Source organism: Rhodococcus sp. P4_E4, from assembly GCF_056401575.1.
In genome coordinates this window covers 1-57,671 of record NZ_JBFUJB010000030.1, presented here as the reverse complement: position 1 = coordinate 57,671, position 57,671 = coordinate 1, and the positions used below count along the sequence as shown (strand labels likewise).

Here is a 57,671-nt window from a genome sequence, read left to right as displayed (position 1 = left end):
GCACCTCGTCAGGAATGTGTTCGGGCTGACGATTCGTCTCGCTCATCCCATACTTTTCTGATTTTCGGAGGTCTCACATGTCTTCACGCGCTTCGCATTCTCTGCACGTAGCGGTCGAGTTGACCGGATCCGGTCACCATCCGGCAGCTGAGGGCGCACCCGGCAACCTGCCCATCATCGGCGGCGACTACTGGGTGGACCTCACCGAGGGCGAAAAGGCTCTCGATTTAGCTTCATTCCCTACCAATGTGGTTCGGATTCGCGCTGCGGACCTGCGTGAGGCACAGCTCGAACGTGCACGGATACGCGCTGCTGTCGCCGAAGAAGGACGCGATCCCGACAGTGTCGCAGTACTGGTCGATCTCGAGATTCTGATCGCGCCGGAAGCTCGCTCCGCCCGTAAAGAGCTTGCACAGTTGGACAGCGCGTTGACGGCGCCGCGGGTTCCCGTTTCGCTTCACTACGTCGGAACGCCTTCCGGTCTCGGCAGTTTGATCGCCGATGTCCGAGCTGCCGAGGTCGCCGACGGCGTTACGTTGCTGCCTCTCGCATTGCCTCGCACGCTCGAGCATCTGGTGGACAGCACCATTCCGTGGCTTCAGGATCGCGGACTTGTCACACCGTCCACCGCAGTCGACGAGGTTCTCGGGCGTTTCGGACTGCCGCCCCGTCAGCGCACGCTTGCGTCCTGATCGTCACCGATTGCATCTGCGTACAGGTGGAACAGCGACGGTAATTCGTCGGCACCGTCCACCTGTGCCAGAAGCGTCCAGCATTGCGCAGTGATCGACCGAGCCCTCGTGCCGATCCAGTTGGTGGGCAGTAGTTCCGGCGGCAACAGCGGATCCGGTTCCATGGCTCGCGTGAATTCCGCCGCGAGTTCGATGGTCATCGTGACAGCATCAGTACCCGGACTGTTCTGCAGTTTGTGCAGACGTGCGGTCGCTACGTCGAGTAGTCGTTCGTATCCGTCAGCGATCTGGTCCAGCGGCCACAACTGCGCGGCAATCTTCACGGGGTCTTCGAGCATGCCCACTTTCAGATCTCGCGTGGTGAGAGAAGACAGGTGCTGTTCGACGTCGAGTTCGGCGGCCGCATCGCGAATATACGGTTCCCAGGCGTGCGGCGAGACGTACAGACCGCCCTGGACGAGCGCGCCGCCGAGGTAAACGACCCTGGTACGCAGCGCATCTCGCGCTTTCCGTGACGACTCCGGAATTGCGAATCCGGCCAGGTGCCAATACCCGTCCCACCGCGTCACAGTGTCGCGGTCTTGTTGATAAGCCAGCCGAACGAATTCGACGTCGGGTTCCATCTCGCGCACGGCTTTCGGCGTTGCTCGTAGCGTGGCCTGCCGCCCGCGACCTTCCTGAGTGAACTTCCCCTCGGTGACCAACCGCTTGATACACAGCCGAACCTGTTGATCAGTTTTGTCGAGGGCGTCGGCGGTGGCATAAAGGGTGCGTCCGTCGACAGTTCCGTCCGTGCGCAGTAGTCCCTCGATCAGGATCCTCGTGGGTACATCGACGTCCCTGTCGGTCATCGCCATGTCCTTTCCTCGCTTCTCGACATCTTCGCCCACAACTGTACTATCGAATGCAATACGATCGTTTCAAATTCGTACGTTAGGGCGGGAAGATGGCAGCGGTATCGATGAGCGAGGGCAAGAGTAAGCCTCGTTTACGCAGGTGGATGGTTACTTCCCTGACGGGGGTCGTTGTTCTGATCGCGACTCTGGTGGGCTGGACGCTGTACCAGAACACCTATGACATCCGTGAGGAAAAAGTGACGATCACCGGGGGATCGGTGCCGCTCCAGGGAGTCCTTGCACTGCCCGAACACGGTGACGGTCCCTTCGGCCTCGTGGTTTTCGTCCACGGAGACGGCCCGGTCGATGCAACACATGAGACGTTCTATCGACCGGTGTGGGAGGCGTTCGCAAAGGCGGGGTACGCGTCACTCTCCTGGGACAAGTCGGGGGTGAATGGGGCACCGGGCAATTGGCTCGATCAGAGCATGGACGATCGCGCGGCAGAAACGGAAGCGGCAATCGAGTGGGCACGGGGACGTTCGGATATCGATCCGTCTCGTATCGGTCTGTGGGGTGCAAGCCAGGCAGGGTGGGTGATGCCCAAGGTGGTGAACCTCGACCCGGACGTAGCGTTCGTCATTGCCGTGGGTCCCGCGATCAACTGGCTCCAACAAGGCGAATTCAATACCCTTGCAGAACTTTCCGAGAGAAATGCGTCGGCCGACGAGTTCGAGAAAGCGCGGGTCGATCGTGCGAAGAACTTGGATCAGTTGGCCCGTGATGCATCGTACGACGATCTCGTGGCCTCCGGCGAGGCCGACGGTCTCACCGAAGACCGGTGGAACTTCATTCGAAAGAACTACCGATCGGATGCGCGAGCCGATCTCGAATCCGTGAGGGTTCCGGTGCTCTTGATCATCGGCGGACAAGACGTCAACGTCGACGTGGCCGATACCGAAAGGGTGTATCGCGAATTACTTGACTCGCCAGGGCAACTGGTGGTCAAGAAGTATCCCGACGCCACTCACTCGATTGTGGAGAAGGACCTCGAAGACTCGGAAGTGATGTCGGCTCTGGTGGCCGTCCTTGCTCCCCGTTCTATCTTCGCTCCCGGTTATCTAGCGGATCAGACTGCATTTTTGGAGGGAATTCATGGCTGACGGAATCACGGTTGTCGCACTGGGCGGTGCCGGTGCCATGGGCTCGGCAGCAGTTCGTCTTGCTGCAACATTGCCGGGAATCGGCAAGGTAGTAGTCGCGGATCGCGATATCGATGCTGCGAAGCGTCTTTCAGTTGAACTGGCTCAGGCGTCAGCGCAAGTCGAGGCGCGCAGCATCGACGTCACGGACGGTCGCACGCTACGTGAATTGTTGGATGGCGCAGACGTGATCATCAATACCGTCGGCCCGTTCTTCCGTTTCGGTGTCGGCGTTCTCCAGGCAGCGATCGAGACCGAGACGCACTATCTCGACATCTGCGACGACTGGGAACCTGCCGTCGACATGCTGGAATTGGACTGTGCTGCCAGGGAAGCCGGAATCTGCGCGGTAGTCGGCATGGGCGCAAGTCCCGGGATGAGTAACCTCCTGGCCGCGATGGCAGTCTCGCGATTGGACGTGGTCGACGATCTGTACACAGCCTGGCCGGTTGATGTCGAGGGCGAGGACGAGTCGGTAGACACACTGAGTGCAGCGGCCGTTCACTGGATGCAGCAGATCAGCGGCACGGTTCCAGTGGTTCGTGCGGGGCGAATCGTCAACGAAGAACCGTTGCGTTCCATCGCACTCGAACTGCCCGGCGGACGTCGGGGGAACGCTTACGTGGTCGGGCATCCGGAGCCGGTGATGTTTCATCGGACCATCAATCCTGCAGGGCATTCGGCAAATCTGATGGTGATCTCACCGGAAACCGTGGCGTTTCTCGACGTTCTCCGCTCAGATATCGACAAGGGGAGAATTGATCTCGACTCGGCTGCTGAAGAATTGGGCAAGCCCTCGCTCCGGCGGATGATCCGTGCTGCGCCTCGAATGCTCACGCGTGCCGGTCATGGATCCTTGCCGTTGTTTTTCGCCTCGGCGACCGGGGTGCGCGAAGGTCGAGAGATGCGCGTCGTGGCACGGATCGCTGACGATTCACCGGTATCGGCGTTACTGTCGGACATGGCCGGTGCAACCGGAATCCCCTTGGCGCTCGGCCTTGCTCAGGTGGTGTCCAGGCTGGCCGACGGAACGATTCGGGATCGGGTCGGTGTGCACTCAGCCGAGAGCGTCATCGACCCGGAAGTTCTGTTCACTGCACTGTCGCGGTTGTTCGATCGAACCGACTGGAGTGACATCGTTACCGTCGAATCCGAGTTTCGCTAGTCAGTTCGCGGCGTGCGATCCGATGCGACTGCGGATTTCGGTCTCGACGCGATCTGCGTCCTTTGGGCTGAATGAAGGCGCTCCGCGGCCGGCGAGGGTGAGTACCACCGCGGTCTCCTTCCACGGGCGTGAAAGATCCAGGCTGTACCACGAGCTGAAATCTGTTGTTCCCCAAATTCGTAAGCGTCCACTCAGCCATGACATGACTCCGAGGTCGACGGATTCGATCTGTGAGTACGGAACGAACTTGCTGACAAACGGGAAGTAATAGTGGCGGATCGTGACGCCCTGATCGTCGATCCGGACGGTCCTGTCCTCGTAGATCGTTGATGTCCCTGTACTCACAGTGAAAACCCGGTCCCTGCTGTTCGACGGTCTCGGCGGATGCCGAAAACCAACCATACAGTCTCTACTGGGACGGGTGGCCCGCCCGAGTGTCAGGCGCTGGTAGTCCTCGCGACGACGAGATCGCTCACCGCGATCTGAGCGTTGCCGATTGCCGCCTGAACCGGTTCGCAACTACTCGATGCTCTGGCGAGCGCAAGAACTGCGGTGAGTAAGGCGGCGTCGGGCTCTCCTTCGAACGGTCCGCTCTGGACGTCGAACTTTCCAGCTCGCAACTGCTTTCGGGCATTGACTCCAAGTTGTGAAATGACCTCGTCCATCGCGGTCAGGCACTGGGCGAGCGCGCCGATCGACCAGTAGAGATCGGCAGCGACGACAGGCGTCTCCGATGCCACGGTGCCGGCGCGGCGCAATCGGTGATGAGTGTCTCGGAGTATCTCGGGCAGTCTGTGGTCTGCGCAATGTTCCATCCCGCTGCCTCCGTAAGGTGTAAAGTTGGGTTATTCAATTACGGTAAGGCAGGGCGGTAAGGGATGCAAGTAGTTTTAGACGATTACGTCGTCGGTGCGTCGTTCGCGACCGACCTGGTCAACACCTCGCCCCGGGTCTGGGTGGAGGCAGGTGACGCGTTGGCTGACCCTCAGGCGCTTCACGATCTACTGGATGAACATGGACTCTCGCCGGATGCGCTCCGCAACGGGCGTCGGCTTACCAGCGGTGAACTTGCCGACGTGCAGGCACTCAGAGAGGCGATTCGTTCGATTCTCGATGCTTCGACCTCCGACGAACTCGTTGATCGCACTGATCGACTCCTGCAGACTGTCCCGCATCACGTTCGACTCGTGCCTGATGCCCAGTTCGACTATCGATGGAATGCGGTACCGGACAGAAGAATCGATCTTGCGGGTGAGCTTGCGTTGTTGATCGGCTTCTCGTTGCTGGGGACTCTGCGCACATTGGGGTACGAACGATTCCGCCCATGCGCGTCGCCGACGTGCAACGGGGTGTTTGTCGATACGAGCCGGGGAGGGCGACGCCGCTACTGCATGCCGGCGTTGTGCGGCAACCGAATCAACGTCGCGAATCACCGTCAACGGCAGCGTCGTACTTAGTCGTCAACGATGGCGTCGTACTTAGCGTCTGCGATTGCCCGGTCGATAGTGACAATCGAACAGCGTACGGCCGACTGTATGGGGAACTTCAACGAGATACAGACCACGTCAGTCCCGCACGATTGTCGCCATGGCAACTCCTAGTAGATGGCGGCTCGTATGAAAGCCCGTTCTGTCTCCGCGACAGCAGTTATCAGCGTTGGCGTATTCACTCTGGCCGGGTGTGGCGGCGCATCCAGTCCCGAAGGTTCGGTCGGTGAGTATGCAAAGGACGGCAGTTTCACGATTGTCATCAACGCCGATCCCGGAAATCTGCACCCTCTGATCACAAACCTTACGTCGACTCAGATCGTGAACGCGTACTCGTACGATTCGTTGATCGACATCGATGCGCAAACCCGCACGGTGCGTCCGTATCTGGCGGAGAGTTGGCGTGAAGAAGGAAACACGCTGAAGTTCGTGCTCAAGAAGGGCCTCACTTGTGCCGACGGCACTTCCTTCACCGCGCAGACCGCAGCCGATGACATCAACTGGGTCATGGACCCTGAAAACGCTTCACCGCTACGAGGATCCACCGTGCCGTCGTCGACGGTCGCGTCCGCGAACGGTGACGAACTGACGGTCACTACAGCCGAACCGGCACCCTTCTTGCTCTCCCGAATAGGCTCGATGCGGCTTCCGTGCGCTGCGACGCTCGAAGACCCGGCCAGTATCCGTTCGAGTAGTAACGGAACGGGTCTGTTCAAGGTCACCGAAGTTGTTCCCAACGATCACATCACGATGGAACGCCGCGACGGTTACACCTGGAGTCCGAACGGTGAGACCACTTCCGACACTCTCGGGGTGCCGAAGACAGTGACGATCAAGATTGTCACCGATCCGAGTACGACGGCGAATCTTGTTCTCACCGGTGGAGTGAATGCCGCGGCGGTGACCGGTTCGGACGAGGAACGAGTCTTGGCAGCGGGTCTGGATTCGAAGACCTACACCACGTTGTCCGGCGAGTTCATCTTCAATCATTTCGCGGCCCTACCCACGGCAGACCGTGCTGTACGGCAGGCCCTCGTGCAGGCAGTAGACCTGGACGACTACACCGAGATCACCACCGGCGGTAAAGGAACCCGTGCACGCGCCCTCGCGGTTTCGGAACCCCTTGCCTGCGACTACAACAGTGTCGAAGGGACGATCCCCGATTTCGACGTCGATGCAGCAAAGAAAACGCTGTCCGACGCAGGTTGGAAGGCGGGTCCCGACGGCCTCCTGACGAAGGACGGTCGACCGCTTGCCCTCAACGTAATTTTCAACAACTCACGCGATACAAACTCTGCCGCCGCGGAATACGTAGCAACACAGTGGGAAGGACTGGGCGCGAAGGTGAAACTGACTGGCGGCGACTACAGTTTCGTCATTGCCAACACATTCAGCACCACCGACCTGTCGTCGTGGGACGTTTCCATCGGTTTGACGCTGGGGAGTGATACGCCGAGCATCTTTGCGAAGTACTTCACCGGCCCGCCCAAACCTGAAGGAGTGAACTTCGCTTCCCTCGACAACAAGAAGTACATCGAATTGTCCACTGAGGCTTCGCTTCTTCCCGGTGACGAGTCCTGCAAGGTCTGGGAGGAAAGTGAGCGCGCGTTGTTCAACGACATCGACCTGCTGCCGGTATCCACGACTCCCGCTCACATGTTCTTCAACGGCGCAACGTCGATCTACCCGCCGTCGAGCGGAATCCTTCCGGGCTCGGCGATCCGTGTCCTGAAGTAGGACCCTCGGCAAACGCTCACTTTCGGGTATTGATCATCCGAAGTGCAAACCGAAATACCACTGCAGCACCGGCACCTGCAGCCAGGCCGGCGACGACATCGGCAAGAAGAACACCGACGCCTATGCCCAGGACGGCAGCAGCGGCGACGGCAAGGGCGACGTCAGCACGAGGAGCGGCGATCGCGGCATCCTTTCCCCGAGTATCGAACGAGCACCCATCTCAACGGAGCATGTCACGAAACGGTCGTCTGCAGGTGTATCAACCGCAAAATGTGTGAAACGCGTCGGCCCCGGCGGAGTTGGACTCCGCCGGGGCCGTGCTGTGTGTGTTGCGCACTTGCTCAGTGCGTCGGGACGGATTCCTTCGACGTGGTCGGGGACGTATCGGTGTGCTGGCTACCAATCTCCTTGCGGGAGTTCGAGCCGTTGAACCGAGGGAGGAAACCGGCCAGGACGAGTGCGATGACGGCGGATCCGGCAGCGAGGGCCATGACGACGCGGAAAGCGTTCTCCGACGGCAGCGTTGCCCCACCGACGGACATGGTCATCTGGGCGATGACGACACCCGCGATGGCGCTGGCGAATGATGTACCGAGGGAGCGCATCAGAGTGTTGAAGCTGTTGGCCGCTCCGGTCTCGGACGGAGGAACAGCCCCCATGATGAGAGCGGGCATTGCGCCGTAAGCCATACCGGTACCGGCGCCGATGATTACTGCGATCACGATCAGTTCCCAAATCGAGTGCATGGCGAAAATGCCGATGCCGTAACCGATTGCGACCACAATGGCGCCGAGCATGAGCGTCACCTTGGGGCCGTGCGAATTGGTGATGCGTGAGGACAGCGGAGAGATCAGCATCATGATGATGCCGGAGGGAGCCATGACCAGACCTGCGGTGAGCATCGAACCGCCGAGGCCGTAACCAGTGATTTCAGGCAGCTGGACTACCTGGGGAAAGACCATGCTGGCGGCGAACATCGCGAATCCGAACACGATGGATGCGAGGTTGGTGAAGAGCACCTGGCGGCGGATGGATACGCGTAGATCCACCAGCGGCTTGGGGGTGCGTAGTTCCCACCATGCCCAGAATCCGAATATCAGGATCGCGGCGCCGAACAGGGAAAGCGTGAGCGTGCTCGTCCAACCCCAGTCGCCACCCTTGGAAATTGCGAGTAGAAGAGCGATGAGGGCGGCTGAGAGTGAGATTGCTCCGCCGAAATCGAACGTGCCTCCTGTGCGAACCGCCGATTCGGGGACCAGGACGACAACAAGAACGGCCGCAAGCGCGCCGAGCACGGCTGACGCCCAGAACAGGACGTGCCAGTCGGCGTACTCGGCGATCAAAGCCGCGATCGGAAGCCCCAGAGCGCCACCGACTCCCAGCGAAGCGCTCATCATCGCAACAGCGCCGGCGAGCTTCTTGGGTGGAAGCACGTCGCGCATCACACTGATACCCAGCGGAATGACACCGGCAGCAAGGCCTTGCAGGATTCGGCCGGCAACGAGGGGGATAACGCTTGAACTGAGGGCTCCGACCACGGAACCGGTTACCAACAGCGCCATGCTGATCAGGAGCAGACGGCGTTTGCCGAACATGTCGCCCAAGCGGCCCATGGTCGGGACGGCGACGGCGGCGGCGAGCAACGTGGCGGTCACAGCCCACGCGGTATCGGACGCCGGCGCGTTCAGGTACTCGGGCAGATGCGGGATGATCGGGATGACCAGCGTCTGCATGAGCGAGACGACGATGCCGGAAAACGCCAGAACAGCCACCACTGCGGTGGTGGCTGGCGACTTCGTTGTCTGTGGCGGCGTTGTCGGTGGTGGAGAAGTGGTTGACGACATTGCGGTAACTCCATCGGAGGAAGAACGAATAATGGTTTAAGTCAGTTGATTGAACTAAAGTTAAATCAAGTGACTGACTTAACGGAAGGGTGCGCCTCCGATCGTGACGAATATCTCCGGTGCCGAGCAGCTTCGGATGGTCGAGGATGATGGTGTCCATGACTACGAGGACTGAGGACGCGTCGGCCGACGTCGGCGGCGCCGCAAATTCCGCGCGCTCTGCTGCAACCCGAGACCGCATTCTCGCCGTCGCCGAGCAGCTGTTCGCCGAGCACGGAGTCTTCGCGGTTTCGAACCGCCAGGTGAGTGAAGCGGCAGGTCAGGGCAACAATGCAGCCGTCGGATACCACTTCGGGACCAAGACCGATCTGGTCCGCGCGATCGTGAACAAGCATTCCCAGCAGGTCGAGAAGAAGCGTGGCGAACTGCTGCGTGAGATCGAAGGGTCCACAAACGTTCGTGACTGGATTTCGTGTCTGGTTCGGGCGTCGACCGATCACTACGCCGAAATGGGTGGCCCGACTTGGTACGCGCGGTTCAGTGCACAGATTCTCACCGACCCGGTCCTGCGGAAAATCGTCTACGACGAGGTATTGGCCTCGCCCACCCTGCAGGAGACGCTTCGGGGACTCTCTGACTGTCTGGCCGACATGCCGATGAGTGTTCGACGCGCCCGCGCGGACATCGGACGCAATGCGATCGTGCACATGTTCGCCGAGCGTGAGCGCACGCTTGCCGAAGAGGGGCCGGAAGCGGTCACGTCATGGGAGGACTTCACGACCGACCTCGTCGACGCGCTGGTCGGACTTTGGACGGCTCCGATCAGCCGCTGACCGGCCGTTTGTCCGCGCTAGCCGCCCGCCCCGGGGCAACCCTGCGCAATGGATCTCGCGTCGGCGGAAGATCCAGGAGCAAGCCCACTCCGGCAAGAATGATGACAAGACCGCCAACGAGCGCGAAGGTAACAGGCTCGTTCAACCACAGCACTCCGATGGCTGATGCCGAAATCGGAACGAGAAGAGTGACGGCCGATGCCGCGACTGGACCCGCCTGACGAATTATCCAGAAGTAGACCAGGTAGCCACCGGCGGTAGCCCCCAGCCCCAGGGCTGCCACGGCGATGAGTGGACCGACGGTTATGGGCCCCGGTGGGGGAGCGACGGCGGACACGGGAACCAATAGGGCAACCGCGGCAAGTTGTTGTCCGAGGGCCAGTGTCATCGGCGGAGTGTCCTGGAACGACTTTCGTGCGTAGACACCTCCGACTGCGTACAGCAGCGCCGCGGTCAAAGATGCGCCAATGGCCAGCATTGCGTGACTGTCGATCGCTGAAGGAATTCCACCGACGAGCACCGAGACGCCGACGATGCCGATCGCGACCCCCGAGAGTTTTCGCCAGGTGATCTTTTGTCGAAGCCAGAAAGCGGCGACGAATACGGTGAACATCGGCGTCGTGGCATTCAGGATCGACGCCGTCGACGAGTTGAGGCCGACGATCGCAGTTGCGACAAGCGTCAGGGGCCCAGCGACGTTGAGGGCTGCCAGCAGTAGGAATGCAGGAAACCGGTGACCGACCGCGCGCCAGGTCGATCTGCTGGAAGCCGTTATCAGTGCGAGAACCAACGCTGCAACAATGAAGCGGCCGTGCGTCGTGCCGACGGCGCCGAGTGTTGGTGCTGCCACCGCAACGAGGGGGAACGAGCTTCCCCAGAGCGCGCCGACCAACAGCAAAGCTCCAACTACGGCGAATCGGCTGCTGCCGATTGCTTTCCAGTTCTTCATTGCGCCTCTTCGTCGACGACCTCGCGGACATGGATGGCCGATGCCAGACCTACCCTATACCCCCAGTAGGTATAATGCTTCTTGTGTCATGATGCTGTAGGTGATCCGAGACTGGGGACGCATTATTCGTTCTCCTGCAATGGTTTATGTGTCGAGATGCTGTACGCGCAGACCTTCAAGTTATCTTCAATATACCTATAGGGGGTATATTGGTGGTTGTGTCGGGCTCGCTTTCCGGGCCACATCCGTCCAGCAAAAGAACAGGAATCCCAATGAGTAGTTGTGGCTGTGGAAATACCCCGAAGGCCGACGCCAATGGCGCTGTAGGCACTGTCGGTACGGCGATGCCGACCGGTGGGAAAGACCTACTCAACTCTGGCAGTAGTGAACTCGTCGAATGTCGGGTCATGCCCGGCAGTGTGATCGAAAAGGCGCGTGCCGAAGCGGAAGGCCTGTTCCGTGACTACGAAGGTAATCGGTACTGGTTTTGCTGCAAGGGTTGTGGGGCGATGGCTGCACCACCACTTTCGTTGAGGCCCAATCGGGGTTCGGGCAGACCGTCGACATCAGACGGTGCGAGCGCATGCGCACTGGGTGGCCGCCAAGGTGCATTCGCCTCGCGTGGTTTCGTACGTCGCTTGTACGGGCAATTCAGCAACTGTCTCCCGAGGCCAAAGTGCAAATCCTGCAACGGCTCCCACTGCGGCAAGCGCTGCAAGGATGCTCCAGGTGACCGCAAATCCCGCGCTCGAACCAACCCATCCGGCGATCGGATAGGTGACAAGCCAGGCGAGGTGTGACAGGGAGAACTGGGCTGCGAATACCTCCGGTATACCTGCGGGCTCGACGGAGCGCCGAAGTACTTTTCCGGTCGGCGTGACGATCATGGCCATCCCGGCGCCGACGAGTGCCCACACTGCGGCAGTGAGCATCCACGTGAATACACCGGCCACGGCGAGGGCTGCTGCCGCGCTGGCACTGACGACCAGGACAACGGAACCTGCTGTCATCACAGTGCGTTCAGCGGTTCTGTCGAGAACGCGTGGAAGAAGCAGCGCGGTCACCAACGTGCCGGTGCCTGACGCGGCAAGCATCCACGCCACGTCGGATTGGGTTCCACCGAGCTCGTCGCGGACGTAGTTGACGGTGTTGACCACGACGATCGAACCGGCTGCTGCCACCACGAGATTGAGTGCCATGATGCCGCGCAGTCGCGGTGTGGTCACGAAGATTCGCACCCCCGACGCGATCCGATCCCACGCCTTGCGGTGAGTACTCCGGCGAGCGTTGGGGATTCGGGTGGCCAGCACGAGCAGTGCCGAGACCGCAAAGCCCACGGAGGTGGCGACGAACAACAGGTTGAATGTCATGAAGGACAGTGCGACTGCGGCAAGAACAGGGCTGAGCAGGCTTTCCATAGTGTAAGCGACCTGCGATGCAGACAGTGCGCGGGTGAAATCGGCCTCGTCGGTCACGATGTCAGGGATGACCGCTTGGAACGTGGGAGTGAACGCTGCCGACGCAGCTTGGAGAACGCCTACCAGCACGTAGATGTACCAGATCTCGCTGACGAAGGGCAATGCGATCACGACCGCTGCACGAAGGGCGTCGAGGGCAACGAGGAAACCCCGTCTCGGCAACCGGTCGACGTACGCCGCCGCGAGTGGAGCGATCACGACGTACAGGGACATCTTGATCGTCAGCGCGGTGGCCAGCACAGCTCCGGCGCTCGGCCCAGCGAGTTCGTAGGCGAGTAGACCCAGCGCAACCGTCGCCAATCCGGTGCCGAACAGCGCGATGATCTGGGCGCTGAAGAGCAGGCGATAGTCGCGAATCAAGAACAGACGCATGCTGTTCCGTTCCGGTGCGGTCCTAGCGGTCCGGTTCATCTGGTTTCACTCCCGCGACAAGATTGAAAGCTCCGGTCAGGACATTGAGGGCGACGATTCCGACGACGTCAGCGATCTCGCGATCACCGTAGCCGTGCGCTCGAAGGCCCGCGATGTGTTCGTCTGAAATCGAGGCAGGCTCCCGATAGACGCGAAGTCCGAGGTCGATCATTGCCGCGATTGCGGGATCGGCGGACGTGCCCGCGCGGGCACGCTCGATCTCGTCCGCCTCGACGCCGTTGGCGTGCGCGGCGGCAACGTGGGCTTCGAGGCAAACAGCGCAACCTTGCTGGACCTGCACGGCGATCGAGATTCGCTCGGTGATCTTGCGGCTCAGTTTCGCTCGCTTCATTGCCCGGCTGAGTTGCAGATAGCCACCCAGTACGGCGGGCGAATGAGCCATCGCCGCGACCATGTCACCGACCTGTCCATGACGGTTGACGGGGTTCGGCTGGTGACAGCCGGCCGAACCCACCACCGGAGTTGGTCAAGAATTGACGGTGGATTGAACGGTTCGAGGATCGTCGACCTTGGTCGACCGCATCACGACCGCGGTGATTGCTGCGCCCACCACTGCGATGGCGGCTGCTCCCAGGAACACGGCGGAGAAACCGTTCGTCAACTCCGTCAGGTCACCGAGTTGATCAGCGCCGAACACTGCTGCGATCGCGGTCATCACCGCGAGGCCGACAGCCGAGCCGACCTGGTAGCTGACGTTGACGATGCCGGAAGCCAATCCGCCCTCTTCCGGGCGTGCAGCCGAAATCGCCGTACCGAGTGAGGGAATGAACGCCAGCGTCATACCTGCCGCAGCCACGAGCGACGCCGGCAGTACGTCGACCCAGAAGTTGCCGGTGGGCCGGATCAACGACATCCAACCCAAACCGATTCCCAGTACCAGCAATCCGGTCACGATCATCGCTTTTGCACCGAAGCGTGCCATGGCCCGTGGTGCCACGACGACCATGCCGAGCATGACGAAGATCGTCATCGGCAGCAGCGCCGCACCGGCCGGGAAGGCGCTGTATCCGAGCACTTGCTGCAGGTACAGGTTCAGGAAGAACCACATCGGTATCCAGGCAGCGCCGAGGACGAGCTGAGCGATGTTCGCGGCACCGAGGTTGGGCGCCTTGAAGATTCCCAGACGCACCAGAGGTTCCCGACGCTTGGACTGGATCAACACGAATGCACCCAACAGAGCGGCCGAAACGGCGAGCGCCAGCCACGTCTGCCCGGATCCCCATCCGACATCAGGTGCTCTGACGATGCCGAAGACTCCGACAGCAAGACCTGCGGTGACAGCGAGTGCGCCGAGGAAGTCGATCGACCCGGTACGTGCCGGTGCGTTCGGCATCAGGAGGGGAGTAGCGATCAGCGCGATGACGGCGATGGGAATGTTGAGGTAAAACACCCAAGGCCAGCTGGTGTATTCGGTGATGACGCCGCCGAGGAACACTCCGGCCGTACCGCCTGCCGGGGCGGCAGCGCCGTAGATGGACAGCGCCTTGGTCATCTCTTTCTGCGTGCTGCCGAACAGCATCATCAGCAAGGTGAGCGCCGATGGTGCGATGAGTGCGGCACCGGCACCCTGAACGGCGCGGCCCGCAAGTTCGACGGCAACGTTACCGGCGGCACCGGCGACAACGGAACCGATCAGCAGGATCAGCCAACCAGCGGAGAACACTCTGCGGGCGCCGAACAGGTCGGACAGGCGGCCGCCGAGGAGGAGTAGCCCGCCGAATGCGATGACGTACGCATTGAAGACCCAGGTCAGGCCTTCCTGGGAAAAGCCGAGATCGCTCTGCATCTGGGGGAGAGCGACACCGATGATCGAGGTGTCCATGATGACCATGAACTGAGCGGCGGCGATCAACGCCAACGCCCACCACTTACGGGTGGATTTCGGTTGTGTGGACATTCTGAGTTCCTTACCTCTACGGGGTATAGGTGATGCTCGTGTGGTCAGGGGGTGTCGAAAGCGAGCCTGGGCGACATCGGCGCAGCGCTTCGTTGAGGTGCGCGGGGAAATGCTGTTCTTGGAACTCATTCGGCCGGCGCTCTGCGTAGATGCGCATCGGATCTCCTTCGAGTGAATTCATGGTGTTCGAGTAGTTCGTTGCATACCCTAGGGGGGTATGGTACAAATTGCAACAGGTTCGAATTCAAGGAGTGTCGAACCCGACGCAGACGGCAACGGAAGTGCTGCCGACCCAAACTTTGGAGGGCAAGATGTTCAGCGGCAACGGCTACGCACTGGAATTGGCAACGTCGGAGGCGGCCGTCGGCAGCCATGTCCCCTTGCAGTTCCGGATCCTGGATTCGGTTGGAACTCCGTTGACCAGGTACACCGACACCCACGACAAGCAGTTGCATCTGATCGTGGTCGGTCTGGACCTGACCGGATTCCAGCACGTGCATCCCGAATTGGACGAGAACGGAAACTGGCGTGTGTCAGTCGATTTCGATCACGCGGGAGACTACCGAGTCTTCGCTGACTTCACCCCGGACGGGGGTGACGGAATGACGCTGAGTGCGGATGCACGCGTCGCCGGGTCCTATGATCCTCGGCCGTTGCCCGCCGCTGCTGCCGTCACGACGGTCGACGGCTATACCGTCTCTCTCGAAGGCGCGGCCCATGCCGGCCAGACATCGAAGCTCACGCTCTCGGTCAGTCGTGACGGAATCCCGGTCACAGACTTGCAGCCCTACCTTGCCGCGTACGGGCATCTGGTCGCGTTGCGTGCCTCCGACCTCGCCTATCTCCATGTGCATCCGGATGGTCATCCGGGTGACGGTGTCACGCCGGCTGGACCGGCAATCACCTTCTACGCCAACATGCCGAGCGCTGAGGACTACCGGTTGTTCCTGGACTTCAAACATGGCGAAGTGGTGCGTACGGCGGAATTCACTCTGACTGCCGACAATGCGACCACGCCTGGGGCCGAACACTCGAGCCACTCGCACCACGGGCACTGAGACCGAATGAGTTTCGCAGCAACGGGAAAACGGGCATGGGCGATCACCATGCACCCATCTGTTCGTGCAGTAGCGAAATGCGTGGCGATGTGCGCAGTGATTGCTCTGCAAGACAACGGAATTCGAAGAGTATCCGCACATCGCCCCGGTAACGAGAATTGTTGCGAAGTCACGCGTTGACGAACAGGAGGACATCGAATGTCGGAAGCGACAGAAGTGGGCAACGCTCCAAGCAGTGCCCCGGGCAATGATACGACCGGCGATGTGTGCTGCACGGGTGATTCCCACGGCTACATCACCGCCAAGGACGACTACCTAGGGCGCCTGCGTCGCATCGAGGGTCAAGCCCGCGGCCTGCAGCGCATGGTCGACGAGGACAAGTACTGCATCGACATTCTCACGCAGGTTTCGGCGATGACCAAGGCTCTCCACGCGGTGGCCATGGGGCTGCTCGAGGACCACATCAGCCACTGCGTCGTCAAAGCTGCCGTTGACGGTGGTCCCGAGGCGGAGGCAAAGGTGAAGGAAGCGACCGACGCGATTGCGAGGCTCGTTCGCTCGTAGAACTGTGCTCGACGAACATTGATACCGTGGTCGTCATGTTCAGCATCGAGATCCGTCGTACATTCGCTGTGAGGCAAGGGCTTCCGGCACCCGTGCGGGACGCAAAGAATTTGCCGCCGCTGATGCCCGTCGAGGGATTTCGCGTGACGATGCGAGTCGGGTTCTCGTTCGAGGACGACCAACTCGGAGAACGTGGATGGTTTGTCGACACGGACGCTCTCGACGAGTCTGTCGATCGGTGCGCCGAGCGATTGGCGAGCGGTGTCTGGCCGGAGATTTTCGATTTCCGTCCGTCATTCGAGAACGTTGCGAAATGGGCTTTCACGGAACTTGCGTCCACGATTCCTCAGCTGACCTACGTCGAGCTGGACAACGAGACGATAGGTGTGGCAACGAGATACGTCAGATCGCACTGATCTGACATATCTCGTTGCCACAGGGTATCGATCGATCGGACTACTGGTAGAGACGCAGTGCAGACCCGATGAAGGACTTACCGAATGCGAGCCCGGCCTTGTTGAAGTAGAAGCTCATGTTCGTATTCGCGAACGGCACCGCGGACACCGTCTTGGTGATCTGCGACTCGGCGTCTGCCCACTCTGCGCACGCTGCGTCGCCGGTCAACCCGGAAGCCTTGGCCACCGCTGCTTCGTAGGCGGGGTTGTTGATCGAAGAGAAATTCTTACCGGCTGCCGGAGCAGGTCCGGTGAAGAACGGGGTGAACCCGCTGGGAATCGAATTGTTGATCTGGATCCATGCGATGTCCCACTGATTGTTGTCTTTACCGCTGAGCATGACGTCGACAACTTTGGTCTGGTCGGCTCCCGTTACCTCGACGTTTGCGCCGAGATCCGACCATGCAGATTGAGCGAGTTCGGCTGCTGCGCTGCGAGCCTCTTCGCCTCCTGCGTAGAAGAGGCGGAGTGTCAACGGGTTTCCGTCTTTGCTTCGTTTTCCGTCCGACCCGGCGGTCCAGCCGGCCGCGTCCAAGGTTGCCTTCGCTGCGCTGACGTCGTAGTCCGGAATGTTGCCGGTGACGGAGTCGTACACGCAGGCGCGGGGCTCTACACCGACGAGACTTGTTGCGCGGGTGCCCTGGCCGGCAGTGATAACTTCTGCCAGATCGTCGAGATTGACTCCCTGGATGAGTGCTTTGCGAACGGCGGGATCGCTGGTGGGATTGTTCGCGATCTGGTTGAAGTACATCTGACCGGACGGCATCGGGCGATTGATCGAGGCGAAATTGGCGGCTTCGATCCGGTCCTTGTCCGGACCGGCGATCGGAGATGCGTTAAGTTCGCCGGAGAGAAGCTGGTTTGCGGCGGTGCTGACATTGGGTGCCATGACAGCGATGACGGTCTTGGGGACACCTGGTGTGTCGGAGGTGGTGTCGTCGGGGCCCCAGTTGTAGCCGTCACGACGCTCGAACGTGTAGTGGTCGTTGGCGGCGACTTCGGTGACTTCGAACATCCCGGAACCGAGAGACTTCTTGTTCGAGGCGGTCGGGTCCGCGAGTCCGGCGTCGCACATGATCGGGAGGCGACTGACCGTGAGGAGGAGGAAGGGGCTCGGCGCCGGAGTGGTGACCGTGATGGTGCGGGTCGCGGGATCGGCAGTGGCCGAAGCGCCTACGGGGACCGTAGTGCCGCGTTGTTGTGAACCGTTGGCCGGATCGGCCACGAAGTTGATGTTGTTCGCGACGGTCTGCGCGTTCAGCGTCGACCCGTCGGTACAGGTCACTCCCTCGCGGATGGTGAAGGATGCGGAGGTCGGCGTCTCTTCCCATTTCTCTGCCAACCACGGTTTGAATTCACTGGTGTCCGGATCCTGGTAGACCAGGGAGTCGTAGGCCAGCCTCGAGATGTCAGCGGTTGCCGCGGAGCCGGACATGATCGGGTTGAGTGCACCCGGATCGGCTTGCAACGCATAACGGAAGGTTCCGTCTGTCAGAGGTTCACCGCCGTCGGAGCCCGAGGACGTGCCTCCCGAGCTGCAAGCCGACAACACGAGTGCGAGCCCCGCGGCCGTTGCAAGTGCCGGATAAGAGCGGTGTTTCATTGTGCCTCCGTGAAGGAGCCAGGGCCCGAGCGAAATTCGAGAGGGCGCGGTCGAGTGTGACCGCTAAATCTTGGCGTAGGACGTGACGGGCATCTCGGTCGATCTTCACGAAAATCATGCCGATTTTTGTTCGATCTCACGAGAACCGGGGTGATGAACCAGTTCAGGTCACGGTGAGTCGAGGTCATTTTGCCGTGGCCACCCGGTTGCAGTGAGTACAACGGCAGGGACCGACGTCAACGGAGAGATCGGGCCGAGGGCGAGGAGATCTTCGTCTTCGTCGATCTCGGACCAGAATTTTTCAGAAGAAACATCGAGGCCGAGAACGATCCACGGCGGTCCGGCTTCTTGAAAGGCAAAGGAGACTCTGCCGGTTCGCGGAACCGTCGCATCGAACAGGTGGTCTCCGACTGGATATCCCTGTTGCTCGCCCACCAACGTCAGGGTTGTCGGTTCGAAGGACGCCTCGCGCAGCATCTTCTCGACTGCGCGGTCGAAACTCTGCTGAGTGGTGAACTCTTCGTCCGCGTTCGAACCGCTGAACTCGGGGAAATGCGCACAACACAAAACGTGTGAGCCCTCTGAGTTGCAGTAGAGACGAAACACGGGAAATCCACCTGCCACGAAGCGTGACGTTAGCAGAGCGTCGAAATGGAGAAGTTGCTGTTTCGGCAAAGATGGTTGCGTGAGTTGTGGAAGGTCGTTCATCCTGGGTGCATGAGCCACGAACACCACAATCACCACGAAAACTCTGAAACCGCCGAGAATCCGTACGCCAAGGCGGACGCACAGTTCTGGAACTCGCTGTACGAGGAACGTCCCGCGCGCTGGAGCGGAAATCCCAACCCACAGTTGATTGCCGAAGCCTCCGACCTCGAACCGGGCACTGCACTCGACGTCGGTTGCGGCGAAGGCGCCGACGCTTTGTGGTTGGCACGTCGCGGGTGGAAGGTCACCGGCACCGACATATCGTCGGTAGCGCTCAGTCGCGCCCAGGCTCACGTCGAGGGCGAGGGCGTCGACATCGAATGGCTGGAAGCCGACCTGACGAAGTGGGATCCGCAGGGTCGATCGTTCGATCTGGTGTCCGCGCAGTTCTTCCACATGCTCGAACCCGCGCGCGGGGAATTGTTCCGTGCTCTCGGAGATCTGGTCGCGCCGGGCGGGCATTTGCTGATCGTGGGCCACTCGCCCCACGAGTCGCCCACCGAACATCATCGGGCAATGCTGCATACACCCGAATACGTGGAGTCGCTGTTCACCGATGGTTGGAAGGTGTTGGTCTCGGAGTCGCGGGAACGTGATCTTCCCGCGAACCCCGAGATGCATCACACCACGGATACCGTTGTGCTGCTTCAGCGATTGAGTGCGAGCACCGACAGCAACTCGTAAGCGACGTGAGCCGCTGCGATACCGGTGATCTCGGCGTGGTCGTACGCCGGCGCTACCTCGACGATGTCGGCGCCGACCACGTTGAGTCCCACCAACCCGCGCAGTGTGTTCAACAATTCGCGAGAGGTCATGCCGCCCGCTTCGGGTGTTCCGGTACCCGGAGCGTGTGCGGGATCGAGCACGTCGATGTCGACGGAGACGTACACCGGGCCACCGTCGAGGCGCTTACGCATGCGCTCGACGATGCTGGCGACGCCGTCGACCTCGTAGTCGTCACTGCGGATCACCTGGAAGCCGAGGACGCGGTCGTCTTCGAGGTCTTTCTCGCTGTAGAGCGGTCCACGGATACCGATGTGCTGCGAACGCTCCATGTCGATCAGGCCTTCTTCGCTGGCGCGGCGGAAGGGGGTGCCGTGGGTGAAAGGCTGACCGAAGTAGGTGTCCCAGGTGTCGAGGTGAGCGTCGAAGTGCAGGACGGCGATCGGGCCGTGATCGCGGGCCAGTGAGCGCAGGATCGGAAGTGCGATGGTGTGGTCGCCGCCGAGCGTGAGCACGGAGGAACCGTCGGCGCGCAGGTCGGTGACGGCGGACTGAACCGTCGTGAGTGCTTCCTGAATGTCGAAGGGGTTGACGCCGATGTCGCCGAAATCGGCTACCTGCTGGTTGGCGAAGGGCGAGACCTTCAGCGCGGGGTTGTACGGACGCAGCAGCTTCGACGCAGCGCGGATGTGCCCCGGACCGAACCGAGCGCCGGGTCGGTAGCTGACACCCGAATCGAAGGGGATGCCGAGGATTGTCACGTCGGCGCGCGAGACCTCATCGAGGCGCGGCAGACGCGCAAAAGTGGTCGGCTCGGCGTAGCGGGGGACGCGCGTGGCGTCGACGGGTCCGATGAACGATCCGGGGTTGTTGGTAGCCATGTGCAGAGGTCCCTGCTCTCGATTCGGCGCACACCGGGCGCCCTTCAGTGATGTAGCTCTCTGAGCAAGTATGGTTTCTTCAAGAGGCTCGGTTGTCAACCCCTGTTTCCTGAAAGGGACACGGCGGTCGTGAAGGAGTGGGTTCAGTGGCCAAGGCGAAGGAAGCGGTCGAGCCGGTCGGACCGCGCATCGGGGCGAGGCTCAAGGCGGCACGTCAATCGAAGCGGTTGACCCTCGACGACCTGGCCGAGGCCTGTGGTGTGACGAAGGGGTATCTCTCGAAACTCGAGCGCGATCACGTCAACGCGTCGGTGGCGACCCTGATCAAGGTGTGCGCGGTGCTCGAGATCCCCGTCGGATCCCTGTTCGAGAATGCGTCCGCCGGTGAAGTAGTCCGCGCCGACGCCATGCCGCAAATCAGCTTCGGTGGCGAAAAGATGACGGAGTACCTGCTCACGCCTACCAACGAGCGTCGAATTCAGGTGCTGCTCGGCGAGCTGGAACCAGGCGGCGGAAGTGGTCAGGAGTTCTACAGTCTGCCGATCGACGTGAACTTCGTGCACGTGCTGGAGGGCGGCTTGCGGGTCTCGTTCGAGGGCGGTCGGACGGATCCGAACGGTGAGGCCGTCGATGCCGAAGACGTCGTGCTTGCGGCGGGCGATTCCTTCACATTCACGCCGACGCACAACCATAGTTTTCAGGCCGAAGGCTCGGTTCTGGCGAAGGTTCTGTGGGTCTTGAATCCGGCATTGCCGGAAGGGCCACGCGCGTCGCCTTCGTGAGACACGAATCCGTGAATGTTGATTCTTAGGAAACAAGAGTTGACATGATTGGCGGCACCCGTCACGCTGGTAGTTGTCCCCGTCACACACACCGTCGAAAATTGGCGTCACGGAACTCCTGAAGGAGCGCACCATGCATGTCGATTCAGTTCGAGTTGGCCTGTTCCAAGGTCCGCTCACCACCCCGGACACCTTTGCGTCGGTGGAGTTCAACCTCGCTGCAATCGACACCGCTGCCCGCGAGGCTGCGGCATCCGGTGCGAAGATCCTGCTGACGCCGGAGATGTCCGCAACCGGCTACGACATCGGCGAACTGGTGTCGCTGCGCGCGGAACCGGCCGACGGCCCGATCTTCGATTCCGTCGCCGAGATTGCTCGCAGTGCAGGCATCGCCGTCGTCTACGGCTACCCCGAACTCGACGGGGGAGACGTCTACAACAGCGTGCAGGTGGTGGACCGCGATGGCACTTCGCTTGCGCACTACCGCAAGACACACCTGTTCGGCACGCTCGACCGCGAACATTTCCGGCCAGGTGAGACCCTGGTGGTCGGGTTCGATTTCGAGGGCATCCGCTGCGGATTGTTGATCTGCTACGACGTGGAATTTCCCGAAGCGGTTCGGGCCCATGCCGACGCCGGTACCGAATGGCTCATCGTGCCGACGGGGTTGATGACTCCGTACGAACACATTGCGCAGCAAGTGGTTCCGGCCCGCGCATACGAGAGTCAGATGTTTGTCACCTACGTCAATCGCTGCGGCGCCGAAACCGAGCTGACCTACTGCGGTCTCTCGTGCGCCATCGCACCCGACGGTGCCGAGTTGGCGCGGGCCGGGGGCGGCCAGGAATTGCTCTTCGCGGATATCGCCGCCGCCACCGTCTCGCAATCGCGCACCCTCAACACGCATCTCGACGATCGACGCCTCGATCTGTATCCAGACCTTTCTGTCACGACTGTCTCCAAGGAGAACCGTAGATGACCATCCCAGTAGCTCCGGACAGTTCCTCGGAACCCGGCAAGCAGCCGCCCCTCACGATGTTCGGACCGGATTTTCCGTTCCCGTACGACGACTACGTTTCCAGTCCGGCGGGACTCGGCTCGGTGCCCGATCTGGCACTGGGTACAGAAGTTGCCGTGATCGGTGGTGGACTCTCCGGCATGATCGCGGCCTACGAGTTGCTCAAGGTCGGTCTCAAACCGATTGTCTACGAAGCTGATCAGATCGGTGGCCGGATGCGGTCGGTCGAGTTCGACGGGCACCCCGGGGTTGTCGCCGAGATGGGCGCAATGCGTTTCCCACCGTCGTCGACGACGTTGTTCCACTATCTGAACGAACTGGGTCTGCAGACCGAGGAGTTCCCGAATCCCCTTGCCGAGGTCACGCCGAGCACCGTCATCGATCTCAAGGGTGAGAGCCACTACGCGCACACTCTCGAGGATCTGCCGCCGATTTACACCGAGGTGGCGCAGGCCTGGCAGCGCACTCTCGAAGAGCATGCCGATCTGATTCCGTTGCAGCAGGCCATTCGTGACCGCGACACCGCAGAGATCAAGCGGATCTGGAACGACCTCGTGGTGCGCTACGACGACCAGACGTTCTACGGATTCCTCGCCGCGTCGAAGCACTTCAAGTCCTTCCACATGCGGGAAGTGTTCGGGCAGGTCGGATTCGGTACGGGTGGTTGGGATACCGACTACCCCAACTCGATCCTCGAAATCCTTCGTGTGGTCATCACGGCCGCCGACGACGACCACCGCGGCATCGTGGGTGGATCGCAGCAGCTGCCGATGCGGTTGTGGAACCGCGCCCCGGCGCACATGGCGCATTGGCCTGCCGGTACGACGGTCGCTTCGCTCAACGACGGCGAGACGCGTCCCCGCGTCACCGAACTCCGGCGTACCGAGCCAGGCAACATCACGGTGACGGACTCCGGAGGTTTCATTCGCACGTATGCGAGTGCCGTTGTGACAGTGCAGAGTTGGATGCTGCTGAATAACATCAGGTGTGACGACGATCTGTTCCCGATCGACCACTGGACTGCGATCGAGCGAACTCACTACATGGGTTCGACCAAGGTGTTCGTTCTCGTCGACCGCCCGTTCTGGAAGGACAAGGATCCCGTGACCGGCCGTGATTCGGTGTCGATGACACTGACCGACCGTATGAGTCGCGGCACCTACCTGCTCGATCAGGGCGAGGGCAAGCCAGGCCTGATCTGCTTGTCGTACACCTGGTCGGACGATTCGCTGAAGCTGCTGGCGCTCGACGCCACCGAGCGCATGAACATCATGCTGCGGTCGCTCGAAGAGATCTACCCAGGCGTGGACTTCCGCAGCCACATCATCTCGAGCCCGGTGACGCTGTCGTGGGAAACCGAGCGCGACTTCATGGGTGCGTTCAAGGCGAACCTTCCGGGGCACTACCGGTACCAGGAGCGCCTGTTCTCTCACTTCGTGCAGAATGATCTCGAACCGCGTCATCGGGGAATCTTCCTCGCCGGTGACGACGTGTCGTGGACTGCCGGCTGGGCCGAGGGCGCGATCCAGACCGCGATCAACGCGGTATGGGGCGTCGTCAACCATCTCGGCGGCGCTGCGCCTACCGAGAATCCCGGACCCGGCGACGTGTTCGAGGAGCTCGCTCCGATCAGGTTGGGCGACTGAGCTCACCGCAACTGCCGAAATGTCGTGCCCGATGGGGGTTGGTACTCCTATCGGGCACGACCTCTTTCCGGTGATCCACGCAACACTGGAAAGTGTTCGGATCCAATAATTTCCAGGAGGGTGTTCAATGGCGAGCACATCATCGGCGACCAAGACCGCAGCTGCAGAATCGAGACCCGCGGGCGGTGATCGATCCGGTGACCCGGCGCTCGAACTGGTCGCCGAATTGGCAGCAGCGGGCCAGCGACTCGTCTTCCGTCAGGGCGACGACTTGAACAGCGACGACTTGAACAGCGACGACTTGAACAGCGACGACTTGAACAGCGATGCCCTGAACAGTGACGATCTGACCTGTGTGGTGCTGTGGCCGTCCGGAGAACCCTCCCTCTCCGATCTGTGCGAGAACTTCGAGTCCCTCGGACTCCGAGTTTCGACGCACCGCCCGCTTCCGACCGTTCTGGGTTCGGCACACTACTTCACCTTCGAGCCGAGCACCTTCGACGGCAGTGCGCTCGAGAAGATGGCGGACGCCTTCGAAGCCGTCATCGCCGGACAGACCCGTATGGACGCATTCTCCAGTCTGATCGGACGAGCAGACATCACGTGGCGCGACGCAGAGTTGCTGCGCGCTGCGTGCCGTTTCCTCGCTCAGGCTCGTATCGGGTTGTCCGAGAGCTACATCGTCGGAGTGTTGGCAGCGAAGCCGCTCTTCGTACGGCAGGCAATCGAACTCTTCACCGCGCGTTTCGATCCCGCAGTAGCAGGTTCGCGTGAGACGGCCGTGGCCACCGCGGCGGCGGCCATCGACGAATCAGTCGACGGTGCAGACACTCTCGACGAGGATCGCGTCTTGCGCGGTGTGCGTTCATTCTTGCAGGCGACTCTGCGCACCAACTGGTACCTGCGCGGTGAGGCCGGCGAACCGCTGCCGTACGCGTCGTTCAAGATCGACTCGCAGTTGCTCTCCACCCCGCAGAAGACAGTTCCTTTCCGCGAGATCTACGTCAGCGCACCCAATGTCGAAGGCGTGCATCTGCGTAGCTCCTCCGTCGCCCGTGGTGGCCTGCGTTGGTCGGATCGATACGAGGACTTCCGCACCGAGGCTCTGAGTCTGATGAAGACCCAGAGCGTGAAGAATTCGCCGATCGTTCCCTCGGGAGCCAAGGGTGCGTTCGTGGTTCGGGGCACGTCGTCACCGACCCCGGCGCAGGTGCAGGAGTCGTACAGCACCTTCATCCGCGGCTTGCTGGACGTGGTGGACAACATCGTCGACGGCGCAGCGGTGCACCCGGCAGAAGTAATCGAGTACGACGGTGAAGACTCCTACCTCGTCGTGGCGGCGGACAAGGGGACCGCACGGTTCTCCGACGTCGCGAACGGCATCGCCGTCGAGCGTGGTTTCTGGCTCGGCGACGCTTTTGCTTCCGGCGGTTCGGCCGGCTACGACCACAAGGCGATGGGCATCACCGCTCGCGGCGCCTGGGTAGCGGTTCGACGCCACTTCGCCGAGCGCGACCTCGACGTCGACACCGATCCGTTCACCGTCGCGGGCATCGGTGACATGTCCGGCGATGTGTTCGGTAACGGAATGTTGCTCTCGCACAAGATCCGTTTGGTCGCGGCATTCGATCACCGCCACATCTTCATCGACCCGAACCCCGACACCGAGACGACGTTTGCCGAACGCGCTCGCCTCTTCACCGTGCCGCGCTCGTCCTGGGACGACTTCGACCGCACCGTGATGTCGCCTGGTGGTGGCGTCTGGCCGCGTAGCGCTAAGTCGATCCGCCTTCCGCTCGAGGCGCGTCAGGTCCTCGGTATCGCCGAGGAGAAGCTGACTCCGCAGGAACTGATCCGAGCGATCCTGTGCGCTCCGGTGGACCTGTTGTGGAATGGCGGCGTCGGTACCTACGTGAAGGCGTCGACCGAAAGCAACGTCGACGCGGCCGATCCGTCCAACGACGCAGTTCGCGTCAGCGCTGACGAGTTGCGTGCAACCGTGGTGGGTGAGGGCGGCAACCTGGGTTTCACCCAGCGTGCCCGCATCGAATATGCCGCTGGCGGAGGACGAATCAACGCCGACTTCATCGACAACGCGGCAGGCGTGGCTACCTCGGACCGTGAGGTCAACATCAAGATCGCACTCGCAGAGTTGGACGCGACCTCGCGCAATGAACTACTCGCGGCGGCCCAGGACGAGGTAGCCGCATCGGTACTCGAGGCCAGTGAAGATCAGACCCTCGCGATCAGCCTGGCCGAGCACCGCGCTCCCGCCCTACTCGATCAGCACGAACGGTTGATCGAGAACCTGGTCTCGGCGGGCGCGATGAAGCGCCTCGAAGAATCATTGCCGGACGCCAAGGCGCTGGCGGTCAGGGCGCGAGCCGGGCAGGGCCTACTCCGTCCGGAACTTGCTGTGCTGGTGGCGCAGTCGAAGAACGTGCTGACGGCGGAATTGGGGGCGTCGACCGTCCCGGACAATCAGATCTTCGCCGATCGTCTCCCGCAGTACTTCCCGCTCTCCGTCGTCGAGGCAGCACCGGACGCGATCCGCGCACATCGGTTGGGCCGCGACATCATCATCACCTCGGTGGTCGACGAACTGGTCAACCGCGTCGGCCCCGGCGTGCTGTTCCGGCTGGAGGAACACCTCGGAGTCCACAGTCCGGAAGCGGCTCTGGCCTACGCAGTGGTCAGCGAAGTGCTCGGCACCGAGGAACTTCGGCGCGAGATCTTGAACTCTGAGCTGCGCGCCACCGAGCAGTTGCAGGCTCTCGATCGCTTGCAGCAGTTGTTGGAATCCGAGATGAGCTGGGTGTTGCGTCGTCCGGGAGCAGCCGGCCGGTTCACCGTGAACCCGCGAGCCGACATCGATCGATGGGCCGCGCCGGTGCGGGCTCTCACCGAAGGGCTGTCGGCCAGCGACCGCATCGAGGCGTCTTTCGGGGCGCTCGCCCTGGCTGACATTGCGTTGCAGGAGAATACGACGGTTCAGGCCGCGGCTGCGATCTACCGGGAACTCTCCGACACCCTCGATCTGGGCGACGTTCTCGGGGGCGTCGACGTTGCCGTCGGTGCCTCGCATTGGGAGGTCATGGGCAGCGCTGCCGTCCACGCCAGGTTGACGGCGCGTTTCGCGGACCTCGTGTCCGGAGCGCTCGGTGAAGGTATTCCGGAGGTCGTCGAGTTGTGGACCGCCGCCAATCCGCAAGCGGTGCGCCGGTTCACGGCCTTGATGTCGAGCGTGAGCCGCAGTGGAGCGCTGGACACCGCCCGTCTCTGCACGGTCGACACCGAACTCGAACTACTCGTTCGCGGTGCGTCCAGTTTCGCTTCGGTACACGCCGCGGAGCGTTCAGCGACCCTCCCAGGCGAGTAGCGATAGCAGCAGTTCGGCTCTGACCCTGGCCTGTCCGAGGTCGCATTGCAGCAGTTCCTCGATGCGTGCGATGCGACCTCGGAGGGTGTGCCGATGAACACCGAGTTCGGCTGCGGCCGATTCCCATTGGCCGTTCGCCTCGAGATAGGCGCGCAAAGACGCGACCAGTGCGGTCCCGTGTGCCTGGTCGTGTTCGGTCAGCACCGGGATGGTGTCCGCAGCCATTGCGATCAGTGCCTCACGGGCAGGCTCGGATGCCAGAATCGTCGAACCACTCAGAGCGTCGAACTCGAGAATGCGGGCAGTGGCCGTCGTGAGATTGGCCGCGGCGCGGGCCTGGACGAGAGCGCGCGGTGCGTCCAGAAGACGGTGAGGGGTGCTGATTCCGGCACGCACCGTCTTCGCCTCGGTGGGGGAGAGCTGCGCCAGTAGTGTTTTGGCAGTGTCGATTGTGTCGGTTCCGCGAAGGAGGACGGTCAGCGAACCGTCCTCGGATTGCGCGAACAACGGCCGGCCTGCTCGCGCGAGAGCGTTGTCGAGTTCGCGAAGAACAGGGCCGAGTCCGGATCCGCGAACGTGGACGACACGGACATTGCCGTGCGTGTCGCTCGCTTCGTCCAAGTACGACGGCACACCGTCCTCGGGGATTCGGCCGTCGAGTAAGAGCCCGAAAGCCATGGCGTTGAGTCGAGTTCGCTCGGCCCGTAGTCGAACCGGTTTCTCGAGTTCGAGAGTGAGCAGCGAGACCGCATGCCCGAGCAACACTCTGTCGATATTGCTCAGGGGCCCGGCGCCCGCCATTGCGAGGTAGCCGTGCCAGCTGTCGGTGACGCCGACGGGGGACAGTGTCAGCGTCCGTTCGGGTGTGCTCTGCGAGATCGACGCCGGAGCGTTGGGATCGCGGGTGGTCGCCGCGACCGCGCGAACCTCGGTGATCAACGACTTCTGGTTTGCCGGATGCACCGCGGTGATCCGATCTCCGACAAACGCCACCGAAGTTTTTGTGGCCGTGGCCAGTTCACGCACGATGGCAGACACGCCTCCGCGCAGCGCAACGCGGGTGATGCGTGTCTGTACTTCTGCCGCGCGGAGTACCGATTCGTATTCCTGCTGGCTCAGACGGGTCATCACCGCGCGCGTGACCGCCGCGAACGGGGTCGTGAACGGCACTTCCAGCAGGGGGAGCCCGCGACTGCGGGCGGCGGCAATCAGGTCTGCGGGCACACTCTCGTGGGAAAGGCCGGTCCCGAAACCCAGAGCCGATACTTCTGCGGCGGCCAGACGGTCGATGTACTCGCTGTAGTCGGTGGCGTCCGCGCCCACCAGTGCCAGCCCGGTGGTGAGCACCAATTCGCCGCCGGAAAGCCACGGGGTGGGGTCCGTCAGCTCTGTGGCCTGCGCAAACGTGACGGGGTGGGTGGCGGCTGCTCGGTCGGTGAGCAGAGCCAGCGAGAGGTGTTTCTGGCGCAAGAGCCACGAGATCGGAACCGTCACCTGATCAAGGCTAGCTGTCGTTGCCGATATGGAGTAGCCCTGGAGCTTCGGGTATCCATTTCGGCAGTGCTTGCGATGCTTCGCGCGTCGCATACTCGAATGCAATACACAACCGAGAGGGTGGTCACATGAGTGCAATCGAATACCGGCTTCCGCAGGAGCGTCGCATCGTCACGGAGTTCCCGGGCCCGCGCTCGGCTGCGCTCGCCGAACGCCGTAAGAAGGTCGTCGGCGCCGGCGTCGCATCCACCCTCCCGGTCTACGTCGCCGACGCAGACGGCGGAGTCATCGTCGACGTCGACGGCAACTCGCTGATCGACCTCGGTGCCGGTATCGCGGTGACCAGCGTCGGTGCTTCCAACCCGGCCGTCGTGTCCGCAGTTCAGGATCAGGTCGCGCACTTCACCCACACCTGTTTCATGGTCGCTCCGTACGAGGGCTACGTCGAGGTCGCCGAGCGTCTCGCCGAGCTCACCCCCGGTGACCACGAGAAGCGTTCCGTGCTGTTCAACTCCGGCGCAGAAGCCGTCGAGAACGCCGTCAAGATCGCCCGTCACGCAACCGGTCGCGACGCAGTCGTCGTCTTCGACCACGCGTACCACGGCCGCACCAACCTCACGATGGCACTGACATCGAAGTCCATGCCGTACAAGAGCGGCTTCGGTCCGTTCGCCCCCGAGGTCTACCGCGTCCCGATGTCCTACCCGTACCGCGAGGGCCTCAACGTCGACGGCTCCAAGATCACGGGTGAGCAGGCCGCACAGCGCGCCATCACGATGATCGAGAAGCAGGTCGGTGCTGCCAACACGGCCGCCATCCTCATCGAGCCCATTCAGGGCGAGGGCGGATTCATCGTTCCCGCAGAAGGATTCCTCCCGACGCTCGTCGCGTGGGCCAAGGAGAACGGCGTCGTCTTCATCGCCGACGAGGTTCAGGCAGGCTTCGCTCGTACCGGCGCCTGGTTCGCCAGCGATCACGAGGGCATCGTCCCCGACCTGGTCACTCTCGCCAAGGGCATCGCAGGCGGCATGCCGCTCGCCGCTGTCACGGGCCGCGCCGAGCTCATCGACGCCGTCCACCCCGGCGGCCTCGGTGGCACCTACGGCGGTAACCCAGTCGCCTGCGCCGCTGCATTGGCGTCCATCGACCAGATGCGCGAGCTCGACCTCTGTGGCCGCGCACGCACCATCGAGTCGACCGTCGTCGGCCGAATGAACGCACTGGCAAAGGAACTCGACGTCATCGGTGACGTTCGCGGTCGCGGCGCCATGCTCGCCATCGAGCTGGTCAAGCCCGGTGGGCAGGAGCCGGACGCCGATATCACCAAGAAGATCGCCGCCGAATGCCTCGCTGCCGGCGTCGTGATCCTCACCTGCGGTACCTACGGCAACGTCATCCGTCTGCTCCCGCCGCTGGTCATCTCCGAAGAGCTGCTCGACGACGCGTTGACCGTCCTCGAGACCGCTATTCGCACTGCAGCACAGGGGAACTGACATGTCCAACGTCTCGGATCTTCTCGACTCGGTACCCAAGGGTCTCTGGCTCGGCGGCAAGCTCGTCCCGGCCGAGAAGACCTTTGCGGTCTACAACCCGGCAACGGGTGAGGAACTCGCCCAGGTAGCCGACGCCGCCGCTGCCGACGGTATCCGTGCGCTCGACCTCGCCGCTGCGGCGCAGGAAGACTGGGCGGCCACGCCGGCACGTGTACGCGGCGAGATCCTGCGCACCGCCTTCGAATTGCTGCACGCCCGCGCCGAGGACTTCGCGCTGATGATGACCCTGGAAATGGGTAAGTCGTTGGCAGAGAGCCGCGGTGAGGTCAACTACGGCGGCGAATTCCTGCGCTGGTTCAGCGAGGAAGCAGTACGCATCGGCGGACGTTTCACGCAGGCTCCGGCCGGCAACGGTCGCATCCTGGTCACCAAGGAAGCCGTCGGACCGGTCCTTGCGATCACCCCGTGGAACTTCCCGCTCGCCATGGGCACACGCAAGATCGGACCGGCGCTGGCTGCCGGTTGCACCATCATCGTCAAGCCCGCCGAGGACACGCCGCTGACCATGCAGCTCCTCGGTCAGGTGTTCGCCGATGCCGGTCTGCCCGACGGTGTGCTCTCGATCCTCCCGACGTCCGACGCGGCCTCCATCAGTGGACCGCTGATGGAAGATGCGCGTCTGCGCAAGGTCACCTTCACCGGCTCCACGGGCGTCGGAAAGCTGTTGGTGCGGGGTGCTGCTGACAAGCTGCTCCGCACGTCGATGGAACTCGGTGGCAATGCGCCGTTCATCGTCTTCGACGACGCCGACATCGACGCAGCTGTCGACGGCGCAATGCTCGCGAAGATGCGTAACGGCGGCGAGGCCTGCACCGCGGCCAACCGCATCTACGTCGCCAACTCGGTGCGCGAGGAGTTCACCGACAAGTTCACCGCCGAGGTTGCGGCCTTGAAGGTGGGCGCCGGTGACGCCGAGGGCACCAACATCGGCCCGCTGATCAACACCAAGCAGCTCGCAACCGTCACCGGACTCGTCGACGACGCCGTGTCCAAGGGCGCTCGCGTTCGCACCGGTGGATCGGCGCCCGAAGGAGCCGGCTTCTTCTTCACCCCAACCGTTCTGGATCAGGTGCCCGCCGATGCGCGCCTGCTGAAGGAAGAGATCTTCGGACCCGTTGCGGCAGTGGTCGGTTTCGACACCGAAGACGAAGCGATCGCGGCTGCGAACAACACCGAGTACGGCCTCGTGGCGTACTTCTACACCCGCGACATCGACCGGGCGATGCGCGTCTCGGCCAAGCTGGACACCGGCATGGTCGGCGTCAATCGCGGCGCGATCTCCGATGCTGCGGCGCCGTTCGGTGGCGTGAAGGAATCGGGCTTCGGCCGTGAAGGCGGAACCGAGGGTATCGACGAGTATCTCGATACCAAGTACGTAGCGCTCTAACTTGCTGTGCGCCTTTATTAACCGCGGGCGGTTAATAAAGGCGCACAGTTGTCTATTGACCTAACGGAGTGGGGCGGTAGTACTTGCCCTCGTGGTAGAGCAGCGGTGCGGCAGCGGATTCGTCGTCCTCTTCGGCGTGAACCCGCGTGACGAGTCCGATGACCAGCGTGTGGTCGCCAACAGGGATCAACTGGTCGACCTTGACGCGCATCCAGCTGGGGGTGCCGTGCAGAACCGGCTCCCCGGTGTCGAGCACTGCCCACAGTGACTCGTCTGCAAAACGCTGATCGGCGCTACGCGCAAAGCGCTGGGCCAGATGTTGCTGATGTTCGCCGAGAAGGTGGATCACCAAGGACTCGGCTGCCTTGAGCGCATTGATGCTCGACGACGTCTCCGCGATGTTGAACGAGACGAGCGGCGGCTCGAGGGAGACGGACGAGAACGAGGTGGCGGTGAAACCCACCGGGCCGGTACCCGAATCGAGGGTCACGACGGTGACACCTGCGGGGTGGCGGCGAAGCGCTGCACGGTAGTCACCGGCGCAGATGCCGGTGGACAACTCGGGCGTCGCTGCTACTTCGGGGACGTCGGGGGTGGTGTGGCTGGAAACGGCATTCGGCTTGTCAGACAACGGGAACTCTCCGGCTGGAACTCGAGGTGTGCGGTGTGGTCGAGGTGACTGCGCTCGGCATACACAGACATGCGTCGGTGCGGCACAGATCTACGTGTCGTCGACGCCAGTGGTTACCGGCCGGGGTCCTGGTTGCAGTGCACATGGTGCGTCCAACTATAGGTGGACGCACGTCTGAGTGGGTTCGGACCGGGTTGGCTGAAGTGCGTCAGTCCATGTCGACGGCGAGGCCGGCCGTGATTCGAAGGAGTTCGGAGTACGTCGTGCGAAAGACCGTGTTCGGGTGCCCGGCAGCAGCCCACAATTCGGGGTACTGCTCGAGGGCAGTATCGATGTAGGTGGGCAGGTTGGTGGGATGCCCGAGCGGAGCGACCCCACCGATCGGCTGGCCCGTTGCCGACTTCGCCATTTCCAGCGGCGCCCGCGTGAGCTTGCCTTCGAGGCGTTCGCCGGTGGCTTTCAGATTGACCTGATGTGCGCCGGAGACCAGCAGTAGGACCGGGTCGTCGTCGAGAAGGAACACGAGCGACTTGGTGATCGCGCCTACCTCCACCCCGACGGCCGCCGCTGCCTCGGCCGCGGTGTGCGTGGCTTCGGGCTGTGTGACGATGACGCCGTGGTGACCCCGTGAGATCAGTGTTTCGGCGACGTGCGAGGCGTTGGGGTGGAGGAGGCTCGTCATGAGTTCAGACTAGGACTAGTCGGCGTTCGCCACAGCTGGAGTCGGCGTCGTGTCGGTGGACTTTCGGTTGCGACGGATCGTGAAGCCGAACAGCATGACCGCACCGATCAGTGCGTACAGGAAAAGCGTCAGAGCAGGCTGGCCGACGCCGACGTTGTTGAAGTAGACGATGCTCCGCACGCCTTCGGTGCCGGCGCCGGGTGTGATCCATCGGCCGATGGCGGCATAGAACGAGGGAATCACGTTGGAGCCGAATGCGCCTCCCGCACTGGGATTGCCGAGAATCACGAAGACGGCGATAGCCAACGGGACTGCCAGAACGCCGATGGCAGCGCGCAATCCGAGTGTGAACATGGCGGTGCCGAACACCACGGCTGTTCCCAGGATCCAGAGTGGGAACCAGTGGCCCGCGAAAGTTCCGAGCACGTGTGAGGTGATGAGTGCGCCGAGGGCTCCCGAGATGATCGAGTAGATCGCGATCACGCCCGTGTGTGCGCTTGCCTGGCGGAGGGTCTTCGGCGCACCGATGAACAGTCCGATGGCTGCCGCAAGGAGATAGCCGCCGACGACCCAGCCGACCGAGAGGTAGAAGCCGGAGAGTCCGCGGTTGTCGTGTGCTCCGACGGGGATCTCGTCGCGGACGACGAACTGTCGGTCCTGCGTCGCCTCGACCTTCGTGAACACCGCTTCGAGTGATGTCGCGATGGAGCTGCCTCCCGCGCTCGCGGTGATCAGGGTGTCCGGTCCGGCCGGGTTGATGACAAACGCGCCCTGGATCTCGCGGTCGTTGATCATGCGGCGAGCGGTCGCCGTGCTGTCGACCACCTGAGCGTCGAGCGGGCTGCCGTCGATGGCGTTGAGTTTGTCGGCGATCTGCTGATCCATGCCGTCCGGTGTGCCCTGATCGGCGATGACCGCGATTTCGATGTCTCGCGGAGTCGGCTGATGGAAGGCGGCGACGTAGCTGAGGATGAAGCCCATCTGCAGCAGGAGCACGCCGACGAACAGCGCGGCCATCACCTTGGGCGCGCCGTATTTCACCAGCAGATTGTCGTGGTGGTGTTCGTCGTGGGTGGAGCTGTTGTCTGGTGCGGCGTGTGCCGGATGCGTAGTGGTCACGAAAGAGTCCTGATCTTGTCGAAAGTAAAGAGCTTGTCAATACCCGAGGTATTGAATACTCTAGGTATCGTGACTGAATCTCGTCAACCGGACTGGACGCCGGTAACCCGCCCCGGACGTGACGTGGTGCGGCAAAGACTGCTCGACGCTGCGGCGGAAGAGTTTGCGGAGCGCGGATTCAGTGCTGCACGTCTCACTGAAGTTGCTCGCCGAGCGGGCTTCACCAAGGGGGCTGTCTACTCCAACTTCGAGTCGAAACAGGATCTGTTCGCCGAACTGTTCGCGCAACGGTCTCTCGAACTGGCCGGCCGTGTGCTTGCCGAGATCGCCGGGATGAACCCGGCCGACGCGGCGGGCAAAGGTGGCGAGGCCATTGCAACGTGGATGGTCGACGACCCGGGGTGGTCACTGCTCGTCCTCGAATTCGGAGTGCTCGCCGGACGTGATCCGCAGATCGCTCAGGCGTACTTACGTGAGCGTCGCCACTTGCGCAGTCAACTCGTGGAGTTGATCGGTGAACGTGCCCGCGAATGGGGAGTGGACGATTCCTTCGATGTGCGGACCACTGCAATCTCGTTGATGGCCTTGATATCCGGGCTCGTTCTCGAGCACTCGGTGGATCCGGAAGAAGTTGATCAGAGCGTGATGGGTGCCGCCGTGACGGCACTCTTCGCCGGCGCCGTCGCACGGGCAGGATTGCCCGCCGTCTGAGTTGCTCGGTTGACAGGCAACAGATTTGAGAACTACCCTCTGGGTGCAGTACCTCGTTAGGTGAGGCTTCTGCACGAACACAGGCCACTGATCTCACGACGTCGAGAGACGCCCAAGGTTAGGACAGATCTCCCCGGCTTAAGGGGTGATCCAAAGTGGCTTCCCGGTCTTGATCGGGACACGTCGTGCAGTGCCAAAACTCGGACGTGGAGGTGTTTTCGCAGCTTGATGCCGGTTTCTTCCGGCGAAGGCGAGAGTACGTCGATATTCGGTTCTCCTGGCGTGTGCTGTGCGCATGTACTTTGTGTGGCGTCAACGGACGCCCCGAACTTTCAGGAGGTGGCCATCGTGGACGACCCGCCGAGTCGATATTCGACCCATCCTTCTGTTCTTACCGACGGTGCTCACCCCGGCATTTTGCTCGTCAGTCTCTGACCTTCGCACCCTCGGTTTCATCTGCGCGGCTTTGTCGCGTCCGCTGACGACTTCCGTTGTCGTTCAGCGCATTCTGCTGCCCTCATGCACTGGCACTGTCCCGTGCACGCTGGCAGTCGAGGAGATTCGTCATGTCATTTTCCGTTCTCGCATTGCGGCCACGGCCCACGAGAAACAGTGCACAACAAACACCTTCAACGGTCCTGGCAAAAGAAAGCGCACAGGAATTGGTCGACTACTCGGCCTCGGACACGCGCACCGTTCTCGCAGATCTGACCACGACGGCCAACGGCCTTCGTGACGATCAGATCGACGATCTTCGTCGGCGATACGGGCGCAACGATGTCCGCCACGACCGCCCGGCACCGGCGATCGTGCAGTTCGCGCAAGCTTTCAAGAATCCGTTCATCTTGATTCTGGTGTTCCTCGCCCTGATCATGGTCGGGACCGACGTGGTGTGGGCAGACCCGGAAGACGGTCCCTCCTACGAGGGCATCATCACCCTCGGGCTGATGATCTTTGTCAGTGTGTCCCTGAGGTTCTGGCAGGAATACCGTTCGACTCGGGCTGCCGAGGCACTCAAGGCCATGGTCACGACAACTGTCGCGGCCACTCGCAAGATCAACAACACCGTGGTCACGGCTGAGATTCCGATCGAGCAGCTACTGCCAGGTGATGTAGTCCAGCTTGCCGCAGGCGACATGATCCCGGCCGATGTCCGCATCATCCGGGCCAAAGATCTACAGGTCAATCAGTCAATGCTCAGCGGTGAGTCGATGCCGGCCGAGAAGTCGGCGGAACCGTCGACGGGGATCGACGTCGATCGGCTGCTCGAGGCCGAGAACATCGGATTCATGGGTACTTCCGTCGTGTCGGGCAGCGGCACCGCCGTCGCGGTGCACACCGGCAAGCGGACTTACTTCGGCGCCATGACAGCACAATTGGCGTCCAAGCGACCCGAAACCAGCTTCGACGTCGGGGTGCGCAGTGTCAGCTACCTGCTGATCAAGTTCATGCTGATCATGGTTCCCGCGGTGTTCATCATCAACGGACTGACCAAGGACTGGAGCCAAGCACTACTCTTCGGCGTCGCCACCGCGGTGGGGTTGACCCCCGAAATGTTGCCGCTCATCGTGACTGCGAACCTGGCCAAGGGTGCGCTCCACATGTCGCGCAAGAAGGTGATCGTCAAGCAGATCAACGCGATTCAGAACTTCGGTGCCATGGACGTTCTGTGCACGGACAAGACCGGAACTCTCACCGAGGACCGCATCGTTCTCGGTGAGCATCTCGATACTGCCGGACGTAAGTCCGAGGACGTATTGCGTCTCGCGGCAGTCAATTCCGTGAATCAGACCGGATTGCGCAGTCTTCTCGACGACGCGGTGATCGAGGCCGCCGGTCCCGAAGTGGTCGAGGAGATCTCGCGTCGGCACGGGTTGGTGGACGAGATTCCCTTCGACTTCAAGCGCCGTCGACTCTCCGTGGTGGTCGACCACGGCGACGCCGATCTGATCGTCACCAAAGGTGCAGTGGAAGAGCTCCTTTCGGTCTGTGAATCGGTGGAACTGGACGGGGTGACCCACCAATTGACGCCGGGATGGCTGGCCCGAGTCGACCGTCTGGTCGCGGAACTGAACGGTCAGGGCAAGCGAGTGCTTGCGGTGGCAACCAAGACAGTCGTCGAAGAGCAGCGCCGCGAGTACTCGACGGCCGACGAAGAGGGCATGACCCTGGTCGGACTGCTGGCCTTCCTCGACCCGCCGAAGGAATCTGCGGCCGGGGCGATCGAAGCCCTCGCGAGCCACGGAGTCGCGGTCAAGGTAGTGACGGGTGACAACGAACTGGTCGCCGAAACCGTCTGCGGCAAAGTCGGTATCGATGTCGGGACCGTGGTCTCCGGCGCCGAGATCGAAGCGTTGAACGACGACGCCCTCGACGAGTTGGTGCAGCGGACAACCGTCTTCGCGAAGACGGATCCGATGCAGAAGGCACGCATTGTCGAATCGCTGCGCCGGGTCGGCCACACGGTTGGTTTCCTTGGTGACGGTGTCAACGACGCACCCGCACTTCGGGCGGCGGACGTCGGCATCTCCGTCGACACAGCGGCGGACATCGCCCGCGAATCCGCGGACATCATCTTGCTGGAGAAGGACCTCGGCGTACTCGAACAAGGAGTCATCGAAGGGCGTCGTACCTTCGGAAACATCCAGAAGTACATCAAGATGACTGCGTCGTCGAACTTCGGGAACGTCTTCTCCGTGCTCGTCGCCAGCGCCTTGCTGCCGTTCATCCCCATGATTCCCGTAGTTCTGTTGTTGCAGAACCTGATCTACGATCTCTCGATGCTCACGATCCCGTGGGACCGTGTCGACGACGACTTCCTCGCGAAGCCCCGCAAGTGGGAGACCAAGAGCCTTCGCCGGTTCATGGTGTTCATCGGCCCGATCAGTTCGATCTTCGACATCTCGACCTTCGCGCTGATGTGGTTCGTGTTCGCTGCCAACTCTCCCGAGCATGCAGCGCTGTTCCAATCGGGTTGGTTCATCGAGTCGTTGATCTCGCAGACGCTGATCGTTCACATGATCCGCACCCGCAAGATCCCGTTCATCCAGTCGCGTGCTTCGCTTCCGGTACTGCTCAGCACGGGCGCCGCCTGCGTCTTCGCGCTGGTGTTCCCGTTCACGTCCTGGGGCCATTCCCTCGGGTTGGTTTCACTGCCGTGGAACTACTTCCCGTGGTTGGTCCTCACTCTCGCGGCTTACTGCGTCGTCACGCAGGTGGCCAAGGGAATGTTCATCCGTCGATTCGCGACCTGGCTCTAGGAGTTCACCGTGGAAATCCACGTCATCCTTGTGCGGATAGCGCTCGGACTCGTCCTCGGCGCTGCCGTCGGGATCGAAAGGCAATGGCGCGCAAGGATGGCGGGTTTGCGAACCAACGCGTTGGTGAGCTTGGGTGCGACGCTCTTCGTCATCATGGGCGCGTACGGGTTTCAGGGGCCGGACGCTGATCCGACGCGCGTCGCAGCGCAGATCGTCTCGGGGATCGGCTTCCTCGGTGCCGGGGTGATCATGAAGCAGGGAGCCTCCGTCACCGGCCTGAACACCGCCGCAACCTTGTGGGCCACGGCCGCCGTCGGCGCGCTGGCGGGCGGCGGAATGTACTGGGTGGCGGTGTTCGGTGCCGGTGCGATCATGTTGGCGAATACGTTGTTGAGGCCGTTGGGCCGGATGATGGATCACCAGCCTGCCCGCACCGGACGCGAGGAACCGCCGGCTGACTACACCTTCGAGGTGACCTGCCACGGTGACGCCGAAGCTCACATCAGAGGGCTTACCGTGCAGTCCATTTCGAGGCCGGAGTTCCAGCTCCGGTCAGTGCAGTCCTTCGACATCCCGGACAGCGACCGCGTACGAGTGGTCGCGGAATTGGCCGCAGCAGAGCGTGACGACGGACTCCTGGAATCCGCCGTCAGCCGGCTTAGCCTGGAACCGTTGGTGACTCACGTTCGCTGGGAGGTGGAGCCGTCGAAGTAGATTCGAGGTCTCGGTCAGCTAGCGTGCATGTTCCTGCGGCGCAAGAGAGTTCCCCGGTGCGATATTCGCGCAGTTCGACGGAGCAGGCTTGCCGGTGAATCGGTCGTCGATCCAGGTGAGCGCACCGGGGAGCCAGAGCATGGCGCCGAGGAAGTGGCTGATGGTGTCGTACTGGTCGTACTGAATCGGCAGGCCGGCGTCGCAATACTTGCGTGCGAGGGTACGGACGTCGCCCGTGATCATGACGCCGTCGCCCGCTCCGACGCCGGGGCCACCGGGTTGGGTGCCCTCGATGGTGCCGTTGGCTGCCTGGGCGATGAACATCGGAATCGTCGGTGTGGCTGCGGTGCCCATGTTGATCTTGTTCACGACATCGACGTACTCGGGAACCGTATTGGGATCGGCGTACTCGGGCTTGACCAGTTCCTGCCAGGTCAGACCGGGGTACTGTGCCAGCACATTGCCGATGGACGCGTCTTCGAGTCGAGCCATGACGTCGCGTCCACGGTCACTGAGATACTTTCCGAAATCGATGTCGTACGAACGCGCAACGCCGACGATAGCCATGCCGACGACGCCGCCCCACCCGATGCTTCCGCTCGCGTAGCGAAGGTTGTTAGCCGGATTGACCAGCACGCCGCCCTGCGCGGCACCGATCAAGTTGTCGTTGATCTCCGGTGCGTACGCGGGAGCGAGGATCGAAGCCCAGTTGGTGGCGATCGCTCCGCCGGAGTACCCCATCAGCGCGATCTCTGCGTCGTCGGTGATTCCGGTTTCCGGGACGTCTTTGGCCGCACGCAGAGCGTCGAGCGTCATCATCCCGTATTCGGGTCCGGCAGCGAAGTTTGCATCCGGGCCTTCGGTGTCCGGGACGACGATCGTGTAGCCGAGGGCGAAGAGCGGCCCGAACAAGGCTGCCTCGATGGACGTGAAGGTTCCGCCGACGTTGAAATTACGCCCACTCGGCGTCCAATCTCCGATCGGGGTGTTACCCGCGATAGCCCGCGACGGACTGTCGTCGGGGTTCAGTGAATCGTAAAAGGATTGGTACGAAACAACTTTGTCCGGTTGAGCGTTGGCCGGGCGCAGGATCGAGGTGACGTTGGCCGACGGCTGACCGAGGGCGTCGGTTGATCGGTAGAGAACCTGCACTGCCTGTATCGGGGTCGGGATGTTGAGAATGGTGTACGGCACGGTGCGAGTCTCGAGGACCGCGCCTGGAGCGTACGACGAGAGAGGCGCCGCGCCCTCGTAGCTGTAGAAACTGTCATCAGGGGACTGGGCAAGAGCCGGCTGCGCGAGTGCTGCCGGTGCACCGACGCCTGTCAGTGCAACCGCGAGTACTCCGACAACTGTGCGAGATAAGACCCTTGACGACATACTCGTCCTCCACATTGGTGTGCCACGCCCCACCCTGAGATCGCGGTGTGACGACCACCATATATTACTCGCGGGTAATGTGGGGATCGGTCAGATCGGGCGCAGGCTCGAGGTCTCGGCGTAGGAAGATTTCGGAGGGCTCGCCTGGGAGTAACAGAACTCCCGCGTCGGTGTATCCCATTGCGCGATAGAAGTTCTGGGCTGATTCGTCGGCGAGTGTCGAGGTGAGGACCTGCGAGTGTCCCGCGCGGCTCATGCGTTTTTCCCAATCTGTGACCAAAGCGCGCCCGATGCCTTGGCCGCGGTTCGAAGACAGGACGGTCAGCATGTTCATGAACGGAATCTCGTCCCAGAACAAGCCCCAGCGGAGCCATCCGATTGGTTTCCCGCTGTCCTCGGCGACGAGTATCCGGCCGCGTTGGATCACTGACGCGAGTTCCTCGGCTGCGATGTGTGAGTCGTGCTCACGTAAGAACGGCAAGTCTGTCTGCGCTGCGACGCGAATGTTCACCACAGAAGTCAGTATCGCCGTTCACTCGGAGTTGATGGCGTTCGGCTTGGACAGGTAGACGACTCCGGGGATGTGGCTGGGGTCCGGCGGCAATTGGGAGTAGCCCGCTCGGGTGTACACGCGAATGTTCCGCACGCTCTTGCTTCCGGTGAACAGCTCGAAACTTGTGGTGTGCTCCGGAGCGTTCTGTTCCACGTGCTGCAAGAGGCGTCGGCCGAGGCCGTTGCCCGCCAGGTCCGGTGCCACCATGAGGCGCCCTATCTGCCATGCGGTTCCGTCGGCTGTGCCGCGGACGGCCCCGACGAGTCGGCCGCCGCGTCGTGCGGTCCAGACAGTCGACTCCTGAACCCAGGCTCGGACCGTAGGTAGGTCCTCGTGGAGCGGGGGTATGTCCATGCTGTTGTTCGAGATTGCTTCCGAGACCCAGCAACAGCGTTGTAGAACAAGGATTTCCGCGGCGTCCTCGTCCGTTGCGCGCTCTATGACTATCTCGTTCAATTTCAGTCTTCGTTATCGACTTGTTCTTCACGAGGGAGATCGGACGCTTTAGGTGCGGCGGGGACCCATTCCCGGAGTGGTTGAACGACTTCGGAATAGAACACCTCGGCTGAACTTGTGACGCTGCTGATGAAACTTGCAGCAGTGCCCGCACGCTTGCTGCCGAGGGGGAAGGACTGTGTCAGCACGAATGAAGTGAGTTGACCGCCTTGCCCGTCCGTCAGTAGACGCGGTGTTGCTCGGGCCGATGTAAGAATCTCGCATGTCGACGCGGCAGGACCGGTGAATAACGCTTCGACCAACAAGTCCTCGGGTGCATTTTTCAATTGACGCAAAGCCCAAGTAACCCGTTTTCCTGCGGTACCTTCGTCAGGAGCGGAAACCGATGTACTGCAGCTCACTTTGTTGGTTCTCAAATCAGCGGTAACCCGTAACTCTCCGGCTGCGTCGGGGATCCGGAGGGTGGCGCTGAAGGTGCCGTCGTTCGCCAATTCATTGACCGTCAGCGCGGTACGCGCTTCCGCGTCGTTGACTACCCGGCGGGGCAACACATGTTTGACGATGACACCGAGATCAGCTGTGAACCGCAGCGCAAGATTTCGTGCGAGCGCGATCCACGACTGAGCGACCGCCGCTGCCTTCGGATCTCCAGGACGTAGAGTCCCGGCGCTGACGGAATCGCGTATCGATACCCAGTGACGACCCATGTCGACAAACTCCTCGGCCCCTGACTTGGGATGTTCGATGTACCGGAGAAATTCGCTGAGAATCCAACCTTGCAGAGGATTGTCGATTCCGCCGTGCGAGAGCACCATCCGGGCCTCGTGGATGACTTCTGCCCAAGACAGATGCCGCAGCGCAACTTTGGTGAGCTTGCGCTTGTCCACCTCGACGGGTAATTCGCCGGCGCCGGCAGGCAAGTCGTTGGACAGGCTGATCACGACGTCGTACTTGTTCTTCTTCGCGAGGTCGAGATAGTTTTCGAGCTGCTCTCGGGTATGGGTGCCTGCTCCAGTCTTTGCCTCGAGCAAACCGGTCCAGAGCCGGCTTCCGCGGGCGATGCGCCACACCGCATCCGGGATCACCCGAGATTCACCTTTGACGTAGGGAACTTCGACATAGCCCTCGAACGAGCCGGCCGGTGCGCCCACACGGGACGAAACCGCCCGCGCAAACAACGGAACCGCTTGCATCGTGGAAACCAATGCCGACGTCGTGCGTCGTTCTTGTTCCTCGCCGGTTCCGACGCCGATCACCGAGAAGAGTCGTGCAGGTTGCCAGGTCTCGGACTCGGCGTGCTTGAATTCGGGTAGTGGAGCCTTCTTGGGCACGGGCTTCGCTGTACGAACCCCGCGCTGCCGTGCGGGCTTTGGTGGCGTCGTGGGTTCGGTGACTGGTGGATCGGATTCCGATATCGGTTGGGGTGTCTCCAGCTCAGGTGACGACGGCTCCTCGACGGGGGCATCCTCGCTCACGTCGACTCCGAAGTCTTCGGCGAGCCCGGCGAGTCCTGAAGCCCAACCTTGGCCGATGGCGCGAAGTTTCCACTTCCCGTTGCGCCGATAGACCTGACCGAAGACGAAGGCGGTTTCGGTGGATGCGTCGGCGGTGACGTATTCGGCGATAGGAGAGCCGCCGGAATCGACCAGTTGGAGCGCAAGTTTGCCGAGGTCTCCGAAAGAGCCGGAGTCGACGCTGCCTACCAACGCGATCGCATCGACCTGTTCGGGTACAGCAGCGAGGTGGACGAGGAGGCGCTCGTGCGGGCCGGATTCGGCTTCGCGGCGGCCGAGATAGCGAACCGAGCCGTCAGCAGATTCCTGTTGGTTGTAGAAGACGAAGTCCGCGTCGGACCTGACTTTTCCGTCGGCACCCAGAAGCAATGCCGAGGCATCGACACCGAATTCCGTATTGTCCCAGGTGATCACGATGTCGATCTGATCGAGTTCGTCGGGGAGCTCGATGTTCTGGCCTTTGGACAGAAACTGGTCTTCCACGACTTTCCCCCTCATCACTGTGCACAATCGGATTTCGCCTCTTGATTGTGCCGGGGTGGGTCGAGATTTGTGCGGTTTCGCACCCGCAGGGCAATTGTTCACCCGCAGGCTGAATTTGACGCGCGGCTGAACAATTGGCGCGCGGCTGTGAATGCAGAGAGTTTCAATTCAGGCATAACAAACAAAACGCCCGCAACCAATTGGTCGCGGGCGTTTCGAGAAAGAACGTCAGACAGTTGCCGGAGTGTTCTCGTCCAACTTCGGATCTGCGTTCGCGATTCGCTTGTTGCGAATGAGGCTGCTGATGAAAGCAGCGCCGATCAAGAAGACACCGACCAGGCCGGTGATGATCTCGTTGATGTGAACGCCGATGGACACCATCAAGATGACGGCCAGAGCGCCGATGGCCCAGTGCGCACCGTGCTCGAGGTAGACGTAATCGGAGAGCGTGCCCTTGCGGACCAGGAAGACCGTGATGGAACGGACGAACATCGCGCCGACGAAGCCGAGGCCGAGGGCGATGATGATCGGGTCTGCGGTGATGGCGAATGCGCCGATGACGCCGTCGAAGGAGAAGGACGCGTCGAGGACCTCGAGGTAGAGGAACAGGAAGAAGCCGGCTTTGCCGGTTGCCTTCGCGAGCTGCGTGGGGCCGCCGGACTTGGCGGTTTCTTCCTCTTCGCCTTCTTCCGGCAGGTTGAACAGTTCACCCAGTCCGTTGACCGCGATGTAGGTGATCATGCCCAGAACGCCCGAGATCATGACGGTGGAAACCTTGTCGTCAGCAGCGAGGAAAGAACCACTGAGAACCAGGACGATGCCGGCCACGACGACGGAGAGCTGATCGAGCTTGCCGATGCGAGCGAGGGGCTTCTCCAGCCAGGACAGCCAGGTGATCTCACGCTCTTCGAAGATGAATCCGAGGAAGAGCATCAGCAGGAACATGCCGCCGAAGGCAGCGATCTGCGGGTGAGCGTCGGTGAGGATGGTTTCGTAGCTCGGCTCGCCGTTGGCGAAGTACGCGGCGTCGTCCGCAGGCGGGTTCAGTGCGAGGTCGAGTGCGGCTACGGGTCCGAGACCGGATGCAGCCCAGACGATCACGAGCGGGAACACCAGACGCATACCGAAGACGGCGATGATGACGCCGATGGTGAGGAAGATCTTCTGCCAGAATTCACTCATTCTTTGCAGAACAGTGGCGTTGATGACGGCGTTGTCGAAGGAAAGCGAGATTTCCAGAATCGACAGGATGATGACGAGGAACAGTGCCTCGGGTCCGCCGTAGATGAACGCAACGATCATCGCGAGGATCGAAATTGCGATGGATAAACCGAATATTCGCAGTACCACGGAGCGTGGCCCTTTCTAGTTGGTCAATGCAGAGTGGTTACTGCAAGCGGTCTCTCACCGCATCCGAACGTGAAAACGGGGAGGGTTCCACAGACTACTGCGGAACCTTCCCCGAGTCAGCTCGTCGAGAGCTAAGATCAGACGTTGACGCCGTAATCGCGCGCGATGCCGGACAGGCCGGATGCGTAACCCTGGCCGATTGCGCGGAACTTCCACTCTGCACCGTTGCGGTACAGCTCACCGAAGACCATGGCGGTTTCGGTGGAAGCGTCCTCGGAGAGGTCGTAGCGAGCGAGCTCGTTGCCGTTGGCCTTGTCGACGACGCGGATGTACGCGTTGCGGACCTGGCCGAAGGACTGCGAGCGAGCCTCTGCGTCGTAGATCGAGACGGGGAAGACAACGCTTTCGATCTCGGCGGGAACCGCTGCGAGGTTCACGTCGATCTGCTCGTCGTCGCCTTCGCCTTCGCCGTCCGTGTTGTCACCCTTGTGCTCGATCGAGCCGTCGGGCGAGCGGAGGTTGTTGAAGAAGATGAAGTGCTGGTCGGAGAGGACCTTCTTGTTCGAGCCTGCGCCGATTGCGCTGGCGTCGAGGTCGAAAGCAGCTCCGGTGGTGGAACGCGCGTCCCAGCCCAGGCCGACGACCACTGCAGTCAGGTTCGGGGCCTCCTTCGTGAGAGAGACATTGCCGCCTTTGGTCAAGCTGACGCCCATTCAGGGGTCCTTTCAAGAGGAGAGACAAGGCCCACTACGACGCGAAGTCGTCTTGGGAGTGTGTTTACCTCCACCACCCTAACCGCAGTTCCGGTGTGTTCGCCGTAACAGCAGAATTACGAACCGAGAAGCGAAGTGCTGGACCCGTAGGATTCAATCGTGGTGGGAAGATGGTCGGAGCGCTTCAATCGGGGGGCAAGAGTGGGGGAGTCGGTCAGTCGTGCGCGGGAGGCGCAGACGGCCATGGTTTCGGCGTTCCTCGACATGGACAAGCGGCAGACCATCGCGTCGGCAGCAGTCGACGCTTCCGCCGAGCTGTATCCCGAGCGAGGGTTGCGCGCTGCGTGGGAACCCGTTCGGGATCGGTGCTTCCAGGCTGCGTCGGACTACCTCGACACCTCCGAGCGCTATGGCAACGATCAGGTACTCCACCAGAACCCGAACGGTGCTCGGGCGGCGTTCGAAAAGTCGGTAGCCGAACTCGTCGAGGCGGCGAAGGGCGTCGACGCCTTCTACAACGGGCATCGTGCGCACCTCGAGCAGGCGACGGTCACGATGTCCGCCATTCCCGTCCTCGGCCAACAGGCCCGAACCCTGGCAAACGCCGCCCGGGAAAAACTTGCTGCCACCGATCAGCGCTATCGCGAGTACCCGTCGGTGGTGACGGCCTCCGAACACCTCGACGACGCGGTTGCAGCGCTCGACAACGCGCGCTCATCCGGTCGCGCCGACGCAGTCCGCACGCGCGCCGAGAGTGTCCGCGTAGCGGTATCGGCGCTCGAGGAAGCATTGGCAGAAGCCCCGTCGACCCAGCACCGTGCCGAGATGACGATCTCCTCGGTCTCGACCAGGTTGTCGGCAGTGCGCACACGAGTGGACCGCCTCGACCCGGCGTATTCCGCACTGCTGCGCGAGTTCAACGCCGCGAGTTCCGCTGACCTCGTCGACAACAGCAGTCGCAGTCGAGCGCATATCGATCAGGCCGACATCGATCTCAAGGAAGCGAAGCAGTCGCTGGCTGCGGGAAACCCCGAACATGCACTCGCTTTGATGGCCGAAGCCCGCGTGCACCTCGCCGACGCCGAAGCGTGTGCCGACGCCGTGACGGACCGTCTCGCTACTCTGCGTGCAGTTCGGGCAGATCCGAGCCAAAAGGAACGTGAGGTTCGTTTCCGGCTGAAAGACGCCCAGATGTTCGCTGTTAACCAAGGGTTGGTGGCGGAGTGGGGCTCCGTACTCGATGCTCAACTAGCAAGGATCGAGCGAGCGAGTGCGTCACTGTCGGGAACTCATCCGGACTACTGGTCGTATGTATTACAGCTGGACTCGGTATCGACGTTCATCACCGAAGTTGTCGAGAAGATGCGGGCGCGAGCCGGCAAAAACTGAATGGTCGGGCCGATCGGGGGATCGGAGTTGCTCGACGCGTTGTCACAGGGGGTCGTTTCATGGACTTGATTGCGGTTACAGAGAGAAGAGAAATGCAGCACTTTCAACATCTCGAGGACGAGGTGCGGGAGCAACTGTTCCTGCATGCGCCTCGATCGTTCGCGGATTCCGACGAGAGGGATCTGCTCGCGATTGCTCTGGGTGCAACTCTCTACGTTCCTGCCACCCGAGCCGGGTTGGCCGACATCGTGGTCAAGCGTGCGTCCGAGGGCGTCAGCTCGATGGTGCTCGATCTCGAGGACGCCGTCGCGGATCACGAGGTGGAGTCAGCGCGAGCGAACGCGGTTGACGCTCTCGACAAGATCGCGTCCACCGACGCCGTCGGCATGCTGCTGTTCGTGCGGGTTCGTGAAGTCGCGGACATCCACAAGGTCGCCGCGTCGTTGACCGAGGGGCGCGCCGCGCTCACCGGGTTCGTCATCCCGAAGTTCGGCAGCGAGTCTGGCCCCGTGTTTCTCGACGCCGTCGCGGACGCATCCGAGCTGCTGGGTAAGCATCTCTACGCGATGCCGGTACTCGAATCACCCGCGCTGGTTCACCGCGATACACGTGATCTCGAATTGCGCACCATCAGTGGGATTCTCGCGCAACACCGCGAGCGCATCCTTGCCGTCCGCATCGGCGCCACCGACATGTGCAGCACCTTCGGTATCCGCCGCGACCGCGATCTGACCATCTACGACGTGCGCGTGGTTGTCGACGTCATCGCCGACATCGTCAACTACCTCGGCCGCGCCGACGGTTCGGGTTTTGTCATCACCGGGCCGGTGTGGGAGTACTTCGCCGATCACGAACGCATGTTCCGGCCGATGCTGCGCGCCACCCCGTTCGAGGAACACGACGCCGTCCGGTTCCGTCAGCATCTCGTCAGCCGCGACCTCGACGGTCTGCTCCGTGAGATCGCGCTGGACCGCGCCAACGGAATCCAGGGCAAGACGGTCATCCACCCGTCGCACGTCGCGGCGGTCAATGCACTGTCCGCGGTCACGCACGAGGAATATCACGATGCCCTCGACATTCTCGGTGCCGACGCCGGGGGAGTGCAGGCCTCCGGCTACCGGAACAAGATGAACGAGATGAAGCCGCATCGCAATTGGGCCCATCAGACTGCGCTCCGCGCTCACGTGTTCGGTGTGACCAACAAGGGCATCACGTTCGTCGAGTTGCTGACGGCGTTGGTCGATCGATGACAGAGGTTGTCCAGTCCCGGGACGTTCCCTGGGCTACAGCAGAATTCGGCTTGGACCTCGTTCACGGTGATTCGTCGCTCGGGCATTCGGTGCCCGATCTGGTGATCCCGGGTCTTCGGCGGAATCCGCGTCGCGCTCACCTGCTGGTGTCCACTGTGCTGGGAAAGCACGTGCCCACCGAGCCGTCCGTGGTCATCGGTGCTGCCGACGACCTCGGCGATCTGGTGCGGACAACCCTCGGTGAGGGTGTCGACGTCGTCGTGCTCGGGTTTGCCGAAACCGCAACAGGTTTGGGTCATTGCGTTGCGGCCCGTCTGCGCGCTCACTGCTACCTGCACTCGACTCGTCGCGACGTGCCAGGTGCTACGACGCTCGCCGGGTTCGAGGAGGGGCACTCGCACGCCACGAGCCATCTGATGCAGCCGACGTCCGCCGAGCTGTTCGAGAACGACCTGCCACTGGTCCTCGTCGACGACGAGATCTCCACCGGTGCCACCGCGATCGATGCCATCCGGGCACTGCACGGGCAATGCCCGCGCAGCCGCTATGTCGTGGCCTCGCTGGTGGACATGAGAACCGAGGAACACCGAGCCGCCAGCGAAGCCGCGGCCACGGAACTGGGTGTACGAATCGACTACGTCTCTCTCGCTTCGGGTTCGACGGTCCTGCCCGACGGCCTGACCGAGCGCGTCACGGCGCTGGATGCTCCAGACCTCAACCCGATCGGTGATCGCCGCGGCACGCTGTCTCGGATGGATCTGCCGTGGCCCGCGCAAGTCCCCGACGGTGGCCGGCACGGTTTTCTCGATGGCGACACCGCGGCATTCGAGTCAGCCGTCGCGGCAGCGGTGTCCATTCTCGGATCGTCGATCGACGCGTCGCGTGCTGTGATCGTGATCGGTCACGAGGAGTTGATGTACCTGCCACTGCGCATCGCCGCGGGCTTGGAAAGCTCTGGGCGAGCGGTTCGTTACCAGACCACGACGCGTTCACCCGCCTACGTCGTCGACGTGCCGGGATACCCGCTGCGTCGCGGGTTCACCTTTCCGGCACCGGAACTGGGCGAGAACGAACCTCGATACGTTTACAACGCGCAGTGGCCTGACGCGGCGGTCGACGCCCTTGCCTTGCTCGTCGTGGACGAGCCCGCCGATACCGATCGGTTGACGGCGATGGACGGGGTGATCGAGGTGCTGCGGAACTCCGGCACCGACGTCCTGGTCGCCACCGTTCGCGGGGCCGATCCGTCGGCGCTGCGAGAATCCAGAGCAGGAGGCTCGTCATGAACGAACCATTGGTCGGGCCCGAATTCGGTTCGTACGCGCCGGGCGAAGTGAAGTGGCTGCTCAAAGATCTTTCGCACGTGGATCTCGAAGCGGATGTATCCGTGCGCGAGAAGCGTATTCAGTCGGGTGAGGCGCACTATGCCGAGTCGCTTCCCATCGAGTACCAACCCGATCAGACATACCGGGATCTGTTCGAGACGGTGCTCGCCGAGAGCGCTCCACGGTTGGCGCGCGCTGTCGGGACCGTGATGGACTTGGTCTTGGCCGAGCGGGGGAGTGACATCACGCTGGTCTCACTCGCCCGGGCCGGAACACCGATCGGGATTCTGATGCGGCGCTGGGCCCAGCAGACCCGCGGGCTCACGTTGCCGCACTATGCAGTGTCTATCGTCCGCGGCAAGGGTATCGATTCCGTCGCACTCGATTATCTTGCGCACCATCACGACTCGGAGAACGTCGTCTTCGTCGACGGCTGGACAGGTAAGGGCGCCATCGCCCGCGAACTCGACGCAGCGTTGACGGAGTACCACGAGGCGGGTGGAGCCAAGTTCGACTCCGATCTGGCTGTTCTCGCCGACCCCGGCCACTGCGTGCGAACGTACGGAACCCGCGACGACTTCCTGATCGCGTCGGCGTGCCTCAATTCGACGGTGTCCGGCTTGGTCTCACGAACAGTCCTCAACGACACCCTTATCGGGCCCGGCGATTTCCACGGCGCCAAGTTCTACGCCGACCTCGCCGACGTCGACGTCTCCAATCGGTTGCTCGACGTGGTCTCGGTCGAGTTCGACTCCGTTCGCGGCGACGCAGCGGATTCTCTTGCTGCAGTGCTCGATTCCGATCGGACGCCGACCTGGGCCGGCTGGGAGTCGGTGGAGAAGGTGCAGGCCGAGTACGGGATCTCGACGGTCAACTTCGTCAAACCCGGTGTCGGAGAAACAACCAGGGTGTTGCTGCGCCGGCTCCCCTGGAAGGTTCTGGTGCGTGAACTCGACGCCCCGGAGCATGCACACATTCGGTTGTTGGCGCAGGCCCGCGGGGTTCCGGTCGAGGTGGTGCCCGACCTCGCCTACTCGTGTGTCGGGCTGATCAAGGACATCACGTGAGCCGTGCGGACACCGCTGCGTCCCAGGTCCTGATCGCTACGGATCTGGACCGCACGATGATCTATTCGCAGGCCGCGATCGGCGGCGATCCCAGTGGCTCCGACCTGGATTCGGCGCCGAGCCCGTTGTGCGTCGAGTACTACAACGGCGGTCCGCTCTCACACATGAGCGTCGAATCGATCGAACTGCTGACCGCACTGAGCTCGCGGGTTCCGGTGATTCCGACAACCACCAGGACCATCGCACAGTTCCAGCGGATCGATCTTCCCGGCGGACCGTGGAAGTACGCCATTACGAGCAACGGCGGAAACATCCTGGTGGACGGCGAAGCCGATCGCGAGTGGCGAAACGAGATCGACCGTTCGACCAGCAAGTCCGGCGCCGAGTTGCCGCAGGTTCAGGCGGAACTGGAATCGCGGATCGACTCGAGCTGGGTCAGCTCCATTCGTGTTGCCGACGACCTGTTTCCGTACCTGGTCGTCGATCTGGCTGTGATGCCGAGTGAATTCGAAACCGAATGGAATCACTGGTGCGTGACGCGGGGCTGGAACGTTTCGCGTCAAGGCCGGAAGATCTACACGATGCCCGACGCCGTGTCGAAGTCACGCGCACTGGCAGAGGTGCGCCGCAGACTGGTCGAGTCGGGTGATCTGGATCAATCCGCAGTCGTGATCTCGGCAGGTGACGGCGCATTGGATGCGGACATGCTCGAATACTCCGATTTCGCGATCCGGCCGAGGCACGGTGAGCTGGAAGAACTGAATTGGCAACGGCCGACCGTTACTGTGACAGAAAGGTCCGGTATCGCAGCGAGCGCGGAGATATTGCGGTGGTTCTCTTCCGCGCTCGGGTAATACACGCTCTCTATGAAGGGGATTTAGTTGTCTGTATCGCTTGCCAAAGGGCAGAACGGCCCGCTGGACGTCTCGGATGTAGTTGTGTCGGTTCAGCTGGCTGCAGCCGCTGACCTGTCTGCGCTCCTCGTGACGAGCAACGGAAAAGTTCGTTCCGACGCCGACTTCGTCTTCTTCAACCAGCCGACCGGACCCGGCGTGCAATTGGTGCCCAACCCGGGTGGCATTGCCTCACTCCGAGTCTCGCTCGCCGGCGTCCCTGCCGATATCGAGCAGGTTCGCGCCGTGATCACGCTCGACGACGCTTCGTCGAACTTCGGGCGCAGCGCTGCTCCCACCGCTCGGGTCTCCGACGCGGCCGGGAACGTGTTGTACGAGTACGTGATCGACGGTCTCACCACCGAGTCCATCGTCATCGCGCTCGAGGTGTACCGACGCCAGGGTGCGTGGAAGGTGCGCGCCGTCGGCCAGGGGTACGCGGGTGGATTTGCCGCGCTGGTCACCGATCACGGTGTGTCCGTCGACGATGCACCCGCGCCGCCGCCGCCCACTCCGGTCGCGGCTCCGGCTCCGATCACGCCGCCCTCGTCCGTCGCTCCTACTCCGCCGGCGTACAACCAGCCGCCGCAGCAGCAGCCTTCGTACAACGCGCCGCCGGTTCCGCCGGCCCCGCCCGCATACAACCAGCCGCCCGCCTACAACCAGGGACCGACGCCGCCGGCCTACCCGCCGGCGCAGCAGCCTGCGTACAACCAGCAGCCGACGTACAACCAGGCACCCCCGGCGCCTCCCGTGCAGAACCAGCCGCCGGCGCAGCAGCCCGAGGTGAGCCTGGTCAAGGGACGCCCCGTCAGCCTGACCAAGGGCCAGAAGGTCACGCTCCGCAAGGAGGGCGGCGTCGCGCTCACCATGATCCAGATGGGTCTGGGTTGGGATCCGATCAAGAAGAGCGGTCTGTTCGGAAGCCGTACCGCCGACGTCGACCTCGACGCTTCGGCACTCCTGTACGCCGACGGCAACCTCGTCGACGTCTGCTACTACGGTCAGCTGACGTCCAAGGACGGCTCGGTCCGTCACATGGGTGACAACCTCACCGGCGACGGAGACGGCGACGACGAGGTCATGCTCGTCGATCTGCAGCGGGTCCCGGCTCACGTGACCACCGTGATCTTCACCGTGACCTCGTACCGCGGACACACGTTCGAGCAGGTCTCCAACGCTTTCTGCCGTCTCGTGGACAGCACCACCAACTCCGAGCTCGCTCGATACACGCTCCAGGGCGGCATGGCTTTCACCGGAATGGTGATGGCAAAGGTGTACCGCGCGAACGGCGAATGGAAGCTGCAGGCCATCGGTGAAGGTATCCAGGCCAAGCACGCAGGAGAAGCTGCGCCGCAGCTGGGACGTTTCCTCACTGCTTGAGTCGAGACTGCATAGTCGAGATGAATCCGGTTCGGCGGTAGGTGGTTTCGATCGCCGTCCGCCGAACCGGACATCGTTGTCCCCTCCGTGCGTTAACCTCATGCGGCATGTCGAGCCGTCAGTCGAGCGGCCGTGCGCGAGAGGACTTGGCACAGTAGATGATCACTCGAGGGAAACTTCTCGGTCGGGCGGCGGCCGTCGCAGGCGTTGTGCTGGCGCTCGTGAGCACCGGAATCGCGCAGGCTTCGGTACCCCAGTCGGCACCGCCGGCAGGTTTTTCCGAGACCGGGATCAAGTACGTCGCCCTCGGTGACTCCCGCGCCTCCGGTCCAAGGCTGGAACCGATGTACCCCGACGCCTGCTCGCGTTCGTACGAGAACTTCGCGGGCAAAATCTCGCGGGCGCTCGACGTGGCCGAGTTCGCTGATGTCTCTTGCAGCGCGGCACGCGCCGAGAACATCATCGACACCCCACAGCTGATTCCGAACTACTGGCCCGTCCAGCTCGATGCCGTTCACCCGGACACCGACCTGATTACCATCTCGATCGGCGGCAACGACTCCAACAGCATCTTCCTCGGCCCCCTGTGCGTCGCTCCGGGACCAGGAACCGATCGTGGATGCCGGTACGACCCGCTCGCGAATTCCGTCGCCCAGTCCGGAATCGACCGGGCTGCCGGAGAATTGGATCGCATCCTGACCGCGGTCACGCAGCGCGCGCCTAACGCTCGCATCTACCTGATCGGAGAGGGCGGCATGATCTCCACTCGCGGATGCTGGCCGAACATCCCGTTCTCAGACGCCGACGCATCCTGGTTCATGGACTACTTCGCTCGCTACAACACGAAGTTCGACGAGGTCGCCCACGCCCACGGTGTCCGTACCGTCGACATTGCGGCGGCGAGCATCGCCGGCGGGCACGATGCGTGCGCGAGTGCAGATCAGCGTTGGTTCGAAGGCCTGTTCTCGGAGTCGACGGCGCAGCGCTTGCACTTCACGGACGCCGGGATGACCGCGGTGGCCGATCTAGTGGTGGCGGACCTGCAAGGCTGACCGAGAGAGCCCGGTCATGGCATAGTTCGCTGCTGTGGGTATGACTTTTGTTCCCGGACAGAACGCGCCGCTGCAGGCGCCCGTGGTGACGTTTCGAGCCGAGAGCCAGACGCCGTTCGACGTGTCGGCGCTGGTAGCGGACGCGAACCTGCGGGCATTGACGTCCGAGGACTTCGTGTTCTACAACCAACCATCCACCGCTGGAGTGCAACTCGACCAGAGCGGCATCCGGGTGGAACTCGATCGACTTCACCCCGATGCCGCAGCAGTGTTGTGCATCGTCAGCGTGGATCCGGCAGCGACGGCCGCGGGAGCCTTTCGCACGGCCGGGCTCTCCGCCACCCTGAGCGATCAATCCGGTTCGGTCCTGGCCGAATTCGCGATCCCCACCGCAGGCACCGAGACAGCGGTCATCTGCTGGGAGCTGTACCGAAAGTCCGGTGCCTGGAAGATTCGGGCCGTAGGGCAGGGCTATGCGGGTGGTCTGGCGGAACTGATCTCGGTGCACGGCGTCGAGGTCGACGACGAGCCGGCACAACCAGCCCCGACAGCCGCGCCCGCGTGGGACTCCGCGGTGGAGCCGTTGGAGGTGGGCCGCGGCCTCGAGCGTGCGTGGATGATCTTCGAGGACGCCTCCCGATCTGCCGCTTCCTTCGTCTCCAGCAGTGAGTACGCGCTTGCCCGTTTGGACGAGGATCTGACCGCAGCCGTCGCAGATCCGTCGTTGCGGAACTCGGCAGCGGGAGTGGCGGCGCGCGATGCCGCACAGAAGCGTCACGACGACCTCGTCTCACTCGCGCGGGACAATCACGCCCGCGACAGCGCTCAGCTTGCGCACGAACTCGGTGTGATCGACGGCGTGCTCCCACGGTCGATGGCGTCGTGGAAGTCGGTGTCGTGGGCGGGAACAACTGATCCGGCCCAGATCACGGCCGTCAGCGACGGTATGCGTCTTGGCGAGCTGTCGGCTCCGGACCGCGGCACGCTCACCGTTCCCTACTGCGTCCCGCTCCCACTGCGTCGGCCCATCTGGGTGGACAGCACGTCGAGCAAAGCAGCGCTCGGACTGATCAGCGCCGTCACCGTGCGCGTCATGGCCGCCGGCCCGATGCCGCTACTCGACGTCGTCGACCTGACCGGCTCGCTGACGCCACTGACCGACAGACTGGCACCGATGCTCGCGGGCCCGGTCATCACCGCTCACACCGAGATCTCGGCGCGCTTGCGGGCACTGGCCGAGGCCGTCGACATGGGCGAGCTCGCGCGAATGAGCGGTGTCGCAGATGGCCCGAGTTCCCTGCGCCTGTTGATCCTCAGCGATTTCCCGCACGGATACTCCGCCGAAGACGCACAGACCATCATGTTCCTCGCCGAACGCGGGCCGGCAATCGGTTTGTCCATACTGATTGTCGGAGAGGACGAGTCGAACTTCGCGGAAGAATCCGTCGCCGCACTGTCCGAGGGGTGCCAACATCTTTCGGCAGCAGGGCAGACGGAGGTTCACGATCCGTGGACCCGCACGCAATGGCACTTCACCCCGGACGTGCTCGACCCGATCTCCGAGTCGCGAATTCTGGCAGTGTTCGACTGCACCTAGTGGCCGATGGCGGATTGCCGAGCGCACAGGCAGAGTGGTGGTACGACCACGCGCGGTGTGTGGCGGCAATACTCGAGGAGACTCATGGCATTCTGGGATCAGTTGAAGGCTAAGGCTCAGGAGATGAACGGCCAGCTCAAGACAAAGACCAGCCAGTTCCAGAACAAGGAATTCAAGAACGCGAGCATGGCAATGTGCGCGTTGATCGCCGCCGCAGACGGTTCGATCGATCCGTCGGAGCGTCAGAAGACCGCCGCGCTGATCATGAGCAACGAGTCGCTCGCGGTCTTCCCGCCGGACGAGCTTCGTGAGCAGTTCGACTGGTACTGCAGCAAGCTGTCCTCGGACTACGAGTTCGGCAAGGTCGAGGCAACCGCAACCATTGCCAAGCTCAAGTCGAAGCAGGATCAGGCCCGCGCGGTCATCCAGATCGGCATCATCATCGGCGGCGCGGACGGCAACTTCGACGAGCACGAGCGCGGCGTCGTACGCGACATGTGTTTTGCAGTCGGAATCTCTCCGGCCGAGTTCGATCTCTGATCGATTCAGAGCATGAAAGCGGGTGCGGCGCGAAAGCGCTGCACCCGCTTTTCTTTTCAGTACTCGGGATAACCGTCCTCGGGTCCCAGCATCCGCTCGATCCTCGTCCGCGTGATCTTGGCGAGCTCGTCGACGCAGACCTTGCGCTCGACGGACCGTTCGTTGGACATGCGCTGGCCGATGTTCTCGAGCAGGTCGTCGGCGTCGTGGCCGTGCGAACACCACAGATACCGGAAGCCGAAGTTCCGCTCGTACTCCTCGCCGGCGCGATAGATGGTTGCCATGACGGCGTCGTCCGGAACCCAGATCGAGCATTGCTCGAGGTGGGACGGCACGCTGTTCTTGCGCACGCCTACGGGTGGATGGCATTGCAGGGCGCGTTCGACGTCCTCGTCCGAGAGGTTGAGAATCGCGTCCTCGGCTCGCGAGAGGATCTCCGCGTGATCGGCGAACGGACGTCCGTCGCTGACCCACCCGGCCCACGTCAGCGAGCAGCAGCACTCGAACAATGCGTGAACCGCCTTCTGTCGCGGTAGTTCGTTGAAGCGCTCCAACCCGATCGATTGATGTAGCAGCATGTGACCTCCCGGCCCGTTGTGCCTTCAGGCGCGCTCGACATGCCGCGCGGTAACCAGATGCGCGGCCAATTCGATAATCCGCTGCTTTACCTGGGAAAGGAAGGTTTGCTCACCGAGTTTTCAGGTTCTTAACGCGGCGTAACGAGCTGACCCACACAACACAGGAGCCCCACCGGCGAGGCTCCAGACCGGGACCCCTTGGAGGGAAAAGACCCGATCGTGACTGACTTTCTTCTCTGGCCGGCCCGTATCCAGCTAGGCGCTTTGCTCGCTCGGGCTCGCGATCGCCACCGGCGCCTTCGCACCTTCTTTCGCCGTGCAACGAGACCTCACACTGCAAGCACGGATCATCGAAAACCTCGTCGGGATCTTCCCTGCGAACGTCGACAGCGCAACCATCGCCATCACCAGCAAGCTCAAAACGAACACCAAGGTCGTTAATAGGGCGCTCGCTGCGAAAAGTGCGAAGAGACCAGTTCCGCGGTCGACGTTGAGTAGTTGTACGGATTCGCGGGTGTCGCTGCGCGTGCAGGCTCAGGATGTGACCATCTGGCGGAAGATCGGCGTGTTGTTCCTTGCATTGGTCTGGACGCTCGTGGCGGCGGCCTTGGTGTTGTTCGGTCTGTGGGATTCAATCGACACGAGCTGTGACGGACCTGCGGAACGCGACATGGCCGGTGGCGGATGGCTGGTGATCGCGACGTTGTCCGTATGGTCTGGGGCATTCGTCGTGTGCGCGCTTCGTCTCCGCACCGTGACTGCGGCCGTGCTCGCGACACTGTCGGTCGTATCGTCGACACTGGTCGTGGTCAACATGCTCGCCACTGCCTCGGGCCTTTGTTGGTGAATGTCTATTCGCCTTCCTGGTCGTTCACGCGTTCGGAATTTTCGATGATCGCGTGCATCGAAAAAATGCTTATACCCAACGTGATCACCCCCTCGAACTTCCCGAAAAGAACCGCGTTAAGAAGTTCAGAAGTGTTGCAGGAAAACAATTTTGGGCCCGGGTTGCATGGGTGATCAAGTGCCCCACAGATTCGTTACCCCAGTTCCGCCCGTTCTGACAGGCTTTCGGGTTCCGCTCATTAGCCACCGTGGTCTTGGACATACTGAGGTCATGACGAGCCGAGGAGTGGTACGTAGTTGGGACGTGGGGGTATGCAGGGCGTGATCGACTCCGCAGACACTCCGGGCGGTAGCTGGACCTCATGGACATCTGTAGTGGGTC

51 protein-coding genes and 1 riboswitch are annotated in these 57,671 nt (G+C 62.3%); of the genes, 29 read left to right on the top strand and 22 right to left on the bottom strand.

From position 1 onward, the window contains the following. The first annotated feature begins 77 nt into the window (after positions 1-77). Complete coding sequence (locus tag AC1DVN_RS28190; protein ID WP_021342717.1) at positions 78-692, top strand: LLM class oxidoreductase; 615 nt, start codon at positions 78-80, stop codon at positions 690-692. Here the strand turns inward: AC1DVN_RS28190 and AC1DVN_RS28185 are convergent. Then, positions 671-1,549 carry a DNA-binding transcriptional regulator gene (locus tag AC1DVN_RS28185; protein WP_030245214.1) on the bottom strand — a complete coding sequence of 293 codons (879 nt, stop codon included), beginning with the start codon at positions 1,547-1,549 and terminating at the stop codon, positions 671-673. The two genes, AC1DVN_RS28190 and AC1DVN_RS28185, sit on opposite strands and share 22 nt — an antisense overlap. Positions 1,550-1,692: 143 nt before the next feature. On the opposite strand from AC1DVN_RS28185, the gene AC1DVN_RS28180 reads away from it, so the two are divergent. Together AC1DVN_RS28180 and AC1DVN_RS28175 are read left to right on the top strand one after the other, a co-directional pair. Next, positions 1,693-2,691 carry an alpha/beta hydrolase family protein gene (locus AC1DVN_RS28180; protein ID WP_198538384.1) on the top strand — a complete coding sequence of 333 codons (999 nt, stop codon included), beginning with the start codon at positions 1,693-1,695 and terminating at the stop codon, positions 2,689-2,691. Next, positions 2,684-3,895, top strand: coding sequence for a saccharopine dehydrogenase family protein (locus tag AC1DVN_RS28175; RefSeq protein ID WP_080908859.1), 1,212 nt, complete (start codon positions 2,684-2,686; stop codon positions 3,893-3,895). Before AC1DVN_RS28180 ends, AC1DVN_RS28175 begins: the two co-directional genes overlap by 8 nt. Here AC1DVN_RS28175 and AC1DVN_RS28170 read toward each other — a convergent pair whose 3' ends face one another. Together AC1DVN_RS28170 and AC1DVN_RS28165 are read right to left on the bottom strand one after the other, a co-directional pair. Next, positions 3,896-4,240 carry a PH domain-containing protein gene (locus tag AC1DVN_RS28170; RefSeq protein ID WP_019746690.1) on the bottom strand — a complete coding sequence of 115 codons (345 nt, stop codon included), beginning with the start codon at positions 4,238-4,240 and terminating at the stop codon, positions 3,896-3,898. A 92-nt stretch (positions 4,241-4,332) separates the two neighbouring features. Continuing rightward, positions 4,333-4,710 (bottom strand): hypothetical protein, encoded by a 378-nt coding sequence (locus AC1DVN_RS28165; protein ID WP_080908860.1) that lies wholly within the window; start codon positions 4,708-4,710, stop codon positions 4,333-4,335. Positions 4,711-4,773: 63 nt separating this feature from the next. Here AC1DVN_RS28165 and AC1DVN_RS28160 point away from each other — a divergent pair, with 63 nt between their 5' ends. Together AC1DVN_RS28160 and AC1DVN_RS28155 are read left to right on the top strand one after the other, a co-directional pair. Beyond that, the gene (locus AC1DVN_RS28160; protein ID WP_080908861.1) at positions 4,774-5,352 is read left to right on the top strand and encodes a CGNR zinc finger domain-containing protein; all 579 of its coding nucleotides are present in this window, start codon (positions 4,774-4,776) and stop codon (positions 5,350-5,352) included. A gap of 159 nt (positions 5,353-5,511) precedes the next feature. Next, positions 5,512-7,119, top strand: a complete 1,608-nt coding sequence (locus AC1DVN_RS28155) for an ABC transporter substrate-binding protein (protein ID WP_477994536.1) — start codon at positions 5,512-5,514, stop codon at positions 7,117-7,119. A gap of 341 nt (positions 7,120-7,460) precedes the next feature. On the opposite strand, the gene AC1DVN_RS28150 is transcribed toward AC1DVN_RS28155, so the two are convergent. Next, positions 7,461-8,963 (bottom strand): MFS transporter, encoded by a 1,503-nt coding sequence (locus AC1DVN_RS28150; RefSeq protein WP_019746694.1) that lies wholly within the window; start codon positions 8,961-8,963, stop codon positions 7,461-7,463. A gap of 158 nt (positions 8,964-9,121) precedes the next feature. Between AC1DVN_RS28150 and AC1DVN_RS28145 the strand changes: the two genes are divergently transcribed. Next, on the top strand, positions 9,122-9,796 hold the full coding sequence (locus AC1DVN_RS28145; protein WP_070796459.1) for a TetR/AcrR family transcriptional regulator: 675 nt from the start codon (positions 9,122-9,124) through the stop codon (positions 9,794-9,796). Here AC1DVN_RS28145 and AC1DVN_RS28140 read toward each other — a convergent pair. The 4 genes from AC1DVN_RS28140 to AC1DVN_RS28125 all read right to left on the bottom strand — a co-directional run bounded on the left by AC1DVN_RS28140 (position 9,786) and on the right by AC1DVN_RS28125 (position 14,552). Then, a complete protein-coding gene (locus AC1DVN_RS28140; RefSeq protein WP_070796419.1) occupies positions 9,786-10,745 on the bottom strand; it encodes a DMT family transporter in 960 nt (319 codons plus the stop codon). The genes AC1DVN_RS28145 and AC1DVN_RS28140 overlap by 11 nt on opposite strands. A 566-nt stretch (positions 10,746-11,311) precedes the next feature. Then, positions 11,312-12,634 (bottom strand): MFS transporter, encoded by a 1,323-nt coding sequence (locus AC1DVN_RS28135; protein WP_477994534.1) that lies wholly within the window; start codon positions 12,632-12,634, stop codon positions 11,312-11,314. Continuing rightward, complete coding sequence (locus tag AC1DVN_RS28130) at positions 12,618-13,037, bottom strand: carboxymuconolactone decarboxylase family protein (protein ID WP_477994532.1); 420 nt, start codon at positions 13,035-13,037, stop codon at positions 12,618-12,620. Before AC1DVN_RS28130 ends, AC1DVN_RS28135 begins: the two co-directional genes overlap by 17 nt. An 84-nt stretch (positions 13,038-13,121) precedes the next feature. Then, positions 13,122-14,552: an MFS transporter gene (locus AC1DVN_RS28125; protein WP_020968303.1), complete on the bottom strand. Its 1,431-nt coding sequence runs from the start codon at positions 14,550-14,552 to the stop codon at positions 13,122-13,124. A 251-nt stretch (positions 14,553-14,803) separates the two neighbouring features. Between AC1DVN_RS28125 and AC1DVN_RS28120 the strand changes: the two genes are divergently transcribed. From AC1DVN_RS28120 to AC1DVN_RS28110, 3 genes are all read left to right on the top strand, one after another. Continuing rightward, positions 14,804-15,610 (top strand): hypothetical protein, encoded by an 807-nt coding sequence (locus tag AC1DVN_RS28120; protein ID WP_477847479.1) that lies wholly within the window; start codon positions 14,804-14,806, stop codon positions 15,608-15,610. A 198-nt stretch (positions 15,611-15,808) separates the two neighbouring features. Next, on the top strand, positions 15,809-16,174 hold the full coding sequence (locus AC1DVN_RS28115) for a metal-sensitive transcriptional regulator (protein ID WP_020968305.1): 366 nt from the start codon (positions 15,809-15,811) through the stop codon (positions 16,172-16,174). Positions 16,175-16,209: 35 nt separating this feature from the next. Further along, a complete protein-coding gene (locus AC1DVN_RS28110; RefSeq protein ID WP_030534844.1) occupies positions 16,210-16,590 on the top strand; it encodes a 6-carboxytetrahydropterin synthase in 381 nt (126 codons plus the stop codon). 40 nt (positions 16,591-16,630) lie between these two features. Here the strand turns inward: AC1DVN_RS28110 and AC1DVN_RS28105 are convergent, their stop codons facing one another. Both AC1DVN_RS28105 and AC1DVN_RS28100 read right to left on the bottom strand, forming a co-directional pair. Next, positions 16,631-18,232 carry an ABC transporter substrate-binding protein gene (locus AC1DVN_RS28105; RefSeq protein WP_029254380.1) on the bottom strand — a complete coding sequence of 534 codons (1,602 nt, stop codon included), beginning with the start codon at positions 18,230-18,232 and terminating at the stop codon, positions 16,631-16,633. A gap of 168 nt (positions 18,233-18,400) precedes the next feature. Then, a complete protein-coding gene (locus AC1DVN_RS28100; protein ID WP_030534842.1) occupies positions 18,401-18,838 on the bottom strand; it encodes a hypothetical protein in 438 nt (145 codons plus the stop codon). Between the two features lie 111 nt (positions 18,839-18,949). Here AC1DVN_RS28100 and AC1DVN_RS28095 point away from each other — a divergent pair, with 111 nt between their 5' ends. After that, on the top strand, positions 18,950-19,624 hold the full coding sequence (locus AC1DVN_RS28095) for a class I SAM-dependent methyltransferase (RefSeq protein WP_030534841.1): 675 nt from the start codon (positions 18,950-18,952) through the stop codon (positions 19,622-19,624). On the opposite strand, the gene speB is transcribed toward AC1DVN_RS28095, so the two are convergent. After that, positions 19,588-20,544 (bottom strand): agmatinase, encoded by a 957-nt coding sequence (gene speB, locus AC1DVN_RS28090; RefSeq protein WP_003941134.1) that lies wholly within the window; start codon positions 20,542-20,544, stop codon positions 19,588-19,590. The two genes, AC1DVN_RS28095 and speB, sit on opposite strands and share 37 nt — an antisense overlap. Before the next feature lie 146 nt (positions 20,545-20,690). Here speB and AC1DVN_RS28085 point away from each other — a divergent pair, with 146 nt between their 5' ends. The 4 genes from AC1DVN_RS28085 (at position 20,691) to AC1DVN_RS28070 (ending at position 27,369) form a co-directional block, all read left to right on the top strand. Continuing rightward, the gene (locus AC1DVN_RS28085; protein WP_020968310.1) at positions 20,691-21,326 is read left to right on the top strand and encodes a helix-turn-helix domain-containing protein; all 636 of its coding nucleotides are present in this window, start codon (positions 20,691-20,693) and stop codon (positions 21,324-21,326) included. A 133-nt stretch (positions 21,327-21,459) separates the two neighbouring features. Then, positions 21,460-22,305, top strand: coding sequence for a carbon-nitrogen hydrolase family protein (locus tag AC1DVN_RS28080; protein ID WP_021342734.1), 846 nt, complete (start codon positions 21,460-21,462; stop codon positions 22,303-22,305). Next, positions 22,302-23,990: a flavin monoamine oxidase family protein gene (locus tag AC1DVN_RS28075; protein WP_097387941.1), complete on the top strand. Its 1,689-nt coding sequence runs from the start codon at positions 22,302-22,304 to the stop codon at positions 23,988-23,990. The genes AC1DVN_RS28080 and AC1DVN_RS28075 overlap by 4 nt, the downstream gene beginning before the upstream one ends. Positions 23,991-24,117: 127 nt before the next feature. Beyond that, positions 24,118-27,369 (top strand): NAD-glutamate dehydrogenase domain-containing protein, encoded by a 3,252-nt coding sequence (locus tag AC1DVN_RS28070; protein ID WP_097387940.1) that lies wholly within the window; start codon positions 24,118-24,120, stop codon positions 27,367-27,369. Here the strand turns inward: AC1DVN_RS28070 and AC1DVN_RS28065 are convergent. Beyond that, positions 27,346-28,863 carry a PucR family transcriptional regulator gene (locus AC1DVN_RS28065; protein ID WP_019746725.1) on the bottom strand — a complete coding sequence of 506 codons (1,518 nt, stop codon included), beginning with the start codon at positions 28,861-28,863 and terminating at the stop codon, positions 27,346-27,348. The two genes, AC1DVN_RS28070 and AC1DVN_RS28065, sit on opposite strands and share 24 nt — an antisense overlap. A gap of 128 nt (positions 28,864-28,991) precedes the next feature. Here AC1DVN_RS28065 and gabT point away from each other — a divergent pair, with 128 nt between their 5' ends. After that, positions 28,992-30,356, top strand: a complete 1,365-nt coding sequence (gene gabT / locus AC1DVN_RS28060; RefSeq protein WP_007727077.1) for a 4-aminobutyrate--2-oxoglutarate transaminase — start codon at positions 28,992-28,994, stop codon at positions 30,354-30,356. Position 30,357: 1 nt separating this feature from the next. Continuing rightward, positions 30,358-31,803: an NAD-dependent succinate-semialdehyde dehydrogenase gene (locus AC1DVN_RS28055; RefSeq protein ID WP_477994529.1), complete on the top strand. Its 1,446-nt coding sequence runs from the start codon at positions 30,358-30,360 to the stop codon at positions 31,801-31,803. 52 nt (positions 31,804-31,855) lie between these two features. On the opposite strand, the gene dszD is transcribed toward AC1DVN_RS28055, so the two are convergent. The 3 genes from dszD to AC1DVN_RS28040 form a co-directional block, all read right to left on the bottom strand. Next, the gene (dszD, locus tag AC1DVN_RS28050; RefSeq protein WP_003941189.1) at positions 31,856-32,434 is read right to left on the bottom strand and encodes an NADH:FMN oxidoreductase DszD; all 579 of its coding nucleotides are present in this window, start codon (positions 32,432-32,434) and stop codon (positions 31,856-31,858) included. A 208-nt stretch (positions 32,435-32,642) separates the two neighbouring features. Further along, positions 32,643-33,116 carry a YbaK/EbsC family protein gene (locus AC1DVN_RS28045; protein WP_019746727.1) on the bottom strand — a complete coding sequence of 158 codons (474 nt, stop codon included), beginning with the start codon at positions 33,114-33,116 and terminating at the stop codon, positions 32,643-32,645. Positions 33,117-33,131: 15 nt separating this feature from the next. Further along, positions 33,132-34,235: a membrane protein gene (locus AC1DVN_RS28040; RefSeq protein WP_003941129.1), complete on the bottom strand. Its 1,104-nt coding sequence runs from the start codon at positions 34,233-34,235 to the stop codon at positions 33,132-33,134. A gap of 126 nt (positions 34,236-34,361) precedes the next feature. On the opposite strand from AC1DVN_RS28040, the gene AC1DVN_RS28035 reads away from it, so the two are divergent. The 3 genes from AC1DVN_RS28035 (at position 34,362) to AC1DVN_RS28025 (ending at position 38,920) form a co-directional block, all read left to right on the top strand. Next, the gene (locus AC1DVN_RS28035) at positions 34,362-34,946 is read left to right on the top strand and encodes a TetR/AcrR family transcriptional regulator (protein ID WP_029254386.1); all 585 of its coding nucleotides are present in this window, start codon (positions 34,362-34,364) and stop codon (positions 34,944-34,946) included. 45 nt (positions 34,947-34,991) lie between these two features. After that, positions 34,992-35,165: riboswitch (M-box (ykoK) riboswitch) on the top strand. Positions 35,166-35,512: 347 nt separating this feature from the next. Continuing rightward, positions 35,513-38,206, top strand: coding sequence for a magnesium-translocating P-type ATPase (mgtA, locus tag AC1DVN_RS28030; RefSeq protein ID WP_080908868.1), 2,694 nt, complete (start codon positions 35,513-35,515; stop codon positions 38,204-38,206). 9 nt (positions 38,207-38,215) lie between these two features. Then, a complete protein-coding gene (locus AC1DVN_RS28025) occupies positions 38,216-38,920 on the top strand; it encodes an MgtC/SapB family protein (RefSeq protein ID WP_003941187.1) in 705 nt (234 codons plus the stop codon). An 18-nt stretch (positions 38,921-38,938) separates the two neighbouring features. On the opposite strand, the gene AC1DVN_RS28020 is transcribed toward AC1DVN_RS28025, so the two are convergent. The 6 genes from AC1DVN_RS28020 to AC1DVN_RS27995 all read right to left on the bottom strand — a co-directional run bounded on the left by AC1DVN_RS28020 (position 38,939) and on the right by AC1DVN_RS27995 (position 45,369). After that, the gene (locus tag AC1DVN_RS28020; protein WP_041814613.1) at positions 38,939-40,300 is read right to left on the bottom strand and encodes a lipase family protein; all 1,362 of its coding nucleotides are present in this window, start codon (positions 40,298-40,300) and stop codon (positions 38,939-38,941) included. 64 nt (positions 40,301-40,364) lie between these two features. Continuing rightward, positions 40,365-40,814 carry a GNAT family N-acetyltransferase gene (locus AC1DVN_RS28015; protein WP_019746731.1) on the bottom strand — a complete coding sequence of 150 codons (450 nt, stop codon included), beginning with the start codon at positions 40,812-40,814 and terminating at the stop codon, positions 40,365-40,367. A gap of 18 nt (positions 40,815-40,832) precedes the next feature. After that, positions 40,833-41,207 carry a GNAT family N-acetyltransferase gene (locus AC1DVN_RS28010; protein WP_254664999.1) on the bottom strand — a complete coding sequence of 125 codons (375 nt, stop codon included), beginning with the start codon at positions 41,205-41,207 and terminating at the stop codon, positions 40,833-40,835. Between the two features lie 104 nt (positions 41,208-41,311). Beyond that, complete coding sequence (locus tag AC1DVN_RS28005; protein ID WP_477994525.1) at positions 41,312-43,306, bottom strand: TerD family protein; 1,995 nt, start codon at positions 43,304-43,306, stop codon at positions 41,312-41,314. A gap of 228 nt (positions 43,307-43,534) precedes the next feature. Then, positions 43,535-44,656 carry a DUF475 domain-containing protein gene (locus AC1DVN_RS28000; protein WP_003941145.1) on the bottom strand — a complete coding sequence of 374 codons (1,122 nt, stop codon included), beginning with the start codon at positions 44,654-44,656 and terminating at the stop codon, positions 43,535-43,537. A gap of 137 nt (positions 44,657-44,793) precedes the next feature. Further along, complete coding sequence (locus AC1DVN_RS27995; RefSeq protein ID WP_020906049.1) at positions 44,794-45,369, bottom strand: TerD family protein; 576 nt, start codon at positions 45,367-45,369, stop codon at positions 44,794-44,796. 243 nt (positions 45,370-45,612) lie between these two features. Between AC1DVN_RS27995 and AC1DVN_RS27990 the strand changes: the two genes are divergently transcribed. From AC1DVN_RS27990 to AC1DVN_RS27950, 9 genes are all read left to right on the top strand, one after another. Beyond that, positions 45,613-46,758 (top strand): hypothetical protein, encoded by a 1,146-nt coding sequence (locus tag AC1DVN_RS27990; RefSeq protein ID WP_477994523.1) that lies wholly within the window; start codon positions 45,613-45,615, stop codon positions 46,756-46,758. 92 nt (positions 46,759-46,850) lie between these two features. Beyond that, positions 46,851-48,008, top strand: coding sequence for an HpcH/HpaI aldolase/citrate lyase family protein (locus AC1DVN_RS27985; RefSeq protein ID WP_259349264.1), 1,158 nt, complete (start codon positions 46,851-46,853; stop codon positions 48,006-48,008). Then, on the top strand, positions 48,005-49,294 hold the full coding sequence (locus tag AC1DVN_RS27980) for a phosphoribosyltransferase family protein (protein ID WP_069147297.1): 1,290 nt from the start codon (positions 48,005-48,007) through the stop codon (positions 49,292-49,294). Before AC1DVN_RS27985 ends, AC1DVN_RS27980 begins: the two co-directional genes overlap by 4 nt. Continuing rightward, on the top strand, positions 49,291-50,400 hold the full coding sequence (locus tag AC1DVN_RS27975) for a cysteine protease StiP family protein (protein ID WP_477994520.1): 1,110 nt from the start codon (positions 49,291-49,293) through the stop codon (positions 50,398-50,400). Before AC1DVN_RS27980 ends, AC1DVN_RS27975 begins: the two co-directional genes overlap by 4 nt. After that, positions 50,397-51,254, top strand: a complete 858-nt coding sequence (locus AC1DVN_RS27970; RefSeq protein ID WP_019746738.1) for a hypothetical protein — start codon at positions 50,397-50,399, stop codon at positions 51,252-51,254. Before AC1DVN_RS27975 ends, AC1DVN_RS27970 begins: the two co-directional genes overlap by 4 nt. A 27-nt stretch (positions 51,255-51,281) precedes the next feature. Continuing rightward, positions 51,282-52,676, top strand: coding sequence for a TerD family protein (locus tag AC1DVN_RS27965; protein WP_019746739.1), 1,395 nt, complete (start codon positions 51,282-51,284; stop codon positions 52,674-52,676). A gap of 158 nt (positions 52,677-52,834) precedes the next feature. Continuing rightward, complete coding sequence (locus AC1DVN_RS27960; protein ID WP_019746740.1) at positions 52,835-53,728, top strand: SGNH/GDSL hydrolase family protein; 894 nt, start codon at positions 52,835-52,837, stop codon at positions 53,726-53,728. A 40-nt stretch (positions 53,729-53,768) separates the two neighbouring features. Beyond that, positions 53,769-55,325, top strand: a complete 1,557-nt coding sequence (locus AC1DVN_RS27955) for a TerD family protein (RefSeq protein WP_477994518.1) — start codon at positions 53,769-53,771, stop codon at positions 55,323-55,325. Between the two features lie 84 nt (positions 55,326-55,409). After that, positions 55,410-55,865 (top strand): tellurite resistance TerB family protein, encoded by a 456-nt coding sequence (locus AC1DVN_RS27950; protein WP_003941110.1) that lies wholly within the window; start codon positions 55,410-55,412, stop codon positions 55,863-55,865. 56 nt (positions 55,866-55,921) lie between these two features. Here the strand turns inward: AC1DVN_RS27950 and AC1DVN_RS27945 are convergent, their stop codons facing one another. Continuing rightward, positions 55,922-56,443 carry a 2-oxo-4-hydroxy-4-carboxy-5-ureidoimidazoline decarboxylase gene (locus AC1DVN_RS27945; RefSeq protein ID WP_007727034.1) on the bottom strand — a complete coding sequence of 174 codons (522 nt, stop codon included), beginning with the start codon at positions 56,441-56,443 and terminating at the stop codon, positions 55,922-55,924. Between the two features lie 316 nt (positions 56,444-56,759). Here AC1DVN_RS27945 and AC1DVN_RS27940 point away from each other — a divergent pair, with 316 nt between their 5' ends. Next, positions 56,760-57,290 carry a hypothetical protein gene (locus AC1DVN_RS27940; RefSeq protein WP_477994515.1) on the top strand — a complete coding sequence of 177 codons (531 nt, stop codon included), beginning with the start codon at positions 56,760-56,762 and terminating at the stop codon, positions 57,288-57,290. Positions 57,291-57,671 lie beyond the last annotated feature (381 nt).

Coding starts and splice junctions, on each gene's coding strand:
- AC1DVN_RS28190 (WP_021342717.1), top strand. CDS start 78: ATGTCTTCACGCGCTTCGCATTCTCTGCACGTAGCGGTCGAGTTGACC.
- AC1DVN_RS28185 (WP_030245214.1), bottom strand. CDS start 1,549: ATGGCGATGACCGACAGGGACGTCGATGTACCCACGAGGATCCTGATC.
- AC1DVN_RS28180 (WP_198538384.1), top strand. CDS start 1,693: ATGGTTACTTCCCTGACGGGGGTCGTTGTTCTGATCGCGACTCTGGTG.
- AC1DVN_RS28175 (WP_080908859.1), top strand. CDS start 2,684: ATGGCTGACGGAATCACGGTTGTCGCACTGGGCGGTGCCGGTGCCATG.
- AC1DVN_RS28165 (WP_080908860.1), bottom strand. CDS start 4,710: ATGGAACATTGCGCAGACCACAGACTGCCCGAGATACTCCGAGACACT.
- AC1DVN_RS28160 (WP_080908861.1), top strand. CDS start 4,774: ATGCAAGTAGTTTTAGACGATTACGTCGTCGGTGCGTCGTTCGCGACC.
- AC1DVN_RS28155 (WP_477994536.1), top strand. CDS start 5,512: ATGAAAGCCCGTTCTGTCTCCGCGACAGCAGTTATCAGCGTTGGCGTA.
- AC1DVN_RS28150 (WP_019746694.1), bottom strand. CDS start 8,963: ATGTCGTCAACCACTTCTCCACCACCGACAACGCCGCCACAGACAACG.
- AC1DVN_RS28145 (WP_070796459.1), top strand. CDS start 9,122: ATGACTACGAGGACTGAGGACGCGTCGGCCGACGTCGGCGGCGCCGCA.
- AC1DVN_RS28140 (WP_070796419.1), bottom strand. CDS start 10,745: ATGAAGAACTGGAAAGCAATCGGCAGCAGCCGATTCGCCGTAGTTGGA.
- AC1DVN_RS28135 (WP_477994534.1), bottom strand. CDS start 12,634: ATGAACCGGACCGCTAGGACCGCACCGGAACGGAACAGCATGCGTCTG.
- AC1DVN_RS28130 (WP_477994532.1), bottom strand. CDS start 13,037: ATGGCTCATTCGCCCGCCGTACTGGGTGGCTATCTGCAACTCAGCCGG.
- AC1DVN_RS28125 (WP_020968303.1), bottom strand. CDS start 14,552: ATGTCCACACAACCGAAATCCACCCGTAAGTGGTGGGCGTTGGCGTTG.
- AC1DVN_RS28115 (WP_020968305.1), top strand. CDS start 15,809: ATGTCGGAAGCGACAGAAGTGGGCAACGCTCCAAGCAGTGCCCCGGGC.
- AC1DVN_RS28110 (WP_030534844.1), top strand. CDS start 16,210: ATGTTCAGCATCGAGATCCGTCGTACATTCGCTGTGAGGCAAGGGCTT.
- AC1DVN_RS28105 (WP_029254380.1), bottom strand. CDS start 18,232: ATGAAACACCGCTCTTATCCGGCACTTGCAACGGCCGCGGGGCTCGCA.
- AC1DVN_RS28095 (WP_030534841.1), top strand. CDS start 18,950: ATGAGCCACGAACACCACAATCACCACGAAAACTCTGAAACCGCCGAG.
- speB (WP_003941134.1), bottom strand. CDS start 20,544: ATGGCTACCAACAACCCCGGATCGTTCATCGGACCCGTCGACGCCACG.
- AC1DVN_RS28080 (WP_021342734.1), top strand. CDS start 21,460: ATGCATGTCGATTCAGTTCGAGTTGGCCTGTTCCAAGGTCCGCTCACC.
- AC1DVN_RS28075 (WP_097387941.1), top strand. CDS start 22,302: ATGACCATCCCAGTAGCTCCGGACAGTTCCTCGGAACCCGGCAAGCAG.
- AC1DVN_RS28070 (WP_097387940.1), top strand. CDS start 24,118: ATGGCGAGCACATCATCGGCGACCAAGACCGCAGCTGCAGAATCGAGA.
- gabT (WP_007727077.1), top strand. CDS start 28,992: ATGAGTGCAATCGAATACCGGCTTCCGCAGGAGCGTCGCATCGTCACG.
- AC1DVN_RS28055 (WP_477994529.1), top strand. CDS start 30,358: ATGTCCAACGTCTCGGATCTTCTCGACTCGGTACCCAAGGGTCTCTGG.
- AC1DVN_RS28045 (WP_019746727.1), bottom strand. CDS start 33,116: ATGACGAGCCTCCTCCACCCCAACGCCTCGCACGTCGCCGAAACACTG.
- mgtA (WP_080908868.1), top strand. CDS start 35,513: ATGTCATTTTCCGTTCTCGCATTGCGGCCACGGCCCACGAGAAACAGT.
- AC1DVN_RS28020 (WP_041814613.1), bottom strand. CDS start 40,300: ATGTCGTCAAGGGTCTTATCTCGCACAGTTGTCGGAGTACTCGCGGTT.
- AC1DVN_RS28010 (WP_254664999.1), bottom strand. CDS start 41,207: ATGGACATACCCCCGCTCCACGAGGACCTACCTACGGTCCGAGCCTGG.
- AC1DVN_RS27995 (WP_020906049.1), bottom strand. CDS start 45,369: ATGGGCGTCAGCTTGACCAAAGGCGGCAATGTCTCTCTCACGAAGGAG.
- AC1DVN_RS27990 (WP_477994523.1), top strand. CDS start 45,613: ATGGTTTCGGCGTTCCTCGACATGGACAAGCGGCAGACCATCGCGTCG.
- AC1DVN_RS27985 (WP_259349264.1), top strand. CDS start 46,851: ATGCAGCACTTTCAACATCTCGAGGACGAGGTGCGGGAGCAACTGTTC.
- AC1DVN_RS27980 (WP_069147297.1), top strand. CDS start 48,005: ATGACAGAGGTTGTCCAGTCCCGGGACGTTCCCTGGGCTACAGCAGAA.
- AC1DVN_RS27975 (WP_477994520.1), top strand. CDS start 49,291: ATGAACGAACCATTGGTCGGGCCCGAATTCGGTTCGTACGCGCCGGGC.
- AC1DVN_RS27960 (WP_019746740.1), top strand. CDS start 52,835: ATGATCACTCGAGGGAAACTTCTCGGTCGGGCGGCGGCCGTCGCAGGC.
- AC1DVN_RS27955 (WP_477994518.1), top strand. CDS start 53,769: ATGACTTTTGTTCCCGGACAGAACGCGCCGCTGCAGGCGCCCGTGGTG.
- AC1DVN_RS27950 (WP_003941110.1), top strand. CDS start 55,410: ATGGCATTCTGGGATCAGTTGAAGGCTAAGGCTCAGGAGATGAACGGC.
- AC1DVN_RS27945 (WP_007727034.1), bottom strand. CDS start 56,443: ATGCTGCTACATCAATCGATCGGGTTGGAGCGCTTCAACGAACTACCG.